The sequence below is a fragment of the Pseudomonas sp. Marseille-Q0931 genome (assembly GCF_940789645.1).
Classification (GTDB): Bacteria; Pseudomonadota; Gammaproteobacteria; order Pseudomonadales; family Pseudomonadaceae; genus Aquipseudomonas.
Window position 1 is genome coordinate 110,427 of record NZ_CALNWT010000017.1, and the last position, 43,909, is coordinate 154,335.

Consider the following 43,909-nt stretch of genomic DNA (forward strand, 5'->3'; position numbering starts at 1 on the left):
CACCTCGGCATCGGCGACGTCACCTTCGATGAAGTGCAATCGCGGATTGTCCAGCGGCAGGTTGCTGCTCTTGCCCATGGACAAATTGTCCAGCGCACGCACGCTGTGGCCAGCCGCCAGCAAGGCATCGACCAAGTGCGAACCGATAAAGCCGGCGCCGCCGGTTACAAGAATTTCAGCCATGACGGTAATAACGGTCCAGCAGGCTCGGCAAACCGGAACGCCAGGCGCGTGGTTTGATGCCGAAAGTGTGAAGAATCTTCTTGCAGGCCAGCACCGCGTGCTGCGGCTCGTCGGCAGCATCCGGGCGAGCGGCGTGGGCCTGGGGCGCGACATCCTCGACCAGGTTGCTGCGATAGTGACGCGCCTCGCTCAGTACCGCCTGCCCCAGGCTCAGCGACGTGCTGGCCTCGTGACCACCGTAATGATAGGTGCCCCACAGGGGCGACTCGCAATCGAGCTGCTTGAGTACCGCCAGAAGCACCCGTGCGGCATCGTCCACCGGAGTGGGGTTGCCGCGCCGATCATCGGCGAGATACAGCGCCTCGTCACGCTCGGCGCGCAGCAGAAAGCGCCCCAGCAGCCCTTCACGGCTGTCATCGAGCAACCAGCCGAAGCGCAGCAGCACATGACGCGGACAGATCGCCCGTACGCTCTGCTCCAGCCGCCACAGTGCCTGGCCACGCAGCCCCAGAGGTACCGGCTCTTCCTTTTCGCTATAGGCGGTGACGCGCGAACCATCGAACACGCGGTAGCTGGACGGCTGCAGCAGCACGATAGAGTGGTGCTGGCACAGCTCGGCCAGACGCTCCACCGCGCGTTCCTGGGTTTGCAGACGCGACTCGGCCACCGACTCGGCCTGGAACCAGTCGAAGTAGTAAGCCAGGTTGATCAGCGCATCCGGGCGGGTATCGTCGAGCAGCTCGGTCAGGCTGGCAGCATCCCAGCCCTCTTCCGGCGGACGTGGCGCAAGGAAGCTGATGTCTTCCTCGGCGCCAAGACGGATCAGCGCTTGCCCCAGGGCACTACCGCCGCCCAGCAGCATCAGGCGCATTCGCATAGGCTAGAGCCCGCTCAGATCAGAACGGGATGTCGTCATCGAAACTGTCGTAGTCAGGTGCTGGCTGGGCCTGCTGCGGCGCCGGGCGCTGCTGACGCGGGGCCTGTTGCTGCTCGCGCTGCGGGGCCGGACGCGATTGGCGCGGCGCACCGCCTTCATCACCGCTCGGACGACCGCCCAGCAGCTGCATGGTGCCCTGCATGTCAACGATGATCTCGGTGGTGTAGCGCTTGATGCCGTCCTTTTCCCACTCGCGGGTCTGCAGCTTACCTTCGATGTACACCTGCGAACCCTTGCGCAGGTATTCGCCGGCGATCTCGGCGACCTTTCCGAACAGCGCGACGCGGTGCCATTCGGTCTTCTCGACCTTCTGCCCGGTCTGCTTGTCGGTCCACTGCTCGCTGGTGGCCAGGCTCAGGTTGGTCACCGCGTTGCCGCTGGGCAGGTAGCGTGTTTCCGGGTCCTGGCCGCAGGTGCCGACCAGAATGACTTTGTTAACCCCACGGGCCATAACGTTCTCCTAGGCTACTCACGCCGCGGGCGCCGATGCGATCAGGCGCTCCACTGACGTGCGATCCACTTGTTGGGTATCGACTTTGATATAGATGGCCGCTTCGTCGACCACCACCACGGCGTCCGCCACTCCCGGCGTCGCCTTGAGGCGTTCGACCAGTCCGACATCGGCCAGTGCCGCGGCATCGAGCGGCAGGCGCAAACTGGTCACGTACGGCGGTTCGCGCATAGTAACAGCAATGGCCAGCCAAATTGCACAGAGCACGGCACAGCCGATGAACACACCGCCCAACCCCACATGCTGGTACAGCCAGCCACCGAGAATGCCGCCCAGCGCGGCACCGAGGAACTGACTGGTTGAGTAAACGCCCATCGCCGTGCCCTTGCCGCCCGCCGGCGCAACCTTGCTGACCAGCGACGGCAGCGAGGCCTCGAGCAGGTTGAAGGCAGTGAAGAACACCACAATGCCCAGCACCAGCGTGCGCAGACTGTTGCCGAAGAGGGCGAAGTAAAGCTCGCAGAGCAGCAACACCGTTACTGCCCCGAGCAATACGCGCTTCATCTGACGCTTCTTCTCTCCGTAGATGATGAACGGCACCATGCCGAAGAAACCGATCAACAGCGCGGTGAGATAGACCCACCAGTGTTCTTCCTTGACCAGCCCGCCCTGCTCCACCAGCGCCAGCGGCAAGGCGACGAAACTCGCCATCAGCACCGCATGCAGGGCCAGGATGGCGAAGTCCAGACGCAGCAGGTCGCCATGCTTGAGAGTCGGCCACAGCGCCTGCGCCGCCACACCGGACTCGCGATGCTGCAGCGGCCCGGCATCTTTCGGCACGATGCCGGCGACGATCAGGATACCGAGCAACGCCAGCGCCCCGGTGGCCCAGAACAACCCGGACAGGCCGAAGGCACGGGTCAGCAGCGGGCCGACCACCATGGCCACGGCGAACGACAGGCCGATGCTCATGCCGATCATGGCCATAGCCTTGGTCCGATGCTGTTCGCGGGTAAGGTCAGAGAGCAGCGCCATTACTGCCGCGGAAATCGCTCCGGCACCCTGCAACACGCGCCCGGCGATCACGCCCCAGATCGAGTCGGCATTGGCCGCCAGCACGCTGCCGGCGGCGAAGATCAGCAGACCGACATAGATCACCGGACGTCGGCCGATTCGATCGCTGATGATGCCGAAGGGAATTTGCAGCACAGCCTGAGTCAAACCATAGGCACCGATGGCCAGACCGATCAGCGCAGGCGTACTGCCGGACAAGTCCATGCCGTAGGTGGCCAGCACCGGCAAAACCATGAACATACCCAGCATACGAAACGCGAACACCATGGCCAGGCCGCCGGCCGCGCGGGTCTCGCTACTACTCATGCGCTCGCTGTGCGGATCGTGCATCGGATAAATCCTGAGGAAATCAGCCGGCGATTCTAGCAGCAGGCGCCGTTTCGGCACAGGCGCACACTTTGCCGCAGGGTAGCAGCAAGCCCTATACTCGACCGTTTTCCGCCCGCCCAGCGAGGCCCGTTGCAAGCCGCCAGCGTTTGATGCGGCAGTGGCAACACAGACAGCTTTCAGAGGTTCCCTAAGTGGACAAAATCCTGATCCGTGGGGCACGTACCCACAACCTCAAGAACATCGACCTGACCCTGCCGCGCGACAAGCTGATCGTGATCACCGGCCTGTCCGGCTCCGGCAAGTCCTCGCTGGCGTTCGACACCCTGTACGCCGAAGGCCAGCGCCGCTACGTCGAGTCGCTGTCGGCCTATGCCCGGCAGTTCCTGTCGATGATGGAAAAGCCCGACGTCGATACCATCGAAGGCCTGTCACCGGCGATTTCCATCGAGCAGAAGTCCACTTCGCACAACCCACGCTCGACCGTCGGCACCATCACCGAGATCTACGACTACCTGCGCCTGCTCTACGCCCGCGTCGGCACGCCGCGCTGCCCGGATCACGACGTACCGCTCGAAGCGCAGACCGTCAGCCAGATGGTCGACCAGGTGCTGGCCCTGCCCGAAGGCCGCAAGCTGATGCTGCTGGCACCGGTGATCCGCGAGCGCAAGGGCGAACACCTGTCGGTGTTCGAGGAACTGCGCGCGCAGGGCTTCGTCCGCGCCCGGGTCAACGGCAAGCTGCATGAGCTGGACGAACTGCCCAAGCTGGACAAGCAGAAGAAGCACTCCATCGACGTGGTGGTGGATCGCTTCAAGGTCCGCGAGGACCTGCAGCAGCGCCTGGCCGAATCCTTCGAGACCGCGCTTGGCCTGGCCGACGGCATCGCCCTGATCGCCCCAATGGACGAGGAAGGCGAAGAGATCATCTTCTCCGCGCGCTTCGCCTGCCCGCACTGCGGCCACTCGATCAGCGAGCTGGAGCCCAAGCTGTTCTCCTTCAACAACCCGGCCGGCGCCTGCCCCACCTGCGACGGTCTGGGCGTGAAGCAGTTCTTCGACGGCAAACGCCTGGTCAATGGCGAGCTGACCCTGGCCGAGGGCGCCATCCGCGGCTGGGACCGGCGCAACGTCTACTACTTCCAGATGCTGGGTTCGCTGTCCAATCACTACGGTTTCAGCCTGGAAAAGCCGTTCGACGACCTGAGCGCCGAACACCAGAAAGTCATCCTTTTCGGCAGCGGCACGCAGAGCGTCGACTTCAAGTACCTCAATGACCGCGGCGATATCGTCAAACGCTCGCACCCCTTCGAGGGCATCATCCCCAACCTCGAGCGACGTTATCGCGAGACCGAGTCGAACAGCGTGCGCGAGGAGCTGGCCAAGTTCCTCAGCACCCAGCCCTGCCCCGATTGCCGCGGCACGCGCCTGCGCCGCGAGGCACGGCACGTCTGGGTCGGCGAGAAAACCCTGCCGGCGGTGACCGGCCTGCCCGTCGGCGATGCCTGTGAGTATGTCGCCGGCCTGCACCTGACCGGCCGCCGCGGCGAGATCGCCGAAAAGATTCTCAAGGAAATACGTGAGCGTCTGCAATTCCTGGTCAACGTCGGCCTCGACTACCTCACCCTGGATCGCAGCGCCGATACCTTGTCCGGCGGTGAAGCGCAGCGCATCCGCCTGGCCAGCCAGATCGGCGCCGGCCTGGTGGGCGTGATGTACATCCTCGACGAGCCCTCCATTGGCCTGCACCAGCGCGACAACGAACGCCTCCTGGGCACCCTCAATCACCTGCGTAACCTGGGCAACACGGTGATCGTGGTCGAGCACGACGAAGACGCCATTCGTATGGCCGACTATGTCGTCGACATCGGCCCGGGCGCTGGCGTGCATGGCGGGCGCATCGTCGCCGAAGGCACGCCGGACGAGGTGATGGATCACCCCGACTCGTTGACCGGCAAGTACCTGTCCGGCCGCGAGAAGATCCGTTATCCGGCGCAGCGCACCGTGCGCGACAAGAAAAAACTGCTCAAGCTCAAGGGTGCGCGGGGCAACAACCTGCGCAATGTCGATCTGGAGATTCCGGTGGGCCTGCTCACCTGCGTCACCGGCGTGTCCGGCTCGGGCAAGTCGACGCTGATCAACAACACCCTGTTTCCACTGACCGCCACGGCATTGAACGGGGCGACGACCTTGGAAGCGGCGCCGCACGACTCGTTCGACGGCCTGCAGCACCTGGACAAGGTGGTCGACATAGATCAGAGCCCGATCGGCCGTACGCCGCGCTCCAACCCGGCCACCTACACCGGCCTGTTCACGCCGATCCGCGAACTCTTCGCCGGCGTGCCGGAGTCGCGCTCGCGCGGCTACGGGCCGGGGCGTTTCTCCTTCAACGTCAAGGGTGGGCGCTGCGAGGCATGCCAGGGCGACGGCGTGATCAAGGTCGAGATGCACTTTCTGCCGGACATCTACGTGCCGTGCGACGTGTGCAAGGGCAAGCGCTACAACCGCGAAACCCTGGAAGTGAAGTACAAGGGCAAGAGCATCACCGAGGTGCTCGACATGACCATCGAGGAGGCGCGCGCCTTCTTCGATGCCGTGCCGGCCATCGCCCGCAAGCTGCAGACGCTGATGGACGTGGGGCTGTCCTACATCAAGCTGGGCCAGTCGGCGACCACCCTCTCCGGCGGCGAGGCGCAGCGGGTCAAGCTGAGTCGCGAACTGAGCAAGCGCGACACCGGCAAGACCCTGTACATTCTTGACGAGCCGACCACCGGCCTGCATTTCGCCGATATCCAGCAACTGCTCGACGTGCTGCACCGCCTGCGCGACCACGGCAACACCGTGGTGGTGATCGAACACAACCTGGACGTGATCAAGACCGCCGACTGGCTGGTGGATCTCGGCCCCGAGGGCGGCTCGAAGGGCGGCATGATCATCGCCACCGGCACCCCGGAAGAAGTGGCGGCCAACCCGGCGTCGCACACCGGGCACTTCCTCAAGCCGTTGCTGGAAAGAGACAGCGACAAGCGACAAGCCTCAAGCAGCAAGTAAGAGCAGAAACGAAAAGCCAGAGCATGAGCTCTGGCTTTTTTCTTGTGGCTTGCAGCTTGAAGCTTGTCGCTTACATCTGACTTTGCAGGTACTTCTCCAGCCCCAGTTTGTCGATCAGCTGCAGCTGGATTTCCAGCCAATAGGCGTGATCTTCCTCGGTGTCCTTGAGCTGCAGCAGCAGGATGTCGCGGGTCTGGTAATCCTGATGCTTTTCGCAAAGCTCGATGCCCTTGCTCAGGGCCGCACGCACTTCGTACTCCAGGGCCAGATCCAGCTTCAGCGCCTCGGGCACGGTCTGCCCGAACGTGAAGGCGTTGGGCACCATGTCCGGCACGCCCTCAAGGAAAATGATGCGCTTGAGCAACGCATCGGCGTGCTGGGTTTCCTCTTCCATCTCGTGATTGATGCGTTCGTAGAGCTTGCCGAAGCCCCAGTCCTCATACAGCCGTGAGTGGATGAAATACTGGTCACGAGCGGCCAGCTCGCCTTTGAGCAGATGCTTGAGATAGTCGACGACTTCGGTGTGGCCTTTCATGCCGGGCATTCCTTGTTGCATTCATGAACAGGGAGCAATGCTCCGCCTGACACGGGGTTCGGTCAAGCAAAAGCACAACGCCTCCACGAGGGAGGCGTTGCGGTTTACTGACGCACCAGCGATGCGCCGGTCAGGCTCAGGCCAGGTCGAAGCGATCCAGGTTCATCACCTTGGTCCAGGCGGCGACGAAGTCCTTGATTAGTTTCTCCTTGCCGTCAGCGCTGGCATACACCTCGGCGTAAGCGCGCAGCACCGCGTTGGAGCCGAACACCAGATCGTTGCGGGTGGCGGTGTATTTCACCAGAGCGTCCTTGCGCGTACGCCCTTCGAAGACTTCGTTGCTGTCATCGGTGGCCTTCCACACGGTGCCCATGTCCAGCAGATTGACGAAGAAATCGTTGGACAGCACGCCGACCCTGTCGGTGAACACGCCGTGCTGGCTGCCGTCATGGTTGGCACCCAGTACACGCAGGCCGCCGACCAGCGCGGTCAGCTCCGGCGCGGTAAGGGTGAGCATCTGCGCCTTGTCCACCAGCATGGTCTCGGTGGGCACGCCCAGGTTGCCCTTACTGTAGTTGCGGAAGCCATCGGCAGCCGGCTCCAGCACATCGAAGGATTCGACATCGGTCTGATCCTGACGCGCGTCGACGCGCCCCGCGGCGAACGGCACGTCCACCACGACACCGGCAGCCTTGGCCGCCAGCTCGACACCGACGTTGCCGGCCAGCACGATCACGTCTGCCAGCGACGCCTTGGCCGAAGCCTGCTGGATTTCCACCAACTTCGGCAGCACCGCCATCGCCCGCTGGTTGACCGCCCAATCCTTCTGCGGTGCCAGGGCCAGACGTGCACCGTTGGCACCGCCGCGCTTGTCACCACCGCGGAAGGTGGAGGCCGAGGCCCAGGCCACAGATACCAGATCACCGACCGACAGTCCGGAGGCCGCGATCTTCGCCTTCAGGTCGGCGATGTCGGCGGCGGTCGGGTTGTGCGTGGCCGCCGGCAGCGGGTCTTGCCAGATCAGGTCTTCCTTCGGCACTTCCGGGCCCAGATAACGGGCCTTCGGCCCCATGTCGCGGTGAGTCAGCTTGTACCAGGCGCGCGCGAAGGCATCGGCGAAGGCCTGCGGATCTTCGTAGAAGCGCTTGGAGATCTTGCCGAACTCGGGATCGAAACGCAGGGTCAGGTCAGTGGTGAGCATGCTCGGCTTGTGGAATTTGCCCGGCACATGCGCGTCCGGGATGATCTCCGGTGCATCCTTGGCCACCCACTGCTTGGCGCCGGCAGGCGACTTGGTCAGTTCCCATTCGAACTTGAACAAGTTCTCGAAGAAGTTGTTGCTCCACAGTGCCGGGGTCTTCGTCCAGGTGACCTCGAGGCCGCTGGAAACGGTGTCCTTGCCGAAACCGCTGCCGAAGTTGCTGGTCCAGCCCAGGCCTTGGGCTTCGATGGGCGAGCCCTCCGGCTCCGGGCCTTTATGCGACTCGGGCGCAGCGCCGTGACACTTGCCGAAGGTGTGGCCGCCGGCGATCAACGCGACGATCTCCTCATCATCCATCGCCATGCGGTAGAAGGTGGCGCGAATGTCCTTGGCCGCGGCAAGGTAGTCGCCACTGGCGTTCGGGCCCTCCGGGTTCACGTAGATCAGACCCATGTGCGTGGCGCCAAACGGAGCGGTCAGTTCACGCTCGTCGCTGACACGCTTGGGATCGACCCCCAGCCAGGCGACTTCGGCGCCCCAGTTGACGTCCTGATCCGGTTCCCATACGTCCTCACGCCCGCCGGCGAAGCCGAAGGTACGGAAGCCCATGGATTCCAGCGCGACGTTACCGGCGAGGATGTACAGGTCAGCCCAGGAGATGGACTGGCCATACTTCTGCTTGATCGGCCACAGCAGGCGGCGCGACTTGTCGATGTTGACGTTGTCCGGCCAGGAGTTCAGCGGTGCGAAGCGCTGCTGGCCACGACCGCCACCACCACGCCCGTCGGTGGTGCGATAGGTACCGGCGGAGTGCCAGGCCATGCGGACGAACTGCGGGCCGTAGTGGCCGAAGTCGGCGGGCCACCAGTCCTGGCTATCGGTCATCAGCCGAACCAGATCGGCTTTCAGCGCCTTGTAGTCGAGCTTTTTGAACGCTTCGGCGTAGTTGAACTGTTCGCCCAGGGGGTTGGATCGGTCGGAATGCTGGTTCAGCAGGTCCACACGCAACTGATTCGGCCACCAATCTTTGTTGGTCGTACCGCCGCCGGCAACGTGGTTGAACGGACATTTACCTTGGTTCGACATGCTTCTCTCCTTCTCCTCATCGGGTCGATCGCAGCGCCTGCGACCAACGATGGGACAAGCCTAGCCCCAGCCAGCAGGGCGAACCAATTCATCAAGCGAAACGGCTCGATAGTTAATTTCTTTCGGAAGCCAAAGCCGACAACCAGCGCCAGAATTCGTTTGAAAACACTCAGGCAACGGCATTGAAATGCGTAAATCCAGGCAACAAAAAACCGGGCACTAGGCCCGGTTTCTTGTACAACCAGCAACTTACTCGGCAGCTTCTACCGAACCGCCGACCGGACGGTCGACCAGTTCAACGTAAGCCATCGGAGCGTTGTCGCCAGCGCGGAAGCCGCACTTGAGGATGCGCAGGTAGCCGCCGTTACGGGTGGCGTAGCGCTTGCCCAGATCGTTGAACAGCTTGCCGACGATGGCTTTCGAACGGGTACGATCGAAGGCCAGACGACGGTTGGCAACGCTGTCTTCCTTGGCCAGGGTGATCAGCGGCTCGGCAACGCGACGCAGTTCCTTGGCTTTCGGCAGGGTAGTTTTGATCAGCTCGTGCTCGAACAGCGAGACCGCCATGTTCTGGAACATGGCCTTGCGGTGAGCGCTGGTGCGGCTGAGGTGACGGCCACTTTTACGATGACGCATGGTTCAATTCCTTACCAAACTTGTTCGTTCGGTGATGATGACGATCAGGCAGTGGCCTTATCGTCTTTCTTCAGACTTGCCGGCGGCCAGTTGTCGAGGCGCATACCGAGGGACAGACCGCGAGAAGCCAGAACATCCTTGATTTCGGTCAGGGATTTCTTGCCCAGGTTCGGGGTTTTGAGCAGCTCTACTTCGGTGCGCTGAATCAGGTCACCGATGTAGTAGATGTTCTCTGCCTTGAGGCAGTTGGCCGAACGTACGGTCAGCTCCAGGTCATCGACAGGACGCAGCAGGATCGGATCGATCTCGTCTTCCTGCTCGACCACAACAGGCTCGCTGTCACCTTTGAGATCCACGAACGCGGCCAGCTGCTGCTGCAGGATGGTCGCGGCACGGCGGATAGCCTCTTCAGGGTCCAGAGTACCGTTGGTTTCCAGGTCGATAACCAGTTTGTCCAGGTTGGTGCGCTGCTCGACACGGGCGTTTTCCACCACGTAAGCAACCCGACGCACAGGGCTGAACGAAGCATCCAGCTGCAAGCGACCAATGCTGCGGCTTTCATCTTCGTCGCTCTGACGAGCGTCGGCCGGCTCATAGCCGCGACCACGAGCTACGGTGAGCTTCATGTTCAGCGAGCCATTGGCGGCCAGGTTGGCGATGACGTGGTCGCCATTGACGATTTCGACATCGTGATCCAGCTGAATATCGGCAGCGGTAACTACGCCCGGGCCCTTCTTAGCCAGAGTCAGGGTCACTTCGTCACGGCCGTGCAGCTTGATAGCCAGACCTTTCAGGTTGAGCAGGATCTCGATGACATCTTCCTGCACACCTTCGATCGCGGAGTACTCGTGGAGTACGCCGTCGATCTCGGCCTCGACTACTGCACAGCCAGGCATGGAGGACAACAGGATGCGACGCAGCGCGTTGCCCAGGGTATGGCCGAAACCACGCTCGAGAGGCTCGAGGGTGATCTTGGCGCGGGTCGAACTGACCTCCTGCACATCGATGTGACGGGGGGTCAGGAACTCATTTACCGAAATCTGCATGGATGCACCTATTTTCTAGCCCTTACTTGGAGTAGAGCTCGACAATCAGGCTCTCGTTGATGTCAGCGGACAGATCGCTACGAGCCGGTACGTTCTTGAACACACCAGACTTCTTCTCGGCGTCTACTTCTACCCACTCAACACGGCCGCGCTGGGCGCAGAGCTCGAGAGCCTGAGCGATGCGCAGCTGGTTCTTCGATTTCTCGCGAACAGCAACGACGTCGCCAGCTTTAACCTGGTAGGACGGTACGTTTACGGTCTGACCGTTGACGCTGATTGCTTTGTGCGAAACCAGCTGACGGGATTCGGCGCGGGTAGCACCATAGCCCATACGGTAAACCACGTTATCCAGACGGCACTCCAGCAGTTGCAGCAGGTTTTCGCCGGTGGCGCCCTTCTGGCTGGCAGCTTGCTTGTAGTAACCGCTGAACTGACGCTCCAGAACGCCGTAGATACGACGGACTTTCTGCTTTTCACGCAGCTGGGTGCCGTAGTCGGACTGACGACCGCGGCGCTGACCGTGAATACCGGGAGCTGCTTCGATGTTGCACTTAGATTCAAGCGCGCGAACACCACTCTTCAGGAAGAGGTCGGTGCCTTCACGGCGAGACAGTTTGCACTTGGGACCAATGTAACGAGCCATTTCTCACTGTCTCCTGTTTACACGCGACGCTTCTTCGGCGGACGGCACCCGTTGTGCGGGATAGGCGTCACGTCGGTGATGCTGGCGATTTTGTAGCCGCAGGCGTTCAGAGCACGCACAGCGGATTCGCGACCTGGACCCGGGCCCTTGACGTTGACGTCGAGGTTCTTCAGGCCATATTCCAGAGCAGCCTGACCAGCGCGCTCGGCGGCGATCTGGGCGGCGAACGGAGTGGACTTACGCGAGCCGCGGAAACCCGAACCACCAGAGGTAGCCCAGGACAGGGCGTTACCCTGACGGTCGGTAATGGTCACGATGGTGTTGTTGAAAGACGCGTGGATGTGGGCGATGCCATCAACCACCGTCTTTTTGACTTTCTTACGAGTACGAGCAGCAGGTTTTGCCATGACTAAATTCCTGTCGATTCGCGAATGCGATTACTTGCGGATCGGCTTACGCGGGCCCTTACGGGTGCGAGCGTTGGTCTTGGTGCGCTGACCGCGAACCGGCAGACCTTTACGATGACGCAGGCCGCGGTAGCAACCCAGATCCATCAAGCGCTTGATCTTCATATTCACTTCACGACGCAGGTCGCCTTCGGTATTCACCTTGGCTACTTCGCCACGCAGCTGTTCGATCTGCTCGTCAGTCAGATCCTTGATTTTCGCAGCCGGGTTTACACCGGTAGCGGCACAGATTTTCTGTGCAGTGGTGCGACCAACACCAAAGATGTAGGTCAGCGAGATAACAGTGTGCTTGTTATCCGGAATGTTAACGCCTGCAATACGGGCCATTCAGTGGAACTCCAATTGACAGCTACCTACGCCCCGGAAGCCAAGAAATAGGGCGCGAGATATTAACGCTGTAAAAACAAATAATCAACCCGGCAGCGCACTAGCTGCCGGGCTTATCACGCGTGGTTCACACTCAGCCTTGGCGCTGCTTGTGACGCGGCTCTGCGCTGCAGATCACCCGCACGACACCTTCGCGACGGATAATTTTGCAGTTACGGCACAGCTTTTTCACCGATGCACGAACTTTCATTACCAACTCCTCGAACCTTACGGGTGGATCAGCGGAGCATGCCGCCGCCATAACCCTTCAGGTTGGCTTTCTTCATCAGGGAATCGTACTGGTGAGACACGAGGTGCGATTGCACTTGGGACATGAAGTCCATTACAACCACGACCACGATCAGCAACGAGGTCCCGCCAAGGTAGAACGGAACGTTGGCCGCAACCACCAGGAACTGGGGCAGCAGGCACACGGCCGTCATGTACAGAGCACCGAACATGGTCAAGCGGGTCAGAACGCCATCGATATAGCGCGCCGACTGCTCGCCCGGACGGATGCCCGGAATAAAGGCACCGGACTTCTTCAGGTTTTCCGCTACGTCTTTCGGGTTGAACATCAGCGCTGTGTAGAAGAAGCAGAAAAAAATGATCCCTGCACTAAACAGCAGAATGTTCAACGGCTGACCAGGAGCGATAGCCTGCGAAATGTCCTGCAGCCAGCCCAAACCCTCGGACTGACCGAACCAGGCACCCAGCGAGGCCGGGAACAGCAGAAGGCTGCTGGCGAAAATGGCCGGGATTACGCCCGCCATGTTCACCTTCAACGGCAGGTGGCTGGTCTGCGCAGCGAAGACCTTGCGGCCCTGCTGACGCTTGGCGTAGTGCACCGCAATGCGACGCTGACCACGCTCGATGAACACCACGAAACCGATGATCGCTACTGCCAGCAGGCCGATGGCGATCAGAGCGAAGATGTTGATATCGCCCTGACGAGCAGACTCGAAAGACTGCCCGATCGCCGACGGCAGACCGGCCACGATGCCTGCAAAAATCAGCATCGAGATACCGTTGCCGACACCGCGCTCGGTGATCTGCTCGCCCAGCCACATCATGAACATCGCGCCCGCCACAAAAGTGGTGATCGCCACGAAATGGAAGCCGAAATCGACCGAGAACGCCACGCCCTGACTCGCCAGACCCACGGACATGCCGATGGCCTGAACGAACGCCAGGACGAGAGTGCCGTAGCGGGTGTACTGGCTGATCTTGCGACGGCCAGCTTCACCTTCCTTCTTCAACTGCTCCAGCTGCGGGCTGACGGCGGTCATCAGCTGCATGATGATCGATGCCGAGATGTACGGCATGATCCCCAGTGCAAAGATGCTCATCCGCTCCAGCGCGCCGCCGGAAAACATGTTGAACAAGCTAAGAATGGTCCCCTCATTCTGCCGGAACAGATCCGCCAGTCGGTCTGGGTTGATGCCAGGAACCGGGATGTGCGCACCTATCCGGTAGACGATGATCGCCAGGAACAGGAAGCGCAGACGAGCCCAGAGTTCGGACAACCCGCCACCTGCCAGCGCTGAGAGAGCACCTTGCTTAGCCATTTAGTCCTCGAACTTACCGCCAGCTGCTTCGATAGCCGCACGCGCACCCTTGGTGGCGGCGATACCTTTCAGGGTGACCGCACGGGTAACCTCACCGGACAGCATGACTTTTACGCGCTGTACGTGTTGGCCAACCAGATTGGCATCCTTCAGAGCCTGCAGAGTTACAACGCCCTCTACCTTGTTCAGCTCGGAGGTACGCACTTCAGCGCGATCCATAGCCTTCAGGGAGACGAAGCCGAACTTCGGCAGACGGCGGTGCAGCGGCTGCTGACCACCCTCGAAGCCCGGAGCGATGGAACCACCGGAGCGGGAGGTCTGACCTTTGTGACCACGGCCACCAGTCTTACCCAGACCGCTACCGATACCACGGCCCGGACGGTGCTTTTCGCGACGGGCACCCGGCGCGGAACGCAGATCGTTCAGTTGCATGATTAACCCTCCACCTTCAGCAGGTAGTAAGCCTTGTTGATCATGCCGCGGTTTTCCGGAGTATCCAGAACCTCTACGGTGTGACCGATGCGACGCAGGCCCAGGCCCTTGACGCAAGCTTTGTGATTGGCCAGACGGCCATTGGTGCTCTTGATCAGAGTCACTTTGACGGTATTAGCCATGGTTAGAGAATCTCCTCGACGCTCTTGCCACGCTTGGCTGCAACGGATTCTGGAGACTGCATGGTCTTCAGACCCTTGAAGGTGGCATGAACCACGTTCACCGGGTTGGTCGAGCCGTAGCACTTGGCCAGAACGTTCTGCACACCAGCCACTTCCAGCACGGCACGCATGGCGCCGCCGGCGATGATACCGGTACCTTCGGAAGCCGGCTGCATGTACACCTTGGAGGCGCCATGAGCGGACTTGACCGGGTACTGCAGAGTGGTGCCGTTCAGATCCACCTGGATCATGTTGCGACGAGCAGCTTCCATCGCCTTCTGGATGGCAGCAGGCACTTCACGGGACTTGCCACGGCCGAAACCGACGCGACCCTTGCCATCACCTACCACGGTCAGCGCGGTGAAGGTGAAGATACGGCCACCCTTTACGGTCTTGGCAACGCGGTTAACCTGAACCAGCTTCTCGATGTAGCCTTCGTCGCGCTTTTGGTCGTTATTTGCCATAACTTAGAACTCCAGCCCGCCTTCACGAGCAGCATCAGCCAGCGCCTTGACGCGGCCGTGGTACTTGAAGCCAGAACGGTCGAATGCCACCTGGGTCACACCAGCGGCTTTCGCACGCTCGGCAACCAGCGCACCAACTTTCTTGGCCGCGTCGACGTTGCCGGTGGCGCCATCACGCAGTGCTTTGTCCAAGGTAGAGGCGCTGGCCAGAACCTTGCTGCCGTCGGCCGAGATGACCTGGGCATAGATGTGCTGCGAAGAGCGATAGACGCACAGACGCACGGCTTCGAGCTCGTGCATTTTCAGGCGTGCTTTGCGAGCGCGACGCAGACGAGTAACTTTTTTGTCGGTCATTTTTCAGCCCCTTACTTCTTCTTGGCTTCTTTACGACGGACAACTTCATCCGCGTAACGAACGCCTTTGCCCTTGTAGGGCTCAGGACGACGGAAGTCACGGATTTCCGCAGCCACCTGACCCACCAGTTGCTTGTCGATACCCTTGATCAGGATCTCGGTCTGGTTCGGGGTTTCAGCCACGACGCCTTCCGGCAGTTCGTAGTCGATCGGGTGGGAGAAGCCCAGTGCGAGGTTCAGCACCTGACCTTTGGCCTGAGCTTTGTAGCCCACGCCGACCAGTTGCAGCTTACGCTCGAAGCCTTGGCTGACACCGATGACCATGTTGTTGACCAGGGCACGAGTGGTGCCGGCCATGGCGCGATTTTGCTGATCGCCATTGCGAGCGGCGAAACGCAGCTCGGAGCCTTCCTGGATCACTTCCACGGACGAGTGAACGTTCAGTTCCAGAGCGCCTTTGGCACCCTTCACCGAAAGCTGCTGACCGGCGAGTTTGACCTCGACACCGGCAGGCAGCACGACGGGGTTCTTAGCAACGCGAGACATGCTTATCCCCCCTTAGAACACGGTGCAGAGCACTTCGCCGCCGACACCGGCAGCGCGCGCAGCGCGATCCGTCATCACACCTTTGTTGGTGGAGACGATGGAAACACCGAGACCGCCGCGTACCTTCGGCAGGTCATCGACGGATTTGTATTGACGAAGGCCAGGACGGCTCACGCGCTTGACTTCCTCGATGACCGGACGGCCTTCGAAGTACTTCAGCTCGATGGACAGTTGTGGCTTGGCTTCGCCATTGACTTCATAACCCGCAATGTAACCTTCGTCTTTGAGAACTTTGGCTACAGCCACCTTCAGAGTGGAAGAAGGCATGCTTACGACGGACTTTTCAGCCATCTGGGCATTACGGATACGAGTTAGCATGTCCGCTAACGGGTCCTGCATACTCATGGGCTAGACGCTCCTGATACAAAAAGAACAGCCCGAGGGCTGTGGGATCATCCAAAAGCTCGGCATGGAAATACCAGGCTCAGGAGAGCCGGACATTCTAGAGACCGATCAAAAATGAAGCAAGCCCCAAAAGGGGCTTGTTCATATAAAGACAAAGCCGGCACTAGGCCGGCTTCGCTTTTACCTTACCAGCTGGCTTTCACCAGGCCCGGTACGTCACCACGCATGGCGGCTTCGCGCAGCTTGTTACGCGACAGACCGAACTTGCGGTAAACGCCGTGCGGACGGCCGGTGATGCGGCAGCGGTTACGCAGGCGCGAGGCGCTGGCGTCACGCGGCTGCTTCTGCAGTGCGACCTGAGCTTCCCAACGCGCTTCCGGACTGGTGTTCGGATTAGCGATGGTAGCTTTCAGCTCGGCACGCTTCTTGGCGTACTTGGCAACCGTTTGCTGACGCTTCAGCTCGCGGTTCTTCATGCTTGTCTTGGCCATTGTCCAGGACTCCGATCAGTTGCGGAACGGGAAGTTGAAAGCACGCAGCAGAGCGCGGCCTTCATCATCGTTACGGGCAGTGGTAGTCAGGGTGATGTCCAGACCACGCAGCGCATCGATCTTGTCGTAATCGATTTCCGGGAAGATGATCTGCTCTTTCACGCCCATGCTGTAGTTGCCACGGCCGTCGAAGGACTTGGCATTCAGGCCGCGGAAGTCACGCACGCGCGGCAGGGAGATGGACAGCAGACGATCCAGGAACTCGTACATACGCTCGCGACGCAGAGTGACCTTGACGCCAATCGGCCAACCTTCACGAACCTTGAAACCTGCGATCGACTTGCGGGCATGAGTCACAACGACTTTCTGACCGGTGATCTTCTCGAGGTCGGCAACGGCGTTCTCGATGACCTTCTTGTCACCGATCGCTTCGCCCAGGCCCATGTTCAGGGTGATCTTGGTGATGCGCGGAACTTCCATCACGTTGGCCAGCTTCAGTTCTTCCTTCAGCTTGGGCGCGATTTCCTTCCGGTAAATCTCTTTCAGTCGTGCCATGGTATTTACCTACGGATTCTCAAGCGCCAACCGGCTTCTGGGTGGACTTGAAGACACGAATTTTCTTGCCGTCTTCGACTTTGAAGCCAACGCGGTCAGCCTTGTTGGTTTCGCTGTTGAAGATGGCAACGTTGGAAGCGTGCAGTGGCGCTTCTTTCTCGACGATACCGCCTTGAACGCCCGACATCGGGTTCGGCTTGGTATGACGCTTCACCAGGTTGATGCCACCGACGACCAGACGGTCGTCAGCGAGAACCTTGAGCACCTTACCGCGCTTACCTTTGTCTTTGCCGGCGATCACGATGATCTCGTCGTCACGACGAATCTTTTGCATGTCGGATCTCCTTAAAGCACTTCAGGGGCGAGCGAGACGATCTTCATGAACTTCTCGGAACGCAGTTCACGGGTCACTGGCCCGAAGATACGGGTACCGATCGGCTCTTGCTTGTTGTTCAGCAGAACAGCAGCGTTGCCGTCGAAGCGGATGATCGAACCGTCGGCACGGCGAACGCCGTGACGGGTACGAACGACCACTGCGGTCATGACCTGACCTTTCTTCACTTTGCCGCGCGGAATTGCTTCCTTAACGGTGACCTTGATGATGTCGCCGATGCCGGCGTAGCGACGATGCGAGCCGCCCAGCACCTTGATGCACATAACACGACGTGCACCGCTGTTGTCAGCCACATCGAGCATGGATTGAGTCTGAATCATAAAATTTCTCCGACCCTTAGCCCTTAGACTTCGACGGCGCGTTCAACGACTTCAACCAGAGCCCAGGACTTGGTCTTGGACTGCGGACGGGTTTCGCGAATGGAAACCTTGTCGCCGATCTTGCACTGATTGGTTTCGTCGTGAGCGTGCAGCTTGGTCGAACGCTTGACGTATTTACCGTAGATCGGGTGCTTGACGCGACGCTCGATCAGAACGGTGATGGTCTTGTCCATCTTGTCGCTGACAACACGGCCGGTCAGCGTACGGACTGCTTTTTCAACTTCGGCCATGATCACTTACCTGCCTGCTGGCTGAGGACAGTCTTGACGCGAGCGATGTCGCGCTTCACTTGCGAGAGCAGGTGAGACTGCCCCAGCTGGCCAGTCGCCTTCTGCATACGCAGATTGAACTGGTCGCGCAGCAGCTCGAGCAGTTGCTCGTTCAGCTGTTGTGCGCTTTTTTCACGAAGTTCGGTCGCTTTCATCACATCACCGTCCGCTTAACAAAGGTGGTGGCGAGCGGCAGCTTTGCAGCAGCCAGGGCGAATGCCTCGCGCGCCAGCTCTTCGGATACGCCTTCGATCTCGTACAGGACCTTGCCTGGCTGGATCTGGGCTACCCAGTATTCAACGCCACCCTTACCTTTACCCATACGCACTTCGAGAGGCTTCTTGGTAACCGGCTTGTCCGGGAAGACGCGGATCCAGATCTTGCCGCCACGCTTAACGTGACGAGTCAGAGCACGACGAGCGGACTCGATCTGACGAGCGGTGAGACGACCGCGGGCGACAGACTTCAGCGCGAACTCGCCGAAGCTGACCTTGCTACCGCGCTGAGCCAGACCACGGTTGTGGCCGGTCATCTGCTTGCGGAACTTCGTACGCTTTGGTTGCAACATGATGCGTACTCCTTATTTCTTAGCAGCTTTACGAGGAGCGGGCGCTTGCGGCTTCAGCTCTTCAGTGCGGCCACCAATGACCTCACCCTTGAAGATCCAAACCTTGACGCCGATCACACCGTAAGTGGTGTGCGCTTCGTAGGTGGCGTAATCGATATCGGCACGCAGGGTGTGCAGGGGCACACGACCTTCGCGATACCACTCGGTACGGGCAATTTCAGCGCCGCCAAGACGACCGCTCACCTGGATCTTGATGCCCTTGGCACCAATGCGCATGGCGTTCTGTACAGCGCGCTTCATGGCGCGACGGAACATAACGCGACGCTCCAGCTGCTGAGCTACGCTCTGCGCAACCAGCATACCGTCGAGCTCCGGCTTGCGGATCTCTTCGATGTTGATGTGCACCGGCACACCCATTTGCTTGGTCAGGTCCTGACGCAGCTTCTCAACATCTTCACCTTTCTTGCCGATCACGATGCCGGGACGAGCGGTGTGGATGGTGATGCGTGCGGTTTGAGCCGGACGAGCAATGTCGATACGGCTAACGGACGCGCTTTTTAGTTTGTCTTGCAGGTATGCACGAACCTTCAGGTCGGCGTTCAGGTAGTCGGCGTAATTGCGACCATCTGCGTACCAGACCGAGGTGTGATCCTTGACGATTCCCAGGCGGATGCCAACGGGATGTACTTTCTGACCCATCTGATCGACTCCGTTACTTGTCCGCAACCTTGACAGTGATATGGCAAGACCGCTTGACGATGCGATCAGCACGGCCTTTGGCACGCGGCATGATGCGCTTAAGCGAACGCCCTTCGTTGACGAAAACGGTGCTGACCTTCAGGTCATCAACGTCTGCGCCTTCGTTGTGCTCGGCGTTGGCAACGGCCGACTCCAGCACTTTCTTCATGATCTCGGCGGCTTTCTTGCTGCTGAAAGCCAGCAGGTTGAGCGCTTCGCCCACCTTCTTCCCGCGGATCTGGTCGGCGACCAGGCGAGCTTTCTGGGCGGAGATGCGAGCGCCCGACAACTTAGCGGCTACTTCCATTTCCAAACCCCTTAACGCTTGCCTTTCTTGTCGGCAACGTGACCACGATAGGTACGAGTACCGGCAAATTCGCCCAGTTTGTGGCCGACCATGTCTTCGTTCACGAGGACCGGGACATGTTGACGACCGTTATGCACAGCGATGGTCAGACCGACCATCTGCGGCAGGATCATGGAGCGACGCGACCAGGTTTTAACCGGCTTGCGATCGTTCTTTTCCACCGCCGCTTCGACCTTCTTCAGTAGGTGAAGATCGATAAAAGGACCTTTTTTCAGAGAACGTGGCACTGTCGTATCCCTCTATTTACTTGCGACGACGGACGATCATGTTGTCGGTGCGCTTGTTAGCACGGGTCTTCGCGCCCTTGGTCGGGAAGCCCCATGGCGACACCGGATGACGACCACCGGAGGTACGACCTTCACCACCACCGTGCGGGTGATCAACCGGGTTCATGGCAACACCACGAACGGTCGGACGAACGCCACGCCAGCGCTTGGCACCAGCCTTACCCAGCGAACGCAGGCTGTGCTCGGAGTTCGAGACTTCGCCCAGGGTCGCACGGCACTCAGCCAGGACTTTGCGCATTTCGCCGGAGCGCAGACGCAGAGTCACATAAGCACCTTCACGCGCGATCAGCTGAGCGGAAGCACCAGCGGAACGAGCGATCTGCGCGCCTTTACCCGGCTTCAGCTCGATACCGTGAACGGTCGAACCCACCGGAATGTTGCGCAGCTGCAGGCTGTTACCAGCCTTGATCGGTGCCATGATGCCGGCTACCAGTTGATCGCCAGCCACAACGCCTTTCGGGGCGATGATGTAGCGACGCTCACCGTCGGCGTACTTCAGCAGAGCGATGTGAGCAGTACGGTTCGGATCGTATTCCACGCGCTCGACGATGGCCGGAATGCCATCCTTGTCGTTGCGACGGAAGTCGACCAGACGGTAATGCTGCTTGTGGCCACCACCGATATGACGGGTGGTGATACGGCCGTTGTTGTTACGACCACCGGACTTCGACTTCTTCTCGAGCAGCGGAGCGTACGGAGCGCCTTTGTGCAGCCCCTGATTGACCACCTTGACCACAAAACGGCGGCCAGCGGAAGTCGGTTTGCATTTAACGATTGCCATGATGCACCCCTTCCTTACTCAGCACTGCTGGTGAAATCGAGATCTTGGCCCGGCTGAAGGGAGATAACTGCCTTCTTCCAGTCGTTACGCTTGCCCAGACCGCGAGCGGTGCGCTTGCTCTTGCCCAGAACGTTCTGGGTAGTCACGCGCTCAACCTTCACGTTGAACAGGCTTTCGACGGCCTTCTTGATTTCCAGCTTGGTCGCATCGGTAGCGACTTTGAAAACGAACTGACCTTGCTTGTCAGCCAGAACCGTGGCCTTCTCGGAGATGTGCGGGCCAAGCAGCACTTTGAATACGCGTTCCTGGTTCATCCCAGCAGCTCCTCGAATTTCTTCACGGCCGAAACAGTGACCAGCACTTTTTCGTACGCGATCAGGCTGACCGGATCGGAACCCTGGACGTCACGTACGTCGACGTGCGGCAGGTTGCGGGCAGCCAGGTACAGGTTCTGATCAACGGCGTCGGAAACGATCAGCACGTCGTTCAGGCCCAGGCCATTGAGTTTGGCCAGCAGGGTCTTGGTCTTCGGCGCATCGACAGCGAAGTCTTCGACTACGACCAGACGGTCGGTACGAACCAGCTCAGCAAGGATGGAGCGCAGAGCAGCGCGGTACATCTTCTTGTTCAGCTTTTGGTCGTGGTTACGGGTGGACGCTGCGAAGGTCACACCACCGCCACGCCAGATCGGACCACGGGTGGTACCAGCACGAGCACGGCCGGTGCCCTTCTGACGCCACGGGCGCTTACCGCCACCGGAAACGTCGGAACGGGACTTCTGGCCTTTGGTGCCCTGACGGCCGCCAGCCATGTAGGCTACGACTGCTTGGTGAACCAGGGTCTCGTTGAACTCGCCACCGAAGGTCGCATCGGACACTTCGATCGCCTGAGCGCCATTTACATTCAATTGCATCTCAGATTCTCCCCTTACGCCTTGACAGCCGGACGAACGATAACGTCGCCGCCAGTAGCGCCCGGAACGGCACCCTTGACCAGCAGCAGGTTACGCTCGGCGTCTACGCGAACGACTTCCAGGGACTGTACGGTCACGCGCTCAGCGCCCATATGACCGGACATCTTCTTGCCCTTGAATACACGACCCGGGGTCTGGCACTGGCCAATGGAACCAGGTACACGGTGAGAAACGGAGTTACCGTGAGTGTTGTCCTGGCCGCGGAAGTTCCAACGCTTGATGGTACCGGCGAAGCCTTTACCTTTGGACTGACCGGTGACATCCACCAGTTGACCAGCTTGGAAAATTTCAGCGTTGATCAGATCGCCGGACTGGTAGTCGCCTTCTTCAAGACGGAATTCCAGAACGGTACGACCTGCCGCGACGTTCGCCTTGGCGAAGTGACCGGCCTGAGCCTTGCTGACGCGAGAGGCGCGACGCTCACCAACAGTGACCTGCACTGCACGGTAGCCATCGGACTCCTCGTTTTTGAACTGGGTGACGCGATTCGGCTCGATCTCAATGACCGTGACCGGAATGGAGACACCTTCTTCGGTGAAAATGCGGGTCATGCCGCACTTACGACCGACTACACCAATAGTCATGTTGTAAACCTCATGAGTGTACGGGGCTTTCACCCGCTATGGCCGCCCATTTCAGAGCGTTACACGACTAAAACCGCCAGGTTTTAGCCGAGGCTGATCTGCACTTCCACGCCTGCCGCAAGGTCGAGCTTCATCAGCGCGTCAACGGTTTTATCCGTCGGCTGGACGATGTCCAGAACACGCTTATGAGTGCGGATTTCGTACTGATCGCGCGCGTCTTTGTTGACGTGCGGAGAAATCAGAACGGTGTACCGCTCCTTACGAGTAGGCAGAGGAATCGGACCACGCACCTGAGCACCAGTACGTTTCGCGGTTTCCACGATTTCCTGGGTAGATTGATCGATCAGGCGATGGTCAAAAGCCTTCAACCGAATACGGATTTGTTGGTTTTGCATTTTGACCTCAGATTCCAAGCTGCTAATCCCCACAGACGGACTACGCCCGCTCAAGGGAGGCGCAATTGTACGGATGCCCCCTGGGGGTGTCAACTTTTAACCAGTTCAAAAGAAAAGGGCCCCGAAGGGCCCTTTTCTCTGAAACAGATCAGCGATTACTCGACGATCTTGGCAACCACGCCGGCACCAACGGTACGACCACCTTCGCGAATAGCGAAGCGCAGGCCGTCTTCCATGGCGATCGGCTTGATCAGGGTGACAACCATTTTGATGTTGTCGCCCGGCATTACCATCTCAACGCCTTCCGGCAGTTCGCACGAACCGGTCACGTCAGTGGTACGGAAGTAGAACTGCGGACGGTAGCCCTTGAAGAACGGGGTGTGACGACCACCTTCTTCTTTGGACAGAACGTACACTTCAGCTTCGAACTTGGTGTGCGGCTTGATGGTGCCCGGCTTGGCCAGAACCTGACCACGCTCGACTTCATCGCGCTTGGTGCCGCGCAGCAGCACGCCGCAGTTCTCACCAGCTCGACCTTCGTCCAGCAGCTTGCGGAACATCTCAACGCCGGTGCAGGTAGTCTTGGTGGTCGGACGCAGACCAACGATTTCGATTTCTTCCTGGATCTTGACGATACCGCGCTCTACACGACCGGTTACTACAGTACCGCGGCCGGAGATCGAGAACACGTCTTCGATCGGCATCAGGAACGGACGATCGATGGCACGAACCGGCTCAGGAATGTAGCTGTCCAGAGTCTCGACCAGCTTCTTGACAGCGGAAGTACCCATTTCGTTGGTGTCTTCGCCGTTCAGAGCCATCAGCGCGGAGCCGATGATGATCGGGGTGTCGTCGCCCGGGAAATCGTAGGTGCTCAGCAGGTCGCGAACTTCCATCTCGACCAGCTCCAGCAGCTCGGCGTCGTCAACCATGTCAGCCTTGTTCAGGAAGACAACGATGTACGGAACGCCAACCTGACGGGACAGCAGGATGTGCTCACGGGTTTGCGGCATCGGGCCGTCGGCAGCCGAGCAGACCAGGATCGCGCCGTCCATCTGGGCAGCACCGGTGATCATGTTCTTCACGTAGTCGGCGTGGCCCGGGCAGTCAACGTGCGCGTAGTGACGAATATTGGAGTCGTACTCTACGTGCGCGGTGTTGATGGTGATACCACGAGCTTTTTCTTCCGGAGCGCTGTCGATCTTGTCGAAGTCAACCTTGGCCGAACCGAAAACTTCGGAGCAGACGCGGGTCAGAGCAGCGGTCAGAGTGGTCTTACCGTGGTCAACGTGACCGATGGTGCCGACGTTGACGTGCGGTTTGTTACGTTCGAATTTTTCCTTAGCCACGACAGTAAACCTCTTACTTAAAGGGCGGGATTAGCCTTGTTTTTTAACCAGTGCTTCGACGATGTTCGCCGGAGCCTCTGCGTACTTGGAGAATTCCATGGAGTAGCTTGCGCGACCCTGGGACATGGAACGAACGTCGGTAGCGTAACCAAACATCTCGCCCAGCGGAACTTCGGCACGGATTACCTTGCCGGAGACCGAATCTTCCATACCCTGGATCAGACCACGACGACGGTTCAGGTCACCCATCACGTCACCCATGTAGTCCTCAGGAGTTACCACTTCCACTTTCATGATCGGCTCGAGCACCTTGCCGCCACCCTTCTGGGCCAGCTGCTTGGTCGCCATGGAGGCAGCGATCTTGAACGCCATCTCGTTGGAGTCGACGTCGTGGTAGGAACCATCGAACACGGTAGCCTTCAGGCCGATCAGCGGATAGCCGGCAACGACGCCGTTCTTCATCTGCTCTTCGATACCCTTCTGGATCGCCGGGATGTATTCCTTCGGAACCACACCACCTACAACTTCGTTGGTGAACACCAGACCTTCGGTGATGTTGCCCTTGTCGTCCACGTCCGGAGTCGAGAAGCGAATCCAGCAATGACCGAACTGACCGCGACCACCGGACTGACGAACGAACTTGCCTTCGATCTCGACAGCGTCCTTGGTGATGGTTTCACGGTAGGAAACCTGCGGCTTACCGATGTTGGCCTCGACGTTGAACTCGCGCTTCATGCGGTCAACGAGGATGTCCAGGTGCAGCTCACCCATACCGGAGATGATGGTCTGACCAGTCTCTTCGTCGGTCTTGACGCGGAACGACGGGTCTTCCTGAGCGAGCTTGCCCAGTGCGATACCCATCTTCTCCTGGTCGGCCTTGGTCTTCGGCTCTACAGCTACCGAGATAACCGGCTCCGGGAAGTCCATACGCTCGAGGATGATCTGCTTGTCCGGATCGCACAGGGTTTCACCAGTGGTGACGTCCTTCATGCCGATCAGAGCAGCGATGTCGCCAGCGCGTACTTCCTTGATCTCTTCACGCTGGTTGGCGTGCATCTGCACCATACGACCAACGCGCTCTTTCTTGCCTTTCACGGAGTTGATGACCGACTGGCCAGACTCCAGAACGCCCGAGTAAACGCGAACGAAGGTCAGAGTACCAACGAACGGGTCGGTCGCGATCTTGAACGCCAGAGCCGAGAACGGCTCGTTGTCATCAGCGTGACGCTCGTCGTAATCGCTTTCGGCGATTTCTTCTTTCGGCTTGTCGGCCAGGTCCGGATGGATACCCTTGATAGCAGGGATCTCGGTCGGCGCAGGCAGGAAGTCGATGACGGCATCGAGAACCAGGGGCACGCCCTTGTTCTTGAACGACGAACCGCAGACAGCCGGAACGATCTCGCTCGCCAGAGTACGGGCGCGCAGACCAGCCTTGATGTCTTCGACGGACAGGTCACCTTCTTCAAGGTACTTGTTCATCAGCTCTTCGTTGGCTTCGGCGGCAGCCTCAACCATGTTCGAGCGCCACTCGTTGGCCAGGTCCAGCAACTCCGCCGGAATCTCTTCCTCACGGTAGCTGGTGCCCTTGTCATCATCGTTCCAGTAGATAGCCTTCATCTTGATCAGATCGACCTGACCCTGGAAGTTATCTTCGGCACCGATGGCGATCTGAATTGGAACCGGGGTGTGACCCAGACGGTTCTTGATCTGACCGACGACGCGCAGGAAGTTGGCACCGGCACGGTCCATCTTGTTCACGTAAACAACACGCGGAACACCGTACTTGTTGGCCTGACGCCATACGGTTTCGGACTGCGGCTCAACGCCCGAAGTACCGCAGAACACAACGACAGCACCGTCGAGTACGCGCAGGGAGCGCTCTACTTCGATGGTGAAGTCAACGTGACCGGGGGTATCGATGACGTTTACGCGGTAGTTGTCGTACTGACCAACCGAACCCTTCCAGAAGGTGGTGATAGCAGCAGAGGTAATGGTAATACCACGCTCCTGCTCCTGAACCATCCAGTCGGTGGTCGCGGCGCCATCATGCACCTCGCCCATCTTGTGGCTCAGACCTGTGTAGAACAGGATCCGCTCGGTAGTGGTGGTCTTGCCCGCGTCAACGTGGGCACAGATACCAATATTACGGTAGCGGTTAATTGCTGTATTACGAGCCATAAAGCCCTCGCAAGGTTAGTGGAGCCGGAATTAGAAGCGGTAGTGCGAGAAAGCCTTGTTGGCCTCAGCCATACGGTGCACGTCTTCACGCTTCTTGACAGCAGCGCCTTTGCCTTCAGCAGCATCCAGCAGCTCACCGGCCAGACGCAGAGCCATGGACTTCTCGCCGCGCTTGCGGGCGTAGTCTACGAGCCAGCGCATTGCCAGAGCGTTACGACGGGACGGACGAACTTCGACCGGAACCTGGTAGGTAGCACCGCCTACACGGCGGGACTTGACTTCGACCAGCGGAGCGATGGCGTCGAGAGCTTTCTCGAAGATCTCCAGGGGATCGCTGTTCTTGCGTGCTTTGACAGTGTCCAGAGCACCGTAAACGATGCGCTCGGCCACGGCTTTCTTGCCGCTTTCCATCACGTGGTTCATGAATTTGGCGAGAATCTGGCTTCCGTATTTCGGATCGTCCAGGATCTCACGCTTGGCTGCTACACGACGTCTTGGCATTGATAAGCCCTCAAACGGTCTTCAGGTTAGCTCGGGACCAACGGCGCATGCCGCGCCCGACCTTACTCTTATCGACTCAACTAAATAAAAAGGATCAAGCGGCCTTATTTCGGACGCTTGGTACCGTACTTGGAACGACCCTGCTTACGGTCTTTGACGCCGGAGGTATCCAGCGAACCACGCACGGTGTGGTAGCGCACACCCGGAAGGTCTTTTACACGACCGCCACGGATCAGCACGACGCTGTGCTCTTGCAGGTTGTGGCCTTCACCGCCAATGTACGAAGAAACTTCGTAGCCGTTGGTCAGACGCACGCGGCACACTTTACGCAGTGCCGAGTTAGGTTTCTTCGGCGTGGTGGTGTACACGCGGGTGCACACGCCACGACGCTGCGGGCAGTTCTGCAGCGCAGGCACGTCGGATTTCTCGACGATACGCTTACGCGGCTGACGTACCAGCTGGTTGATAGTTGCCATCTACTAGCTCCACTGTTGTCTTTCGACGCTCACAAATAAAGATGGCAGAGCCAAACGCCCTGCCAAATTTAGGGGTGCATGAGTCTAAAGAGACTCACGCCCCCAGTCAAGGCAAAGCCCCGCTAGCGAACTAGCGAGGCTTCGACTCAATTTCCGCTGGAGTTCAGCGCCTCGGTCAGTGCGGCTTCCACCTCACTGGCGCTGACTCGTACCGGCTTGTCGGCATCACGCTTGCGCTTGCGCTCGCTGTGGTAGGCCAGACCGGTACCGGCCGGGATCAGACGACCCACGACCACGTTCTCTTTCAGGCCACGCAGGTAGTCGCGCTTGCCAGTAACCGCCGCCTCGGTGAGGACGCGAGTGGTTTCCTGGAAGGAAGCCGCCGAGATGAACGACTCGGTGGACAGCGACGCCTTGGTGATACCCAGCAGTACACGGGTGTACTTGGCGATGAACTTGTCTTCGGCAGCCAGGTTCTCGTTTTCGCCCAGTACGTGAGTCAGCTCCATCTGGTCGCCCTTGATGAAACTGGAATCGCCCGACTCGGTCACTTCGACCTTACGCAGCATCTGACGCAGGATGGTCTCGATGTGCTTGTCGTTGATCTTCACGCCCTGCAGACGGTAAACGTCTTGGATCTCGTTGACGATGTACTTGGCCAGCGCGCTGACGCCCAGCAGACGCAGGATGTCGTGCGGATCGCTCGGGCCGTCGGAGATAACTTCACCCTTGTTGACCTGTTCACCTTCGAACACGTTCAGGTGACGCCACTTCGGAATCAGCTCCTCGTACGGATCACTGCCATCGGTCGGGGTGATGACCAGACGGCGCTTGCCCTTGGTCTCCTTACCGAAGGAGATGGTGCCGCTGATTTCCGCCAGGATCGAAGCTTCCTTCGGACGACGGGCTTCGAACAGGTCGGCAACGCGCGGCAGACCACCGGTGATGTCACGAGTCTTCGAGGTTTCCTGCGGGATACGGGCGATAACGTCACCGACCGCGATCTGCGCACCGTCCGCCACGCCGACCAGGGCGTTGGCAGGCAGGAAGTACTGAGCGGGAACGTCGGTGCCCGGCAGCAGCAGCTCCTTGCCGTTGGCGTCGACCATCTTGATGGCCGGACGAATGTCCTTGCCAGCAGCTGGACGATCCTTCGGATCGAGAACCTCGATGTTGGTCAGACCGGTGAGTTCGTCGGTCTGACGCTTGATGGTGATGCCCTCCTCCATGCCGACGAAGGTCACGATACCCTTCATTTCGGTCACGATCGGGTGGGTGTGCGGGTCCCACTTGGCGACGATGGCGCCAGCGTCGACCTTGTCACCTTCCTTCACGGAAATCACGGCACCGTACGGCAGCTTGTAGCGCTCGCGCTCACGACCGAACTCGTCAGCCACGGCCAGCTCACCGGAACGGGAAACCGCTACCAGGTTGCCGTCGACACGCTCGACGTACTTCAGGTTGTGCAGACGGATCGCACCACCGTTCTTCACCTGGACGCTGTCGGCAGCCGAGGTCCGGCTTGCAGCACCACCAATGTGGAAGGTACGCATGGTCAGCTGGGTACCCGGCTCACCGATGGACTGGGCAGCGATAACGCCGACGGCCTCACCGATGTTGACGCGGTGACCACGGGCCAGATCGCGACCGTAGCACTTGGCGCAGATGCCGTAGCGGGTTTCGCAGGTGATCGGCGAACGCACGACCACTTCGTCGACGCTGTTCAGCTCGATGAACTCGACCCATTGCTCGTCGATCAGGGTACCGGCCGGAACGATGACGTCCTCGGTGCCCGGCTTGAACACGTCCTTGGCAATGACACGGCCGAGTACGCGCTCACCCAGCGGCTCGACCACGTCGCCGCCCTCGATGTGCGGGGTCATCAGCAGGCCCTGCTCGGTGCCGCAGTCGATTTCGGTCACCACCAGATCCTGGGCCACGTCGACCAGACGACGGGTCAGGTAACCGGAGTTCGCGGTCTTCAGTGCGGTATCCGCCAGACCCTTACGAGCACCGTGGGTGGAGATGAAGTACTGCAGAACCGACAGACCTTCGCGGAAGTTCGCGGTGATCGGCGTCTCGATGATCGAGCCGTCCGGCTTGGCCATCAGGCCACGCATACCGGCCAGCTGACGGATCTGAGCGGCGCTACCACGCGCACCGGAGTCCGCCATCATGTACATGGAGTTGAAGGACTCCTGCTCGACGGTTTTGCCTTCGCGGTCGACAACCGGCTCTTTCGAGAGGTTGGCCATCATCGCCTTGGACACTTCGTCGTTGGCCTTCGACCAGAGGTCGATCACCTTGTTGTACTTCTCGCCCTGGGTTACCAGGCCGGAGGCGTACTGCGATTCGATCTCCTTCACTTCCTCGGTGGCGGCATCGATGATGCGCGCCTTCTCGTCCGGGATGACGAAGTCGTTCACGCCAATCGACACACCGGAGATGGTCGAGTAGGCGAAACCGGTGTACATCAGCTGGTCAGCGAAGATGACGGTGTCCTTCAGACCCACGGTGCGGTAGCACTGGTTGATCAGCTTGGAGATCGCCTTCTTCTTCATCGGCTGGTTGACCACGTCATAGGACAGGCCGGCCGGCACGACTTGGAACAGCAGCGCACGGCCGACGGTGGTGTCGACGATGCGGGTGTTCTTGGTGATGCTGCCGTCGCGGTCTTTGATGACCTCGTTGATACGCACTTTCACACGGGCGTGCAGGGACGCTTCGCCGGCGCGGAACACGCGGTCGACTTCCTGCAGGTCAGCGAAGACACGACCTTCACCCTTGGCGTTCACCGCTTCACGGGTCATGTAGTACAGACCCAGTACCACGTCCTGCGACGGTACGATGATCGGCTCGCCGTTGGCGGGCGAGAGGATGTTGTTGGTCGACATCATCAGCGCGCGCGCTTCGAGCTGGGCTTCCAGCGTCAGCGGCACGTGAACGGCCATCTGGTCACCGTCGAAGTCGGCGTTGTACGCGGCGCAAACCAGCGGGTGCAGCTGGATCGCTTTACCTTCGATCAGTACCGGCTCGAACGCCTGGATGCCCAGACGGTGCAGGGTCGGCGCACGGTTGAGCAGGACGGGGTGTTCGCGGATCACTTCGGCGAGAACGTCCCACACTTCCGGCAGTTCACGCTCGACCATCTTCTTCGCGGCCTTGATGGTGGTCGCCAGACCACGCATTTCCAGCTTGCCGAAAATGAACGGCTTGAACAGCTCAAGGGCCATCTTCTTCGGCAGACCGCACTGATGCAGACGCAGGGTCGGGCCCACGGTAATTACGGAACGACCGGAGTAGTCCACGCGCTTACCGAGCAGGTTCTGACGGAAGCGACCTTGCTTACCTTTGATCATGTCGGCCAGCGACTTCAGCGGACGCTTGTTCGAGCCGGTGATGGCGCGACCGCGACGGCCGTTGTCGAGCAGGGCGTCGACCGCTTCCTGCAGCATGCGCTTTTCGTTGCGCACGATGATGTCCGGAGCCGACAGATCGAGCAGGCGCTTCAGACGGTTGTTACGGTTGATGACGCGGCGATACAGATCGTTCAGATCGGACGTCGCGAAGCGGCCGCCATCCAGCGGTACCAGCGGACGCAGGTCCGGCGGCAGAACCGGCAGAACGGTCAGCACCATCCACTCCGGCAGGTTGCCGGAGTCCTTGAAGGCTTCCATCAGCTTCAGGCGCTTGGACAGCTTCTTGATCTTGGTCTCGGAGTTGGTCTGCGGAATCTCTTCACGCAGGCGGCCGATCTCGTGATCCAGGTCGATAGCGTGCAGCAGCTCGCGAACGGCCTCGGCGCCCATGCGCGCGTCGAAGTCGTCACCGAACTCTTCGAGGGCTTCGAAGTACTGCTCATCGTTCAGCAGTTGGCCCTTCTCGAGGGTGGTCATGCCCGGGTCGATCACCACGTAGCTCTCGAAATAGAGCACGCGCTCGATGTCACGCAGGGTCATGTCCATCAGCAGGCCGATACGGGACGGCAGCGACTTGAGGAACCAGATGTGGGCGACCGGCGAGGCCAGTTCGATGTGCGCCATGCGCTCACGACGAACCTTGGCCAGGGCGACTTCAACGCCGCACTTCTCGCAGATCACACCGCGGTGCTTGAGGCGCTTGTACTTGCCGCACAGGCACTCGTAGTCCTTGACCGGGCCAAAGATCTTGGCGCAGAACAGGCCGTCGCGCTCTGGCTTGAAGGTACGGTAGTTGATGGTTTCCGGCTTTTTAACTTCACCGAACGACCACGAACGGATCATCTCAGGCGAGGCCAACCCGATACGGATGGCGTCGAACTCTTCGATCTGACCCTGGTTTTTCAGCAAATTCAGTAGGTCTTTCAAGGCCTTTCCTCCTGGCGGAGCAGGCAGCGGGCTGGGTTAGCCCCGCTGCCGATTCACGTCGTGTTATTCGGTTTCCAGATCGATGTCGATGCCGAGCGAACGGATCTCTTTGATCAGTACGTTGAAGGACTCGGGCATGCCCGGCTCCATACGGTGATCGCCATCCACGATGTTCTTGTACATCTTGGTACGGCCGTTCACGTCGTCCGACTTCACGGTCAGCATTTCCTGCAGGGTGTAGGCGGCACCGTAGGCTTCCAGCGCCCAGACCTCCATCTCCCCGAAGCGCTGACCACCGAACTGCGCCTTACCACCCAGCGGCTGCTGGGTAACCAGGCTGTAGGAACCAGTGGAACGGGCGTGCATCTTGTCGTCCACCAGGTGGTTCAGTTTGAGCATGTACATGTAGCCGACTGTGGTCGGACGCTCGAACTGGTTACCGGTACGACCGTCGAACAGGCGCATCTGGCCGCTCTCCGGCAGATCGGCCAGCTTGAGCATGGCCTTGATCTCGGTTTCCTTGGCGCCGTCGAACACGGCAGTCGCCATCGGTACACCGCCCTTGAGGTTCTTCGCCAGCTCGAGGATCTCGGTATCGGAGAACTCGTCGAGGTTTTCCTGACGGCCACCGATCTCGTTGTAGATCTCGGCGAGGAACTTGCGCAGTTCGGCGATCTTGCGCTGCTCTTCGAGCATGCGGTTGATCTTCTCGCCCAGGCCCTTGGCCGCGAGGCCCAGGTGGGTTTCGAGAATCTGACCGACGTTCATACGCGACGGAACGCCCAGCGGGTTCAGTACGATATCGACCGGAGTACCGTTGGCGTCGTGCGGCATGTCTTCGACCGGCATGATCACCGAGACCACACCCTTGTTACCGTGACGACCGGCCATCTTGTCACCCGGCTGGATGCGACGGCGGATGGCCAGGTAGACCTTGACGATCTTCAGTACGCCCGGAGCCAGGTCATCGCCCTGCTGCAGCTTGCGCTTCTTGTCTTCGAACTTGTCGTCGAGCAGCTGACGGCGGTCGGAGATGTAGGCCTGCGCCTTCTCCAGCTGCTCGTTCAGCGCGTCGTCGGCCATGCGCAGTTTGAACCACTGGCCGCGCTCGAGACCGTCGAGGAACTCGTCGGTGATCGCAGTGCCTTTCTTCAGACCCGCGCCGCCTTCGGCGACAGCACCAACCAGAGCCGAACGCAGACGCTCGAAGGTCGCGCCTTCGACGATGCGGAACTCTTCGTTGAGGTCCTTGCGGATCTCGTCCAGCTGCTGCTTCTCGATGGCCAGGGCGCGACTGTCGCGCTCGACGCCGTCACGGGTGAAGACCTGTACGTCGATGACGGTACCCTTGGTGCCGGTCGGCACGCGCAGGGAGGTGTCCTTCACGTCGGACGCCTTCTCACCGAAGATCGCACGCAGCAGTTTTTCTTCCGGCGTCAGCTGGGTCTCGCCTTTCGGTGTGACCTTGCCAACCAGGATGTCGCCCGGGCCGACTTCGGCACCGACGTAGACGATACCGGCTTCGTCCAGCTTGTTCAGAGCAGCTTCACCCACGTTCGGGATGTCAGAGGAGATTTCCTCTGGGCCGAGCTTGGTGTCACGCGCCACACAGGTCAGTTCCTGGATGTGGATGGTGGTGAAGCGGTCTTCCTGAACCACGCGCTCGGACAGGCAGATGGAGTCTTCGAAGTTGAAGCCGTTCCACGGCATGAACGCAACGCGCATGTTCTGACCCAGCGCCAGTTCACCCATGTCGGTGGACGGGCCGTCAGCCATGATGTCGCTGCGCGCAACCTTGTCACCTTTGCTCACCAGCGGACGCTGGTTGATGCAGGTGTTCTGGTTGGAGCGGGTGTACTTGGTCAGGTTGTAGATGTCGACACCGGCTTCGCCAGTTTCGACCTCGTCGTCGTTGACACGAACCACGATACGGCTGGCATCGACGGAGTCGATCACACCGCCGCGGCGAGCCACGACGCATACGCCGGAGTCACGGGCGACGTTGCGCTCCATGCCGGTACCAACCAGCGGCTTGTCAGCGCGCAGGGTCGGTACAGCCTGACGCTGCATGTTCGAACCCATGAGTGCACGGTTGGCGTCGTCGTGCTCGAGGAACGGAATCAGCGAGGCAGCGACGGAAACGACCTGCTTCGGCGAAACGTCCATCAGGGTGACGTCTTCCGGCGCCTTGACGGTGAATTCGTTCAGGTGACGTACGGCAACCAGCTCGTCGATCAGCTGACCTTTGTCGTTCAGGGTCGCGGACGCCTGAGCGATCACATGGTCAGCTTCTTCGATGGCGGACAGGAACACGATCTCGTCGGTGACCTGACCTTCCTTGACCACGCGGTACGGGCTTTCCAGGAAGCCGTACTGGTTGGTGCGGGCGTAGGCCGCCAGGGAGTTGATCAGACCGATGTTCGGACCTTCCGGCGTTTCGATCGGGCACACGCGGCCGTAGTGGGTCGGGTGTACGTCGCGGACTTCGAAGCCGGCGCGCTCACGGGTCAGACCGCCCGGGCCGAGTGCGGAGACGCGGCGCTTGTGGGTGATCTCGGAGAGCGGGTTGTTCTGGTCCATGAACTGCGAGAGCTGGCTGGAACCGAAGAACTCCTTCACCGCCGCCGCAACCGGCTTGGCGTTGATCAGGTCCTGCGGCATCAGGCCTTCGCTTTCGGCCATCGACAGACGTTCCTTGACCGCGCGCTCGACGCGCACCAGGCCAACGCGGAACTGGTTCTCGGCCATCTCGCCGACGCAACGCACGCGACGGTTACCCAGGTGGTCGATGTCGTCGACGATGCCTTTGCCGTTACGGATGTCGACCAGGGTCTTCAGTACGGCAACGATGTCTTCCTTGCTCAGCACGCCCGAACCTTCGATCTCGGTACGACCGATACGACGGTTGAACTTCATGCGACCAACGGCGGACAGATCGTAACGCTCAGCGCTGAAGAACAGGTTGTTGAACAGGGTCTCGGCAGCATCCTTGGTTGGCGGCTCGCCAGGACGCATCATGCGATAGATCTCGACCAGCGCTTCCAGCTGATTGGTGGTGCTGTCGATCTTCAGCGTGTCGCTGATGAACGGACCACAGTCGATATCGTTGGTATACAGAGTCTCGAAGCGCACGACCTGAGCCTTGGCCATCTTGACCAGCAGGTCGGCGGTCAGCTCGGTGTTGCACTCGGCGATGATCTCGCCAGTAGCCGGGTGCACGACAGCCTTGGCAGTGGTACGGCCAATGACGTATTCGAGCGGAACGTCCAGCTCTTTGATGCCAGCCTTGTCCAGCTGGTTGATGTGGCGGGCAGTGATACGACGGCCCTGCTCCACGATCACCTTGCCGCTGCCGTCCTTGATGTCCAGGACTGCAACTTCACCGCGCAGACGCTGAGGCACCAGCTCCAGGCTCAGGCCTTCGCTCTTAACGTGGTAAACGTTGGTGTCGTAGAAGGCATCCAGCACTTCTTCGGTGCTGTAGCCCAGCGCGCGCAGCAGAACGGACGCCGGCAGTTTGCGGCGACGGTCGATACGCACGAATACCGCGTCCTTCGGGTCGAACTCGAAGTCCAGCCAGGAACCGCGGTAAGGAATGATGCGAGCGGAGTACAGCAGCTTGCCCGAGCTGTGGGTCTTGCCACGGTCGTGGTCGAAGAACACGCCCGGCGAGCGGTGCAGCTGGGACACGATCACACGCTCGGTACCGTTGATGACGAAGGTACCGTTCTCGGTCATGAGCGGGATTTCGCCCATGTACACTTCCTGCTCTTTGATGTCCTTGATCGCTTTGTTCGACGATTCTTTGTCGAAAATGATCAGGCGCACTTTCACGCGCAGCGGCACGGCGAAGGTCACGCCACGCAGGACGCACTCCTTGACGTCGAACGCCGGCTCGCCCAGGCGATAGCCGACGTATTCCAGAGCAGCGTTGCCGGAGTAGCTGATGATCGGGAATACAGATTTGAAGGCCGCATGCAGGCCGATGTCACGGAACTGATCCTTGCTCGCGCCCTGCTGCAGAAACTCGCGATAAGAATCCAGCTGGATGGCCAGGAGGTAAGGCACATCCATGACATCCGGCAACTTGCTAAAGTCCTTGCGGATACGTTTTTTCTCAGTGTATGAGTAAGCCATCAGCGTTCCCCAGCTTGGTCACCTGCTTATTTGGTCAGCGCCGGCGGCGATGACCAGAAAATCGTGCAAACCCTCGGTTTGCAACCGCCTCTCGGGCGGGATCTTTCCGGCTCCAGGTCGACTGCCGAACAGCCAACCTAGAACGGAAAAAGGCCGGTGGCAAAAGCCACCAGCCATCAGCCTTGTGCGAGTCGCTCGGGCTGTAGACGCAAGGTGCGAACTTACTTGAGTTCGACCTTGGCGCCAGCTTCTTCCAGCTTCTTCTTGGCGTCTTCAGCAGCTTCTTTGGTCAGACCTTCAGCGATGACCTGAGGAGCGGTGTCGACCTTCTCCTTGGCTTCTTTCAGGCCCAGACCGGTCAGCTCGCGAACAGCCTTGATCACGTTCACTTTCTTGTCGCCAGCTTCAGCCAGGACAACGTTGAACTCGGTTTGCTCTTCAGCAGCGGCAGCAGCGCCGGCAGCCGGGCCAGCGGCAACAGCGGCAGCAGCGGTAACGCCGAAGGTTTCTTCCATCGCTTTGATCAGCTCAACGATTTCCATAACGGATTTCTGGCCGATAGCTTCGATGATTTGCTCGTTAGTCAGAGACATGACTATCAATTCCTGTATTGGGGTGACGGCCTACGCGACCATCAAATTAAACGTTTGATTTAGAAAGTGCTCACGCCGCCTTAGGCAGCAGCAGCTTCTTTCTGGTCGCGAATAGCTGCCAGGGTGCGAGCGAGCTTGCTGGTGGCGCCTTGGATAACGCTCATCAGCTGGGCGATGCCCTCGTCGCGGGTCGGCAGGCTTGCCAGTACGTCGATCTGGTTTGCTGCGAGGTACTTGCCCTCGAACGCAGCTGCCTTGATCTCGAACTTGTCCTGACCCTTGGCGAACTCCTTGAACAGACGAGCAGCAGCGCCCGGGTGTTCGTTGGAGAAAGCGATCAGGGTCGGGCCTTTGAACACGTCGTTGAGCACGTCGAACTGAGTGCCTTCAACGGCGCGCTTGAGCAGGGTGTTACGCACGACTTTCACGTACACACCAGCTTCGCGGGCCTCTTTACGGAGTCCGGTCATTGCGCCGACGGTCACGCCACGGGCATCAGCCACGACAGCGGACAGACCGGCTTTGGCAGCCTCGTTGACTTCAGCGACGATGGCCTTCTTGTCTTCGAGTTTAATTGCCACGGGTTTACTCCTGGATTTTACCGTTTCGCCGAACCGAGGTTCGGCGGCGTTTTGGTGTCTGATTCGGTAACGAATCGGGAGCACCATCTGCGTAGGCCATCAGGCGAACCTGACATTTAAAACGCGAGTCACCTACGGTCTTGGATAGCCCCCGCCAGGCAGGGACCCCAATCTTTCCAAGCCGGCAGCACATGGCTGCCGGCCCAATCACTTACGCGTCGAGCGAAGCCTGGTCGATTACCAGACCCGGACCCATGGTGGTGCTCAGGGTCACGCGCTTGACGTAGATGCCTTTCGAGGTCGACGGCTTCAGACGCTTCAGGTCAGCCAGCAGGGCTTCCACGTTCTGCTTCAGCGCAGCGGCTTCGAAGCCGACCTTGCCAACGGAGGTGTGGATGATGCCGTTCTTGTCGGTACGGAAACGTACCTGACCAGCCTTGGCGTTCTTGACAGCGGTAGCGACGTCCGGCGTCACGGTGCCGACTTTCGGGTTCGGCATCAGACCACGCGGGCCCAGTACCTGGCCCAGCTGGCCAACAACGCGCATGGCGTCCGGAGAAGCGATGACCACGTCGTAGTTCAGATCGCCGGCCTTCATTTCGGCGGCCAGATCGTCCATACCGACCTTGTCAGCACCGGCAGCCAGGGCAGCTTCAGCGCCCGGACCCTGGGTGAACACGGCAACGCGTACGGTTTTGCCAGTGCCGTTCGGCAGAACGGTGGCGCCACGTACGACCTGGTCGGATTTACGCGGGTCTACGCCCAGGTTCACGGCGACGTCGAAGGACTCGGTGAACTTGACGGCAGACAGCTCGGCCAGCAGGCCGGCAGCTTCTTCGAAGGTGTAAGCCTTCCCGGCTTCAACCTTGGCCGCGATGGCCTTTTGGCGCTTGGTCAACTTAGCCATTACACACCCTCCACGTTCAGGCCCATGCTACGAGCGGAGCCGGCGATGGTGCGCACGGCCGCATCCAGGTCAGCGGCAGTCAGATCAGCCTGCTTGGTCTTGGCGATCTCTTCCAGCTGAGCACGGGTAACGGTGCCTACTTTGACGGTGTTCGGACGAGCGGAACCGCTGCTCAGGCCGGCGGCCTTCTTCAGCAGTACCGATGCCGGGGTGCTCTTGGTTTCAAAAGTGAAGCTACGGTCGCTGTAAACAGTGATGATCACAGGAGTCGGCAGACCAGGCTCCATGCCCTGGGTCTTGGCGTTGAACGCCTTGCAGAATTCCATGATGTTCACGCCGTGCTGACCCAGAGCCGGACCCACGGGTGGCGACGGGTTTGCCTGACCGGCTTTAACCTGCAGCTTGATATAAGCCTGAATTTTCTTAGCCATTAGCTACTCCAATTTCGGGTTCGAACGCCTGACGGCTCCCCGAGGTTACTTACGCATTTATCCCAGTGACGACAAAACCCCGCAGCCTAAGGCTGCGGGGTGAGGGATGCCTATGTCAGTTATGCCTTCTCGACCTGACTGAACTCCAGCTCGACCGGGGTGGAGCGACCGAAAATGGTCACAGCAACCTGGATGCGGCTTTTCTCGTAATTCACTTCTTCGACCACACCGCCGAAATCGGCGAACGGGCCATCGACAACACGAACCATCTCGCCCGGCTCGAACAGCGTCTTCGGCTTGGGCTTGTCGCCACTATCGGCAACACGACGCAGAATGGCTTCGGCTTCTTTCTCGGTGATCGGCGCCGGCTTGTCGGCAGTACCACCAATGAAACCCATGACGCGCGGCGTATCCTTGATCAAGTGCCAAGTCGCCTCGTTCATTTCCATCTGCACAAGAACATAGCCAGGGAAGAACTTGCGCTCACTCTTGCGCTTCTGACCATTGCGCATCTCGACCACCTCTTCAGTGGGAACGAGAATCTCGCCGAAGTCATCTTCCATACCAGCCAGCTTCACGCGCTCGATGAGCGAGCGCATGACATGCTTCTCGTAACCCGAGTAAGCATGCACGACGTACCAACGCTTAGCCACGAGACACCCTTAACCAACAATCAGGGAAATAAGCCAACCGAGCAGGGAATCGAGCCCCCACAGCAGCAGCGCCATCACCAGGACCACAGCAACCACGATCAAGGTGGTCTGAGTAGTCTCCTGGCGGGTCGGCCAGACAACTTTACGAATCTCGACGCGCGCTTCTTTCAGGAGCACCGCAAAGGCCTGACCACGAGCAGTCTGAAATGCCACGAAAGCGGCAGCAGCGCCCAATACGACCAGACCCAGAACACGATACAGAACCGGCTCAGCAGAGAAGTACTGATTACCTACGACACCCACGACAACCAGGGCAGCGACAACCAGCCACTTGACCAGATCAAAGCGAGAGTCTTGGGCTTCAGCCTTAACATTCATTCGAGAGGATCCTGTGAAAGACACGCCAAATTCGTTTAGAAAATGGCAGGTCAGGAGGGAATCGAACCCCCAACCTGCGGTTTTGGAGACCGCCGCTCTGCCAATTGAGCTACTGACCTAGAACAAAATCAGGCCGACCATTATGCCGGCCTGAGAGGGACAGATCAATCGATTATTCGACGATCTTTGCTACGACACCGGCACCAACGGTACGACCACCTTCGCGAATGGCGAAGCGCAGGCCGTCTTCCATGGCGATCGGCTTGATCAGGGTGACAACCATTTTGATGTTGTCGCCCGGCATTACCATCTCAACGCCTTCCGGCAGCTCGCACGAACCGGTCACGTCAGTGGTACGGAAGTAGAACTGCGGACGGTAGCCCTTGAAGAACGGAGTGTGACGACCACCTTCTTCTTTGGACAGAACGTACACTTCAGCTTCGAACTTGGTGTGCGGCTTGATGGTGCCCGGCTTGGCCAGAACCTGACCACGCTCGACTTCATCACGCTTGGTGCCGCGCAGCAGCACGCCGCAGTTCTCACCAGCACGACCTTCGTCCAGCAGCTTGCGGAACATCTCAACGCCGGTGCAGGTGGTCTTGGTGGTCGGACGCAGACCAACGATTTCGATTTCTTCCTGGATCTTGACGATACCGCGCTCTACACGACCGGTCACTACAGTACCGCGGCCGGAGATCGAGAACACGTCTTCGATCGGCATCAGGAACGGACGATCGATGGCACGAACCGGCTCAGGAATGTAGCTATCCAGAGTCTCGACCAGCTTCTTGACAGCGGAAGTACCCATTTCGTTGGTGTCTTCGCCGTTCAGAGCCATCAGCGCGGAGCCGATGATGATCGGGGTGTCGTCGCCCGGGAAATCGTAGGTGCTCAGCAGGTCGCGAACTTCCATCTCGACCAGCTCCAGCAGCTCGGCGTCGTCAACCATGTCAGCCTTGTTCAGGAAGACAACGATGTACGGAACGCCAACCTGACGGGACAGCAGGATGTGCTCACGGGTTTGCGGCATCGGGCCGTCGGCAGCCGAGCAGACCAGGATCGCGCCGTCCATCTGGGCAGCACCGGTGATCATGTTCTTCACGTAGTCGGCGTGGCCCGGGCAGTCAACGTGCGCGTAGTGACGAATATTGGAGTCGTACTCTACGTGCGCGGTGTTGATGGTGATACCACGAGCTTTTTCTTCCGGAGCGCTGTCGATCTTGTCGAAGTCAACCTTGGCCGAACCGAAAACTTCGGAGCAGACGCGGGTCAGAGCAGCGGTCAGAGTGGTCTTACCGTGGTCAACGTGACCGATGGTGCCGACGTTGACGTGCGGTTTGTTACGTTCGAATTTCTCTTTAGCCATCTTGACCGTCTCCTAGCGAAGAATTGAGCAAGCTATGCCGCCATTAAAACAAAGGCAGATACTTTCATATCTGCCTTTATTAGATGGAGCTCATGAGCGGATTTGAACCGCTGACCTCACCCTTACCAAGGGTGTGCTCTACCAGCTGAGCTACATGAGCCAAACTCTATTGCGCCAACCACAAACTGGAGCGGGTAGCGGGAATCGAACCCGCATCATCAGCTTGGAAGGCTGAGGTTCTACCACTGAACTATACCCGCGGAGCCTGCAGCTCACGCTGAATCTGGTGGAGGGGGAAGGATTCGAACCTTCGAAGTCGATGACGTCAGATTTACAGTCTGATCCCTTTGGCCGCTCGGGAACCCCTCCAAAGTGAGGCGGCATTTTCTAGATCTGCCACCCTGCTGTCAAGCTTTTTCTCATTAAAATCTTGAGGTTAGCTACTTTGACAACATCTTCGTCGGGAACCAACTTTGACCACCCTGCGAAGCGGGCGCCATTCTATGCAAACTATTGGAGCAATGCAACGCCTTCGCATGGCATTAATTGATGCTGCAATCCTGCAAAGTCTCCAGCCAGTCGCCCCAGCAGAAACTCATCGGCCAGACGTCGACTTTGCGGCGCAACACGCACCCAGAAACTACGGTGCGCGCGCGACAGTTCGCGGATCTGCGGCTCGTAGCCCACATCGCGCAAACGCTGCATGACGCTATTGGCTGAATCGTTGCGAGGGAATATGCCAAGCGATATGCCGTTGGCCAGCTCGCCCTGAGTAATGATGTAGCTATCGATACGCCGCGCCTGCAGCTCACGTAGCTGCCTCAACGAGGCCTGACGAGAAGCCAGAGGCGGCAGATACACCCAATACTCGACACCCGCAGCCGCATCAACGCTGCGCACTTCAGCCTGTATATCCAGGCTGAGCAGACGCTGCTCCACTACTCTCGCCCGCGCCTCCTCCTCAAAACTGCCAAGGAACAAGCAAACAGCCGCCTCGGGGGAGGCCGCATCGACCGGCGCCGAAGGCTCATTGCGCGAGCTTGGCTTATCCGCCTCGCTCAGCAGGCGAATGTCCTTGCGCGCCGCCTGATAGGCATTTGCCGGAGCGATCTCCTTGGCGCGCAGGGGCGCCTGCTGCTGATGCCAGACGTAATAAAAGGCATTCAGTAGCAGGAGCAATAGCAGAATCCAACGCATGCTTCGCCTCAACTCAAGGGACAGGCGATCGCCAGTCCGACAAATACGAGATCCGTAACCACCTGCGCCCCCGGCACTACATCCCGAACCAGGTCCGCATCACCTCCGGTCAGGAATACTTCGAAGCCATCAGGGAAACGAGCCTGCGCCTGCAACAACTGCTCCGCAACGAAACCGCGCAACATCAACACGCAGCCGCGCTCTACGGCCTCAGCTGTGGAGCGCCCGGGCTCAAGTTCCTGCAAGGCCGCCAACGCCACCTGGCGATCGTAGCGAATGCGTCGAGTGTGCGTACTCAGCTGATCGCGCATCAACGGAAGCCCAGGACAAATGAAGCCGCCCTGGTGCATACCATCAGCCGATATGAAGTCTGCGGTTACCGCCGTACCGAGATCGACCACCAGGCAAGCGCGCTGCCCCAGGTGATAAGCACCCAGCACGGCGAGCCAACGATCCAGGCCCAGGCGCCGATAGTCCTCGTAACCATTATGTACCGCCCCGACCTGGCTGGCAGATTGCGCACAGATGGCTTCGACACCGAAGAGTTCGCGCAGGCGTCTGACCAGCTGCTCGGTCTCCACATCGCTGCGCACACTGACCAGACGACAGCGACTTACCTGCAGTCCCGGAGCCGCAGCCAGGGATTCGAAGAGGGCAGAATCGGAATCCACGACACCCGCAAAAAGGCGCTGATTCCCATCCACGGAAATCACTCGCCATTTGATAAAGCTGTTACCGCAGTCGAGCTCAAGAATCATGTTGCAACCTCAGGCTCAACTCTCCGCCGCTGAAGGCACGGTCGACACCATCCACATTCAGCCGAATCGCACCTCGCTCATCGACGCCCAGCACGACACCCAGGGTCGCATTAGAACCTGCAGTCAGCGCCACGGAACGACCACGCCACGCATGCAGCGACTCCCACTCCTCTCGCAGACCAGCAAAACCGCGCTGCCAATGCAGGGAGAGGCAATCGCGCAACTGCGAGAGCAGCGCAGCAGCCAAATCATTTCGATCGAGCATACGCCCCATGCACTGCCGCACGGATGTCCAAGGCTGATCGATGGCACCAGGCGCGTCGACCTCCATGTTGACGTTAATGCCGACACCTATCACCACATGGCAAACATCGGCCGGATCGCCGGCGAGTTCCAGGAGTATCCCGGATATCTTGCGTCCATCGACCAACACGTCATTCGGCCACTTCAACTGCGCGCCCTTCAGACCGAGGGCTCGCAGTGTCTTGGCGACAGCGAGCCCCACCGTCAGGCTCAATGCCTCGACCTGACTCATGCCGCCATCGACGCGCAGCACCACACTGCAGTAAAGATTCTCTGCGAACGGACTGGCCCAGACGCGCCCGCGCCGACCGCGCCCTGCGGTCTGACGCTCAGCCAGCAGCACAAAAGGCGCGCGCGCCCCTGCCTCGAGGCGGCGAAATATCTCGGCATTCGTGGAGTCCACGCTCGACTCGACTGTGATCGGCCAGGCCGAAGCAGCGGCGTCTCGCGATATCCGCTCGGCGTCGAGCAAGATCATCGGCGAAGACAGCCGATAGCCGCGACCCGGGACCTTGAATACCTCGACCCCAAGCTCAGCCTCCAAGCCCTGCAGCTGCTTCCAGATCGCACTGCGGCTTATCCCAAGCTGAGCGCCAAGGGCTTCACCGGAATGGAATCGACCATCCTGTAGAAGTTTCAACAATTCCAGCATGCGAGGCCCCGCTACGAACAAGGCTGGCATGATAACGACGAGGCCTCAGCTTGCATAGAAAACGGGAGGTCGAAGGCAAATCAGCAGGAAGGCCGGGCCTGCCGACCTCGGGAGCCCAAGCAATAGAAGCGCTCTGCGCGCGCTCATCAGCGCCGATACCTTGCGGGTGCGCCCTGCGCACCGCGGGCGATTGCAGGAACGCATTCTGCCGTGCAGTTTTCTGCGCCCCAAAGAAGAAACCCCAGACCGCTTTAGCGATCTGGGGTTTCGTATAGGAGCTTGACGATGACCTACTCTCACATGGTGAAGCACCACACTACCATCGGCGAT

51 protein-coding genes and 4 tRNA genes (1 of these 55 running past the window's edge) are annotated in these 43,909 nt (G+C 59.7%); 1 reads left to right on the forward strand and 54 read right to left on the reverse strand.

Features of this window, described 5'->3' with window-relative positions; translation table 11 throughout:
• The 4 genes in view from P3C50_RS21915 to P3C50_RS21930 are tightly spaced (at most 19 nt apart) and all read right to left on the reverse strand, a layout consistent with a single transcriptional unit that may run on beyond the window.
• Window positions 1–183, reverse strand: the start of a protein-coding gene (locus tag P3C50_RS21915; protein ID WP_275547605.1) for an NAD-dependent epimerase/dehydratase family protein. Its footprint begins 738 nt before the window's first position; 183 of the gene's 921 nt are visible here — the first part of the coding sequence; its start codon is at window positions 181–183; the stop codon falls past the left edge of the window.
• Complete coding sequence (locus P3C50_RS21920; protein WP_197855593.1) at window positions 176–1,060, reverse strand: sugar nucleotide-binding protein; 885 nt, start codon at window positions 1,058–1,060, stop codon at window positions 176–178. The genes P3C50_RS21915 and P3C50_RS21920 overlap by 8 nt, the downstream gene beginning before the upstream one ends.
• Before the next feature lie 19 nt (window positions 1,061–1,079).
• Entirely contained in the window at window positions 1,080–1,571 is a 492-nt protein-coding gene (locus P3C50_RS21925) for a single-stranded DNA-binding protein (protein ID WP_275547606.1), read from the reverse strand.
• Between the two features lie 18 nt (window positions 1,572–1,589).
• Window positions 1,590–2,975: an MFS transporter gene (locus P3C50_RS21930; RefSeq protein WP_275547607.1), complete on the reverse strand. Its 1,386-nt coding sequence runs from the start codon at window positions 2,973–2,975 to the stop codon at window positions 1,590–1,592.
• Window positions 2,976–3,166: 191 nt separating this feature from the next.
• On the opposite strand from P3C50_RS21930, the gene uvrA reads away from it, so the two are divergent.
• Entirely contained in the window at window positions 3,167–6,022 is a 2,856-nt protein-coding gene (gene uvrA, locus P3C50_RS21935; protein WP_275547608.1) for an excinuclease ABC subunit UvrA, read from the forward strand.
• A gap of 70 nt (window positions 6,023–6,092) precedes the next feature.
• On the opposite strand, the gene bfr is transcribed toward uvrA, so the two are convergent.
• From bfr to birA, 50 genes are all read right to left on the reverse strand, one after another.
• Window positions 6,093–6,557, reverse strand: coding sequence for a bacterioferritin (gene bfr, locus P3C50_RS21940; protein ID WP_275547609.1), 465 nt, complete (start codon window positions 6,555–6,557; stop codon window positions 6,093–6,095).
• A 136-nt stretch (window positions 6,558–6,693) separates the two neighbouring features.
• Window positions 6,694–8,844 (reverse strand): catalase/peroxidase HPI, encoded by a 2,151-nt coding sequence (gene katG / locus P3C50_RS21945; protein ID WP_275547610.1) that lies wholly within the window; start codon window positions 8,842–8,844, stop codon window positions 6,694–6,696.
• A 249-nt stretch (window positions 8,845–9,093) separates the two neighbouring features.
• Window positions 9,094–9,480: a 50S ribosomal protein L17 gene (gene rplQ / locus P3C50_RS21950; RefSeq protein ID WP_003243945.1), complete on the reverse strand. Its 387-nt coding sequence runs from the start codon at window positions 9,478–9,480 to the stop codon at window positions 9,094–9,096.
• Between the two features lie 44 nt (window positions 9,481–9,524).
• On the reverse strand, window positions 9,525–10,526 hold the full coding sequence (rpoA, locus tag P3C50_RS21955) for a DNA-directed RNA polymerase subunit alpha (protein ID WP_061240721.1): 1,002 nt from the start codon (window positions 10,524–10,526) through the stop codon (window positions 9,525–9,527).
• 22 nt (window positions 10,527–10,548) lie between these two features.
• Window positions 10,549–11,169: a 30S ribosomal protein S4 gene (gene rpsD / locus P3C50_RS21960; protein WP_013717339.1), complete on the reverse strand. Its 621-nt coding sequence runs from the start codon at window positions 11,167–11,169 to the stop codon at window positions 10,549–10,551.
• A 17-nt stretch (window positions 11,170–11,186) separates the two neighbouring features.
• Window positions 11,187–11,576 (reverse strand): 30S ribosomal protein S11, encoded by a 390-nt coding sequence (gene rpsK / locus P3C50_RS21965; RefSeq protein WP_003243933.1) that lies wholly within the window; start codon window positions 11,574–11,576, stop codon window positions 11,187–11,189.
• A gap of 30 nt (window positions 11,577–11,606) precedes the next feature.
• Window positions 11,607–11,963, reverse strand: coding sequence for a 30S ribosomal protein S13 (gene rpsM / locus P3C50_RS21970; RefSeq protein ID WP_003463275.1), 357 nt, complete (start codon window positions 11,961–11,963; stop codon window positions 11,607–11,609).
• Window positions 11,964–12,096: 133 nt separating this feature from the next.
• On the reverse strand, window positions 12,097–12,213 hold the full coding sequence (gene rpmJ, locus P3C50_RS21975; protein WP_002555468.1) for a 50S ribosomal protein L36: 117 nt from the start codon (window positions 12,211–12,213) through the stop codon (window positions 12,097–12,099).
• Window positions 12,214–12,241: 28 nt separating this feature from the next.
• Window positions 12,242–13,570, reverse strand: coding sequence for a preprotein translocase subunit SecY (gene secY / locus P3C50_RS21980; protein WP_197855599.1), 1,329 nt, complete (start codon window positions 13,568–13,570; stop codon window positions 12,242–12,244).
• Window positions 13,571–14,002: a 50S ribosomal protein L15 gene (gene rplO, locus P3C50_RS21985; protein WP_013717341.1), complete on the reverse strand. Its 432-nt coding sequence runs from the start codon at window positions 14,000–14,002 to the stop codon at window positions 13,571–13,573. It abuts the gene before it with no gap.
• Between the two features lie 2 nt (window positions 14,003–14,004).
• Window positions 14,005–14,184 carry a 50S ribosomal protein L30 gene (gene rpmD / locus P3C50_RS21990; protein WP_003243922.1) on the reverse strand — a complete coding sequence of 60 codons (180 nt, stop codon included), beginning with the start codon at window positions 14,182–14,184 and terminating at the stop codon, window positions 14,005–14,007.
• Window positions 14,185–14,186: 2 nt separating this feature from the next.
• The gene (gene rpsE, locus P3C50_RS21995) at window positions 14,187–14,687 is read right to left on the reverse strand and encodes a 30S ribosomal protein S5 (RefSeq protein WP_197855600.1); all 501 of its coding nucleotides are present in this window, start codon (window positions 14,685–14,687) and stop codon (window positions 14,187–14,189) included.
• Between the two features lie 3 nt (window positions 14,688–14,690).
• The gene (gene rplR / locus P3C50_RS22000; protein WP_017675612.1) at window positions 14,691–15,041 is read right to left on the reverse strand and encodes a 50S ribosomal protein L18; all 351 of its coding nucleotides are present in this window, start codon (window positions 15,039–15,041) and stop codon (window positions 14,691–14,693) included.
• An 11-nt stretch (window positions 15,042–15,052) separates the two neighbouring features.
• The gene (gene rplF, locus P3C50_RS22005; protein ID WP_197855601.1) at window positions 15,053–15,586 is read right to left on the reverse strand and encodes a 50S ribosomal protein L6; all 534 of its coding nucleotides are present in this window, start codon (window positions 15,584–15,586) and stop codon (window positions 15,053–15,055) included.
• Window positions 15,587–15,598: 12 nt separating this feature from the next.
• Window positions 15,599–15,991, reverse strand: a complete 393-nt coding sequence (gene rpsH / locus P3C50_RS22010) for a 30S ribosomal protein S8 (protein ID WP_003243915.1) — start codon at window positions 15,989–15,991, stop codon at window positions 15,599–15,601.
• A 185-nt stretch (window positions 15,992–16,176) separates the two neighbouring features.
• Window positions 16,177–16,482 carry a 30S ribosomal protein S14 gene (gene rpsN, locus P3C50_RS22015; protein ID WP_003463288.1) on the reverse strand — a complete coding sequence of 102 codons (306 nt, stop codon included), beginning with the start codon at window positions 16,480–16,482 and terminating at the stop codon, window positions 16,177–16,179.
• Between the two features lie 15 nt (window positions 16,483–16,497).
• On the reverse strand, window positions 16,498–17,037 hold the full coding sequence (rplE, locus tag P3C50_RS22020; protein ID WP_003243911.1) for a 50S ribosomal protein L5: 540 nt from the start codon (window positions 17,035–17,037) through the stop codon (window positions 16,498–16,500).
• A gap of 19 nt (window positions 17,038–17,056) precedes the next feature.
• A complete protein-coding gene (gene rplX, locus P3C50_RS22025; protein WP_003463290.1) occupies window positions 17,057–17,371 on the reverse strand; it encodes a 50S ribosomal protein L24 in 315 nt (104 codons plus the stop codon).
• 11 nt (window positions 17,372–17,382) lie between these two features.
• A complete protein-coding gene (gene rplN / locus P3C50_RS22030; RefSeq protein ID WP_003243907.1) occupies window positions 17,383–17,751 on the reverse strand; it encodes a 50S ribosomal protein L14 in 369 nt (122 codons plus the stop codon).
• A gap of 23 nt (window positions 17,752–17,774) precedes the next feature.
• Window positions 17,775–18,041, reverse strand: coding sequence for a 30S ribosomal protein S17 (gene rpsQ / locus P3C50_RS22035; RefSeq protein WP_197855602.1), 267 nt, complete (start codon window positions 18,039–18,041; stop codon window positions 17,775–17,777).
• A gap of 2 nt (window positions 18,042–18,043) precedes the next feature.
• Window positions 18,044–18,235, reverse strand: a complete 192-nt coding sequence (rpmC, locus tag P3C50_RS22040) for a 50S ribosomal protein L29 (RefSeq protein ID WP_003243902.1) — start codon at window positions 18,233–18,235, stop codon at window positions 18,044–18,046.
• A complete protein-coding gene (rplP, locus tag P3C50_RS22045) occupies window positions 18,235–18,648 on the reverse strand; it encodes a 50S ribosomal protein L16 (RefSeq protein ID WP_003243901.1) in 414 nt (137 codons plus the stop codon). Before rplP ends, rpmC begins: the two co-directional genes overlap by 1 nt.
• 12 nt (window positions 18,649–18,660) lie before the next feature.
• On the reverse strand, window positions 18,661–19,347 hold the full coding sequence (gene rpsC / locus P3C50_RS22050; protein WP_003243898.1) for a 30S ribosomal protein S3: 687 nt from the start codon (window positions 19,345–19,347) through the stop codon (window positions 18,661–18,663).
• Between the two features lie 13 nt (window positions 19,348–19,360).
• Window positions 19,361–19,693, reverse strand: coding sequence for a 50S ribosomal protein L22 (rplV, locus tag P3C50_RS22055; protein ID WP_003103908.1), 333 nt, complete (start codon window positions 19,691–19,693; stop codon window positions 19,361–19,363).
• An 11-nt stretch (window positions 19,694–19,704) separates the two neighbouring features.
• Window positions 19,705–19,980 (reverse strand): 30S ribosomal protein S19, encoded by a 276-nt coding sequence (gene rpsS, locus P3C50_RS22060; protein ID WP_003243896.1) that lies wholly within the window; start codon window positions 19,978–19,980, stop codon window positions 19,705–19,707.
• Between the two features lie 16 nt (window positions 19,981–19,996).
• Complete coding sequence (rplB, locus tag P3C50_RS22065; protein WP_197855603.1) at window positions 19,997–20,821, reverse strand: 50S ribosomal protein L2; 825 nt, start codon at window positions 20,819–20,821, stop codon at window positions 19,997–19,999.
• 14 nt (window positions 20,822–20,835) lie between these two features.
• A complete protein-coding gene (gene rplW, locus P3C50_RS22070; RefSeq protein WP_003243891.1) occupies window positions 20,836–21,135 on the reverse strand; it encodes a 50S ribosomal protein L23 in 300 nt (99 codons plus the stop codon).
• On the reverse strand, window positions 21,132–21,734 hold the full coding sequence (gene rplD, locus P3C50_RS22075; RefSeq protein WP_013717346.1) for a 50S ribosomal protein L4: 603 nt from the start codon (window positions 21,732–21,734) through the stop codon (window positions 21,132–21,134). The genes rplW and rplD overlap by 4 nt, the downstream gene beginning before the upstream one ends.
• Before the next feature lie 14 nt (window positions 21,735–21,748).
• On the reverse strand, window positions 21,749–22,378 hold the full coding sequence (gene rplC, locus P3C50_RS22080) for a 50S ribosomal protein L3 (RefSeq protein WP_197855604.1): 630 nt from the start codon (window positions 22,376–22,378) through the stop codon (window positions 21,749–21,751).
• An 83-nt stretch (window positions 22,379–22,461) separates the two neighbouring features.
• Complete coding sequence (gene rpsJ, locus P3C50_RS22085; protein WP_003243886.1) at window positions 22,462–22,773, reverse strand: 30S ribosomal protein S10; 312 nt, start codon at window positions 22,771–22,773, stop codon at window positions 22,462–22,464.
• Window positions 22,774–22,928: 155 nt separating this feature from the next.
• Window positions 22,929–24,122 (reverse strand): elongation factor Tu, encoded by a 1,194-nt coding sequence (gene tuf / locus P3C50_RS22090; RefSeq protein ID WP_134675806.1) that lies wholly within the window; start codon window positions 24,120–24,122, stop codon window positions 22,929–22,931.
• 30 nt (window positions 24,123–24,152) lie between these two features.
• Entirely contained in the window at window positions 24,153–26,300 is a 2,148-nt protein-coding gene (fusA, locus tag P3C50_RS22095) for an elongation factor G (RefSeq protein WP_275547611.1), read from the reverse strand.
• A gap of 30 nt (window positions 26,301–26,330) precedes the next feature.
• Entirely contained in the window at window positions 26,331–26,801 is a 471-nt protein-coding gene (gene rpsG, locus P3C50_RS22100; protein WP_003246741.1) for a 30S ribosomal protein S7, read from the reverse strand.
• 104 nt (window positions 26,802–26,905) lie between these two features.
• Entirely contained in the window at window positions 26,906–27,277 is a 372-nt protein-coding gene (gene rpsL / locus P3C50_RS22105) for a 30S ribosomal protein S12 (RefSeq protein WP_004373429.1), read from the reverse strand.
• A 146-nt stretch (window positions 27,278–27,423) separates the two neighbouring features.
• Window positions 27,424–31,623: a DNA-directed RNA polymerase subunit beta' gene (gene rpoC, locus P3C50_RS22110; RefSeq protein WP_275547612.1), complete on the reverse strand. Its 4,200-nt coding sequence runs from the start codon at window positions 31,621–31,623 to the stop codon at window positions 27,424–27,426.
• 63 nt (window positions 31,624–31,686) lie between these two features.
• Window positions 31,687–35,760, reverse strand: a complete 4,074-nt coding sequence (rpoB, locus tag P3C50_RS22115) for a DNA-directed RNA polymerase subunit beta (RefSeq protein WP_197855607.1) — start codon at window positions 35,758–35,760, stop codon at window positions 31,687–31,689.
• A 221-nt stretch (window positions 35,761–35,981) separates the two neighbouring features.
• Window positions 35,982–36,353, reverse strand: a complete 372-nt coding sequence (rplL, locus tag P3C50_RS22120) for a 50S ribosomal protein L7/L12 (protein ID WP_197855608.1) — start codon at window positions 36,351–36,353, stop codon at window positions 35,982–35,984.
• Between the two features lie 80 nt (window positions 36,354–36,433).
• On the reverse strand, window positions 36,434–36,934 hold the full coding sequence (rplJ, locus tag P3C50_RS22125; RefSeq protein ID WP_003463333.1) for a 50S ribosomal protein L10: 501 nt from the start codon (window positions 36,932–36,934) through the stop codon (window positions 36,434–36,436).
• A 211-nt stretch (window positions 36,935–37,145) separates the two neighbouring features.
• Window positions 37,146–37,841 carry a 50S ribosomal protein L1 gene (rplA, locus tag P3C50_RS22130; RefSeq protein WP_197855609.1) on the reverse strand — a complete coding sequence of 232 codons (696 nt, stop codon included), beginning with the start codon at window positions 37,839–37,841 and terminating at the stop codon, window positions 37,146–37,148.
• Window positions 37,841–38,272, reverse strand: a complete 432-nt coding sequence (rplK, locus tag P3C50_RS22135; RefSeq protein ID WP_021488823.1) for a 50S ribosomal protein L11 — start codon at window positions 38,270–38,272, stop codon at window positions 37,841–37,843. Before rplK ends, rplA begins: the two co-directional genes overlap by 1 nt.
• Window positions 38,273–38,391: 119 nt before the next feature.
• Window positions 38,392–38,925, reverse strand: coding sequence for a transcription termination/antitermination protein NusG (gene nusG / locus P3C50_RS22140; RefSeq protein WP_004373446.1), 534 nt, complete (start codon window positions 38,923–38,925; stop codon window positions 38,392–38,394).
• A gap of 9 nt (window positions 38,926–38,934) precedes the next feature.
• Window positions 38,935–39,303, reverse strand: a complete 369-nt coding sequence (gene secE / locus P3C50_RS22145; protein ID WP_197855610.1) for a preprotein translocase subunit SecE — start codon at window positions 39,301–39,303, stop codon at window positions 38,935–38,937.
• A gap of 43 nt (window positions 39,304–39,346) precedes the next feature.
• Window positions 39,347–39,422, reverse strand: a tRNA-Trp gene (locus P3C50_RS22150).
• Between the two features lie 53 nt (window positions 39,423–39,475).
• On the reverse strand, window positions 39,476–40,669 hold the full coding sequence (gene tuf / locus P3C50_RS22155) for an elongation factor Tu (RefSeq protein WP_134675806.1): 1,194 nt from the start codon (window positions 40,667–40,669) through the stop codon (window positions 39,476–39,478).
• Between the two features lie 84 nt (window positions 40,670–40,753).
• A tRNA-Thr gene (locus P3C50_RS22160) sits at window positions 40,754–40,829 on the reverse strand.
• A 26-nt stretch (window positions 40,830–40,855) separates the two neighbouring features.
• Window positions 40,856–40,929 (reverse strand) — tRNA-Gly (locus tag P3C50_RS22165).
• Window positions 40,930–40,953: 24 nt separating this feature from the next.
• Window positions 40,954–41,038: transfer RNA gene (locus P3C50_RS22170), tRNA-Tyr, on the reverse strand.
• A 141-nt stretch (window positions 41,039–41,179) separates the two neighbouring features.
• Window positions 41,180–41,866, reverse strand: coding sequence for an SPOR domain-containing protein (locus P3C50_RS22175; protein ID WP_197855611.1), 687 nt, complete (start codon window positions 41,864–41,866; stop codon window positions 41,180–41,182).
• 8 nt (window positions 41,867–41,874) lie between these two features.
• Complete coding sequence (locus P3C50_RS22180; protein WP_275547613.1) at window positions 41,875–42,624, reverse strand: pantothenate kinase; 750 nt, start codon at window positions 42,622–42,624, stop codon at window positions 41,875–41,877.
• Window positions 42,614–43,579, reverse strand: a complete 966-nt coding sequence (gene birA / locus P3C50_RS22185; protein ID WP_275547614.1) for a bifunctional biotin--[acetyl-CoA-carboxylase] ligase/biotin operon repressor BirA — start codon at window positions 43,577–43,579, stop codon at window positions 42,614–42,616. Before birA ends, P3C50_RS22180 begins: the two co-directional genes overlap by 11 nt.
• Window positions 43,580–43,909 lie beyond the last annotated feature (330 nt).

What these genes read in the sequence shown, in the direction of transcription:
- P3C50_RS21930 (WP_275547607.1), bottom strand. Translation starts at nt 2,975, where the DNA reads ATGCACGATCCGCACAGCGAGCGCATGAGTAGTAGCGAGACCCGCGCG.
- rplL (WP_197855608.1), bottom strand. Translation starts at nt 36,353, where the DNA reads ATGTCTCTGACTAACGAGCAAATCATCGAAGCTATCGGCCAGAAATCC.
- rpsM (WP_003463275.1), bottom strand. Translation starts at nt 11,963, where the DNA reads ATGGCCCGTATTGCAGGCGTTAACATTCCGGATAACAAGCACACTGTT.
- rplP (WP_003243901.1), bottom strand. Translation starts at nt 18,648, where the DNA reads ATGTTGCAACCAAAGCGTACGAAGTTCCGCAAGCAGATGACCGGCCAC.
- bfr (WP_275547609.1), bottom strand. Translation starts at nt 6,557, where the DNA reads ATGAAAGGCCACACCGAAGTCGTCGACTATCTCAAGCATCTGCTCAAA.
- rplN (WP_003243907.1), bottom strand. Translation starts at nt 17,751, where the DNA reads ATGATTCAGACTCAATCCATGCTCGATGTGGCTGACAACAGCGGTGCA.
- rplE (WP_003243911.1), bottom strand. Translation starts at nt 17,037, where the DNA reads ATGGCACGACTGAAAGAGATTTACCGGAAGGAAATCGCGCCCAAGCTG.
- rpsH (WP_003243915.1), bottom strand. Translation starts at nt 15,991, where the DNA reads ATGAGTATGCAGGACCCGTTAGCGGACATGCTAACTCGTATCCGTAAT.
- rplA (WP_197855609.1), bottom strand. Translation starts at nt 37,841, where the DNA reads ATGGCTAAGTTGACCAAGCGCCAAAAGGCCATCGCGGCCAAGGTTGAA.
- rpsK (WP_003243933.1), bottom strand. Translation starts at nt 11,576, where the DNA reads ATGGCAAAACCTGCTGCTCGTACTCGTAAGAAAGTCAAAAAGACGGTG.
- rpsC (WP_003243898.1), bottom strand. Translation starts at nt 19,347, where the DNA reads ATGGGTCAGAAAGTACATCCCGTTGGCATCCGCCTGGGAATCGTCAAG.
- secE (WP_197855610.1), bottom strand. Translation starts at nt 39,303, where the DNA reads ATGAATGTTAAGGCTGAAGCCCAAGACTCTCGCTTTGATCTGGTCAAG.
- rplK (WP_021488823.1), bottom strand. Translation starts at nt 38,272, where the DNA reads ATGGCTAAGAAAATTCAGGCTTATATCAAGCTGCAGGTTAAAGCCGGT.
- rplB (WP_197855603.1), bottom strand. Translation starts at nt 20,821, where the DNA reads ATGGCAATCGTTAAATGCAAACCGACTTCCGCTGGCCGCCGTTTTGTG.
- rplO (WP_013717341.1), bottom strand. Translation starts at nt 14,002, where the DNA reads ATGCAACTGAACGATCTGCGTTCCGCGCCGGGTGCCCGTCGCGAAAAG.
- rpmJ (WP_002555468.1), bottom strand. Translation starts at nt 12,213, where the DNA reads ATGAAAGTTCGTGCATCGGTGAAAAAGCTGTGCCGTAACTGCAAAATT.
- rpoA (WP_061240721.1), bottom strand. Translation starts at nt 10,526, where the DNA reads ATGCAGATTTCGGTAAATGAGTTCCTGACCCCCCGTCACATCGATGTG.
- rpsG (WP_003246741.1), bottom strand. Translation starts at nt 26,801, where the DNA reads ATGCCAAGACGTCGTGTAGCAGCCAAGCGTGAGATCCTGGACGATCCG.
- rpsD (WP_013717339.1), bottom strand. Translation starts at nt 11,169, where the DNA reads ATGGCTCGTTACATTGGTCCCAAGTGCAAACTGTCTCGCCGTGAAGGC.
- rpmC (WP_003243902.1), bottom strand. Translation starts at nt 18,235, where the DNA reads ATGAAAGCGACCGAACTTCGTGAAAAAAGCGCACAACAGCTGAACGAG.
- fusA (WP_275547611.1), bottom strand. Translation starts at nt 26,300, where the DNA reads ATGGCTCGTAATACAGCAATTAACCGCTACCGTAATATTGGTATCTGT.
- rplD (WP_013717346.1), bottom strand. Translation starts at nt 21,734, where the DNA reads ATGCAATTGAATGTAAATGGCGCTCAGGCGATCGAAGTGTCCGATGCG.
- rplF (WP_197855601.1), bottom strand. Translation starts at nt 15,586, where the DNA reads ATGTCTCGCGTTGCTAAGAACCCCGTCGTGCTGCCTGCCGGTGTCGAG.
- katG (WP_275547610.1), bottom strand. Translation starts at nt 8,844, where the DNA reads ATGTCGAACCAAGGTAAATGTCCGTTCAACCACGTTGCCGGCGGCGGT.
- P3C50_RS22180 (WP_275547613.1), bottom strand. Translation starts at nt 42,624, where the DNA reads ATGATTCTTGAGCTCGACTGCGGTAACAGCTTTATCAAATGGCGAGTG.
- rplR (WP_017675612.1), bottom strand. Translation starts at nt 15,041, where the DNA reads ATGACCGACAAAAAAGTTACTCGTCTGCGTCGCGCTCGCAAAGCACGC.
- rplW (WP_003243891.1), bottom strand. Translation starts at nt 21,135, where the DNA reads ATGAACCAGGAACGCGTATTCAAAGTGCTGCTTGGCCCGCACATCTCC.
- birA (WP_275547614.1), bottom strand. Translation starts at nt 43,579, where the DNA reads ATGCTGGAATTGTTGAAACTTCTACAGGATGGTCGATTCCATTCCGGT.
- P3C50_RS21920 (WP_197855593.1), bottom strand. Translation starts at nt 1,060, where the DNA reads ATGCGAATGCGCCTGATGCTGCTGGGCGGCGGTAGTGCCCTGGGGCAA.
- rpoB (WP_197855607.1), bottom strand. Translation starts at nt 35,760, where the DNA reads ATGGCTTACTCATACACTGAGAAAAAACGTATCCGCAAGGACTTTAGC.
- P3C50_RS22175 (WP_197855611.1), bottom strand. Translation starts at nt 41,866, where the DNA reads ATGCGTTGGATTCTGCTATTGCTCCTGCTACTGAATGCCTTTTATTAC.
- rplV (WP_003103908.1), bottom strand. Translation starts at nt 19,693, where the DNA reads ATGGAAGTAGCCGCTAAGTTGTCGGGCGCTCGCATCTCCGCCCAGAAA.
- rpsE (WP_197855600.1), bottom strand. Translation starts at nt 14,687, where the DNA reads ATGGCAAATAACGACCAAAAGCGCGACGAAGGCTACATCGAGAAGCTG.
- P3C50_RS21925 (WP_275547606.1), bottom strand. Translation starts at nt 1,571, where the DNA reads ATGGCCCGTGGGGTTAACAAAGTCATTCTGGTCGGCACCTGCGGCCAG.
- rplC (WP_197855604.1), bottom strand. Translation starts at nt 22,378, where the DNA reads ATGACTATTGGTGTAGTCGGTCGTAAGTGCGGCATGACCCGCATTTTC.
- rpmD (WP_003243922.1), bottom strand. Translation starts at nt 14,184, where the DNA reads ATGGCTAATACCGTCAAAGTGACTCTGATCAAGAGCACCAATGGCCGT.
- secY (WP_197855599.1), bottom strand. Translation starts at nt 13,570, where the DNA reads ATGGCTAAGCAAGGTGCTCTCTCAGCGCTGGCAGGTGGCGGGTTGTCC.
- rpsL (WP_004373429.1), bottom strand. Translation starts at nt 27,277, where the DNA reads ATGGCAACTATCAACCAGCTGGTACGTCAGCCGCGTAAGCGTATCGTC.
- rplQ (WP_003243945.1), bottom strand. Translation starts at nt 9,480, where the DNA reads ATGCGTCATCGTAAAAGTGGCCGTCACCTCAGCCGCACCAGCGCTCAC.
- rpsN (WP_003463288.1), bottom strand. Translation starts at nt 16,482, where the DNA reads ATGGCCAAGACAAGCATGAAGAACCGCGAGCTGAAGCGTCAGCAAACG.
- rpsJ (WP_003243886.1), bottom strand. Translation starts at nt 22,773, where the DNA reads ATGCAAAACCAACAAATCCGTATTCGGTTGAAGGCTTTTGACCATCGC.
- rplX (WP_003463290.1), bottom strand. Translation starts at nt 17,371, where the DNA reads ATGCAAAAGATTCGTCGTGACGACGAGATCATCGTGATCGCCGGCAAA.
- tuf (WP_134675806.1), bottom strand. Translation starts at nt 40,669, where the DNA reads ATGGCTAAAGAGAAATTCGAACGTAACAAACCGCACGTCAACGTCGGC.
- rpsQ (WP_197855602.1), bottom strand. Translation starts at nt 18,041, where the DNA reads ATGGCCGAAGTTGAAAAAGCAGTCCGTACGCTGACCGGCCGTGTTGTC.